General features: G+C 63.3%; 49 protein-coding genes and 3 tRNA genes (1 of these 52 running past the window's edge). 21 read left to right on the top strand and 31 right to left on the bottom strand.

From position 1 onward, the window contains the following. Positions 1-706, top strand: partial view of a CynX/NimT family MFS transporter gene (locus Q352_RS21420; protein ID WP_051529007.1) — the 3' portion only. The gene continues 482 nt to the left of window position 1, outside the view; the window shows 706 of its 1,188 coding nt (coding positions 483-1,188); its start codon lies off the left edge, out of view; the stop codon is at positions 704-706. A 63-nt stretch (positions 707-769) separates the two neighbouring features. Here the strand turns inward: Q352_RS21420 and Q352_RS0115190 are convergent, their stop codons facing one another. Both Q352_RS0115190 and Q352_RS0115185 read right to left on the bottom strand, forming a co-directional pair. Further along, positions 770-2,293 carry an MFS transporter gene (locus Q352_RS0115190; RefSeq protein WP_084300259.1) on the bottom strand — a complete coding sequence of 508 codons (1,524 nt, stop codon included), beginning with the start codon at positions 2,291-2,293 and terminating at the stop codon, positions 770-772. A 30-nt stretch (positions 2,294-2,323) separates the two neighbouring features. Beyond that, a complete protein-coding gene (locus Q352_RS0115185) occupies positions 2,324-3,190 on the bottom strand; it encodes a LysR family transcriptional regulator (protein WP_051529006.1) in 867 nt (288 codons plus the stop codon). Between the two features lie 379 nt (positions 3,191-3,569). Between Q352_RS0115185 and Q352_RS22445 the strand changes: the two genes are divergently transcribed. The 4 genes from Q352_RS22445 (at position 3,570) to Q352_RS0115165 (ending at position 8,778) form a co-directional block, all read left to right on the top strand. Further along, complete coding sequence (locus Q352_RS22445) at positions 3,570-4,922, top strand: EAL domain-containing protein (RefSeq protein WP_084300255.1); 1,353 nt, start codon at positions 3,570-3,572, stop codon at positions 4,920-4,922. 76 nt (positions 4,923-4,998) lie between these two features. Continuing rightward, on the top strand, positions 4,999-6,612 hold the full coding sequence (locus Q352_RS0115175) for a methyl-accepting chemotaxis protein (RefSeq protein WP_028500075.1): 1,614 nt from the start codon (positions 4,999-5,001) through the stop codon (positions 6,610-6,612). A 102-nt stretch (positions 6,613-6,714) separates the two neighbouring features. After that, entirely contained in the window at positions 6,715-7,842 is a 1,128-nt protein-coding gene (locus Q352_RS0115170) for a pyridoxal-phosphate-dependent aminotransferase family protein (RefSeq protein ID WP_036386566.1), read from the top strand. An 84-nt stretch (positions 7,843-7,926) separates the two neighbouring features. Next, positions 7,927-8,778 (top strand): hypothetical protein, encoded by an 852-nt coding sequence (locus Q352_RS0115165; RefSeq protein WP_028500073.1) that lies wholly within the window; start codon positions 7,927-7,929, stop codon positions 8,776-8,778. A 19-nt stretch (positions 8,779-8,797) separates the two neighbouring features. On the opposite strand, the gene Q352_RS0115160 is transcribed toward Q352_RS0115165, so the two are convergent. Together Q352_RS0115160 and Q352_RS0115155 are read right to left on the bottom strand one after the other, a co-directional pair. Next, entirely contained in the window at positions 8,798-9,106 is a 309-nt protein-coding gene (locus tag Q352_RS0115160; protein ID WP_028500072.1) for a chaperone modulator CbpM, read from the bottom strand. A gap of 3 nt (positions 9,107-9,109) precedes the next feature. Next, positions 9,110-10,063, bottom strand: coding sequence for a DnaJ C-terminal domain-containing protein (locus Q352_RS0115155; RefSeq protein ID WP_028500071.1), 954 nt, complete (start codon positions 10,061-10,063; stop codon positions 9,110-9,112). Positions 10,064-10,346: 283 nt separating this feature from the next. Here Q352_RS0115155 and Q352_RS0115150 point away from each other — a divergent pair, with 283 nt between their 5' ends. After that, positions 10,347-10,796, top strand: a complete 450-nt coding sequence (locus Q352_RS0115150; protein WP_028500070.1) for an Hsp20/alpha crystallin family protein — start codon at positions 10,347-10,349, stop codon at positions 10,794-10,796. Between the two features lie 16 nt (positions 10,797-10,812). On the opposite strand, the gene Q352_RS0115145 is transcribed toward Q352_RS0115150, so the two are convergent. The 9 genes from Q352_RS0115145 to Q352_RS0115105 all read right to left on the bottom strand — a co-directional run bounded on the left by Q352_RS0115145 (position 10,813) and on the right by Q352_RS0115105 (position 25,459). Then, entirely contained in the window at positions 10,813-11,136 is a 324-nt protein-coding gene (locus tag Q352_RS0115145; protein ID WP_028500069.1) for a hypothetical protein, read from the bottom strand. A 69-nt stretch (positions 11,137-11,205) separates the two neighbouring features. After that, positions 11,206-12,006 carry an alpha/beta fold hydrolase gene (locus tag Q352_RS21410; RefSeq protein ID WP_051529005.1) on the bottom strand — a complete coding sequence of 267 codons (801 nt, stop codon included), beginning with the start codon at positions 12,004-12,006 and terminating at the stop codon, positions 11,206-11,208. A gap of 181 nt (positions 12,007-12,187) precedes the next feature. After that, a complete protein-coding gene (locus Q352_RS0115135) occupies positions 12,188-13,561 on the bottom strand; it encodes a pyridoxal phosphate-dependent aminotransferase (RefSeq protein ID WP_028500068.1) in 1,374 nt (457 codons plus the stop codon). 11 nt (positions 13,562-13,572) lie between these two features. Next, positions 13,573-15,210, bottom strand: a complete 1,638-nt coding sequence (locus Q352_RS0115130) for an L-serine ammonia-lyase, iron-sulfur-dependent, subunit alpha (protein ID WP_028500067.1) — start codon at positions 15,208-15,210, stop codon at positions 13,573-13,575. Between the two features lie 52 nt (positions 15,211-15,262). Then, positions 15,263-17,041 carry a M61 family metallopeptidase gene (locus Q352_RS21405; RefSeq protein WP_051529004.1) on the bottom strand — a complete coding sequence of 593 codons (1,779 nt, stop codon included), beginning with the start codon at positions 17,039-17,041 and terminating at the stop codon, positions 15,263-15,265. Between the two features lie 99 nt (positions 17,042-17,140). Next, positions 17,141-19,162 (bottom strand): thiamine pyrophosphate-binding protein, encoded by a 2,022-nt coding sequence (locus tag Q352_RS0115120; protein ID WP_028500065.1) that lies wholly within the window; start codon positions 19,160-19,162, stop codon positions 17,141-17,143. Between the two features lie 77 nt (positions 19,163-19,239). Continuing rightward, a complete protein-coding gene (locus tag Q352_RS0115115) occupies positions 19,240-21,180 on the bottom strand; it encodes a lipoxygenase family protein (RefSeq protein ID WP_028500064.1) in 1,941 nt (646 codons plus the stop codon). Positions 21,181-21,441: 261 nt separating this feature from the next. After that, positions 21,442-24,285: an adenosylcobalamin-dependent ribonucleoside-diphosphate reductase gene (locus tag Q352_RS0115110; RefSeq protein ID WP_028500063.1), complete on the bottom strand. Its 2,844-nt coding sequence runs from the start codon at positions 24,283-24,285 to the stop codon at positions 21,442-21,444. 514 nt (positions 24,286-24,799) lie between these two features. Then, the gene (locus Q352_RS0115105) at positions 24,800-25,459 is read right to left on the bottom strand and encodes a cytochrome b/b6 domain-containing protein (protein ID WP_028500062.1); all 660 of its coding nucleotides are present in this window, start codon (positions 25,457-25,459) and stop codon (positions 24,800-24,802) included. Positions 25,460-25,710: 251 nt separating this feature from the next. Between Q352_RS0115105 and Q352_RS0115100 the strand changes: the two genes are divergently transcribed. Further along, complete coding sequence (locus Q352_RS0115100; protein ID WP_028500061.1) at positions 25,711-25,920, top strand: YMGG-like glycine zipper-containing protein; 210 nt, start codon at positions 25,711-25,713, stop codon at positions 25,918-25,920. Between the two features lie 57 nt (positions 25,921-25,977). Here the strand turns inward: Q352_RS0115100 and Q352_RS0115095 are convergent, their stop codons facing one another. Continuing rightward, entirely contained in the window at positions 25,978-27,780 is a 1,803-nt protein-coding gene (locus tag Q352_RS0115095) for a GGDEF domain-containing protein (protein WP_084300262.1), read from the bottom strand. A gap of 120 nt (positions 27,781-27,900) precedes the next feature. On the opposite strand from Q352_RS0115095, the gene rph reads away from it, so the two are divergent. Next, positions 27,901-28,623, top strand: a complete 723-nt coding sequence (gene rph / locus Q352_RS0115090; RefSeq protein WP_028500059.1) for a ribonuclease PH — start codon at positions 27,901-27,903, stop codon at positions 28,621-28,623. On the opposite strand, the gene Q352_RS0115085 is transcribed toward rph, so the two are convergent. The 5 genes from Q352_RS0115085 to Q352_RS0115065 form a co-directional block, all read right to left on the bottom strand. After that, entirely contained in the window at positions 28,620-30,041 is a 1,422-nt protein-coding gene (locus Q352_RS0115085) for a hypothetical protein (protein ID WP_028500058.1), read from the bottom strand. The two genes, rph and Q352_RS0115085, sit on opposite strands and share 4 nt — an antisense overlap. A 218-nt stretch (positions 30,042-30,259) precedes the next feature. Further along, a complete protein-coding gene (locus tag Q352_RS0115080) occupies positions 30,260-30,766 on the bottom strand; it encodes a hypothetical protein (RefSeq protein ID WP_146745009.1) in 507 nt (168 codons plus the stop codon). Between the two features lie 11 nt (positions 30,767-30,777). Beyond that, positions 30,778-31,473: a C39 family peptidase gene (locus tag Q352_RS21395; RefSeq protein ID WP_051529003.1), complete on the bottom strand. Its 696-nt coding sequence runs from the start codon at positions 31,471-31,473 to the stop codon at positions 30,778-30,780. 11 nt (positions 31,474-31,484) lie between these two features. Continuing rightward, entirely contained in the window at positions 31,485-31,853 is a 369-nt protein-coding gene (locus Q352_RS21390; protein ID WP_036386559.1) for a hypothetical protein, read from the bottom strand. Positions 31,854-31,928: 75 nt separating this feature from the next. Continuing rightward, complete coding sequence (locus tag Q352_RS0115065) at positions 31,929-32,930, bottom strand: hypothetical protein (RefSeq protein WP_028500056.1); 1,002 nt, start codon at positions 32,928-32,930, stop codon at positions 31,929-31,931. A gap of 480 nt (positions 32,931-33,410) precedes the next feature. Here Q352_RS0115065 and Q352_RS21385 point away from each other — a divergent pair, with 480 nt between their 5' ends. Further along, on the top strand, positions 33,411-34,817 hold the full coding sequence (locus Q352_RS21385) for a sigma-54 dependent transcriptional regulator (RefSeq protein WP_051529002.1): 1,407 nt from the start codon (positions 33,411-33,413) through the stop codon (positions 34,815-34,817). 27 nt (positions 34,818-34,844) lie between these two features. On the opposite strand, the gene Q352_RS0115055 is transcribed toward Q352_RS21385, so the two are convergent. The 3 genes from Q352_RS0115055 to Q352_RS0115045 all read right to left on the bottom strand — a co-directional run bounded on the left by Q352_RS0115055 (position 34,845) and on the right by Q352_RS0115045 (position 38,613). Further along, entirely contained in the window at positions 34,845-35,909 is a 1,065-nt protein-coding gene (locus Q352_RS0115055) for an ABC transporter ATP-binding protein (RefSeq protein WP_036386556.1), read from the bottom strand. Then, positions 35,902-37,545: an ABC transporter permease gene (locus Q352_RS21380; protein WP_051529001.1), complete on the bottom strand. Its 1,644-nt coding sequence runs from the start codon at positions 37,543-37,545 to the stop codon at positions 35,902-35,904. Before Q352_RS21380 ends, Q352_RS0115055 begins: the two co-directional genes overlap by 8 nt. 72 nt (positions 37,546-37,617) lie before the next feature. Beyond that, the gene (locus Q352_RS0115045) at positions 37,618-38,613 is read right to left on the bottom strand and encodes a Fe(3+) ABC transporter substrate-binding protein (RefSeq protein ID WP_199489736.1); all 996 of its coding nucleotides are present in this window, start codon (positions 38,611-38,613) and stop codon (positions 37,618-37,620) included. 196 nt (positions 38,614-38,809) lie between these two features. Here Q352_RS0115045 and Q352_RS0115040 point away from each other — a divergent pair, with 196 nt between their 5' ends. After that, positions 38,810-39,154 carry a DUF2325 domain-containing protein gene (locus Q352_RS0115040; RefSeq protein ID WP_028500053.1) on the top strand — a complete coding sequence of 115 codons (345 nt, stop codon included), beginning with the start codon at positions 38,810-38,812 and terminating at the stop codon, positions 39,152-39,154. 9 nt (positions 39,155-39,163) lie between these two features. Here Q352_RS0115040 and radA read toward each other — a convergent pair whose 3' ends face one another. From radA to hpnC, 6 genes are read right to left on the bottom strand one after another with little or no spacing between them, the layout of a single operon-like run. After that, positions 39,164-40,519: a DNA repair protein RadA gene (gene radA, locus Q352_RS0115035; protein WP_028500052.1), complete on the bottom strand. Its 1,356-nt coding sequence runs from the start codon at positions 40,517-40,519 to the stop codon at positions 39,164-39,166. 2 nt (positions 40,520-40,521) lie between these two features. Beyond that, on the bottom strand, positions 40,522-41,019 hold the full coding sequence (locus tag Q352_RS21375) for a hypothetical protein (RefSeq protein ID WP_051529000.1): 498 nt from the start codon (positions 41,017-41,019) through the stop codon (positions 40,522-40,524). 14 nt (positions 41,020-41,033) lie between these two features. Beyond that, positions 41,034-41,777: an SDR family oxidoreductase gene (locus tag Q352_RS0115025; RefSeq protein WP_028500051.1), complete on the bottom strand. Its 744-nt coding sequence runs from the start codon at positions 41,775-41,777 to the stop codon at positions 41,034-41,036. After that, a complete protein-coding gene (hpnE, locus tag Q352_RS0115020) occupies positions 41,774-43,087 on the bottom strand; it encodes a hydroxysqualene dehydroxylase HpnE (RefSeq protein ID WP_028500050.1) in 1,314 nt (437 codons plus the stop codon). Before hpnE ends, Q352_RS0115025 begins: the two co-directional genes overlap by 4 nt. Beyond that, positions 43,072-43,908, bottom strand: a complete 837-nt coding sequence (hpnD, locus tag Q352_RS0115015; protein ID WP_028500049.1) for a presqualene diphosphate synthase HpnD — start codon at positions 43,906-43,908, stop codon at positions 43,072-43,074. Before hpnD ends, hpnE begins: the two co-directional genes overlap by 16 nt. Before the next feature lie 43 nt (positions 43,909-43,951). Next, positions 43,952-44,764, bottom strand: a complete 813-nt coding sequence (hpnC, locus tag Q352_RS0115010; protein ID WP_028500048.1) for a squalene synthase HpnC — start codon at positions 44,762-44,764, stop codon at positions 43,952-43,954. A 164-nt stretch (positions 44,765-44,928) separates the two neighbouring features. Between hpnC and Q352_RS0115005 the strand changes: the two genes are divergently transcribed. The 7 genes from Q352_RS0115005 to Q352_RS23775 all read left to right on the top strand — a co-directional run bounded on the left by Q352_RS0115005 (position 44,929) and on the right by Q352_RS23775 (position 50,339). Continuing rightward, positions 44,929-45,004: transfer RNA gene (locus Q352_RS0115005), tRNA-Ala, on the top strand. 49 nt (positions 45,005-45,053) lie between these two features. Continuing rightward, positions 45,054-45,129 (top strand) — tRNA-Glu (locus Q352_RS0115000). A 330-nt stretch (positions 45,130-45,459) separates the two neighbouring features. Next, positions 45,460-47,094 carry a methyl-accepting chemotaxis protein gene (locus Q352_RS22440; RefSeq protein ID WP_084300245.1) on the top strand — a complete coding sequence of 545 codons (1,635 nt, stop codon included), beginning with the start codon at positions 45,460-45,462 and terminating at the stop codon, positions 47,092-47,094. 219 nt (positions 47,095-47,313) lie between these two features. Then, entirely contained in the window at positions 47,314-47,946 is a 633-nt protein-coding gene (locus Q352_RS0114990; protein ID WP_028500047.1) for a 3'-5' exonuclease, read from the top strand. Further along, complete coding sequence (gene arfB, locus Q352_RS0114985; RefSeq protein WP_028500046.1) at positions 47,931-48,329, top strand: alternative ribosome rescue aminoacyl-tRNA hydrolase ArfB; 399 nt, start codon at positions 47,931-47,933, stop codon at positions 48,327-48,329. The genes Q352_RS0114990 and arfB overlap by 16 nt, the downstream gene beginning before the upstream one ends. 162 nt (positions 48,330-48,491) lie before the next feature. Continuing rightward, a tRNA-Ala gene (locus Q352_RS0114980) sits at positions 48,492-48,567 on the top strand. Next, entirely contained in the window at positions 48,528-50,339 is a 1,812-nt protein-coding gene (locus Q352_RS23775) for a methyl-accepting chemotaxis protein (RefSeq protein ID WP_244879589.1), read from the top strand. The genes Q352_RS0114980 and Q352_RS23775 overlap by 40 nt, the downstream gene beginning before the upstream one ends. Before the next feature lie 16 nt (positions 50,340-50,355). Here the strand turns inward: Q352_RS23775 and Q352_RS0114970 are convergent, their stop codons facing one another. Beyond that, positions 50,356-50,673, bottom strand: a complete 318-nt coding sequence (locus tag Q352_RS0114970; protein ID WP_028500044.1) for an RnfH family protein — start codon at positions 50,671-50,673, stop codon at positions 50,356-50,358. Next, positions 50,660-51,097, bottom strand: a complete 438-nt coding sequence (locus Q352_RS0114965) for a type II toxin-antitoxin system RatA family toxin (protein ID WP_028500043.1) — start codon at positions 51,095-51,097, stop codon at positions 50,660-50,662. Before Q352_RS0114965 ends, Q352_RS0114970 begins: the two co-directional genes overlap by 14 nt. Positions 51,098-51,245: 148 nt before the next feature. Between Q352_RS0114965 and smpB the strand changes: the two genes are divergently transcribed. From smpB to Q352_RS0114945, 4 genes are all read left to right on the top strand, one after another. Further along, entirely contained in the window at positions 51,246-51,695 is a 450-nt protein-coding gene (gene smpB / locus Q352_RS0114960) for an SsrA-binding protein SmpB (protein WP_028500042.1), read from the top strand. An 88-nt stretch (positions 51,696-51,783) separates the two neighbouring features. Then, a complete protein-coding gene (gene guaA, locus Q352_RS0114955) occupies positions 51,784-53,361 on the top strand; it encodes a glutamine-hydrolyzing GMP synthase (protein WP_028500041.1) in 1,578 nt (525 codons plus the stop codon). Positions 53,362-53,665: 304 nt separating this feature from the next. Continuing rightward, a complete protein-coding gene (locus tag Q352_RS0114950) occupies positions 53,666-54,886 on the top strand; it encodes a tyrosine-type recombinase/integrase (protein WP_028500040.1) in 1,221 nt (406 codons plus the stop codon). Further along, positions 54,879-56,645 (top strand): hypothetical protein, encoded by a 1,767-nt coding sequence (locus tag Q352_RS0114945; RefSeq protein WP_028500039.1) that lies wholly within the window; start codon positions 54,879-54,881, stop codon positions 56,643-56,645. The genes Q352_RS0114950 and Q352_RS0114945 overlap by 8 nt, the downstream gene beginning before the upstream one ends. A 95-nt stretch (positions 56,646-56,740) precedes the next feature. Here the strand turns inward: Q352_RS0114945 and Q352_RS21360 are convergent. Further along, on the bottom strand, positions 56,741-57,671 hold a 931-nt coding region (locus tag Q352_RS21360; RefSeq protein WP_051528998.1), incomplete at its 5' end, for a MarR family transcriptional regulator.

Below are 57,671 nucleotides of genomic sequence, written 5' to 3'. Positions count from 1 at the left end.
GGCGCAGTATTTCGGCAGCTGGAGGCCGGCCATCGCCAGCTGGGCGCTACTGGCCGTGCTCGCCGCGCTGCTGTGGCTGCCGCAGGTGCGCCATGCCCATACGCTGAACAGCCAGGCACAGGTACCGGCCCGGCTGTGGCGCGAGCCGCTGGCCTGGCAGGTCACGCTGTTCATGGGCCTGCAGTCATCGACGGCCTATATCGTCTTCGGCTGGCTGCCGTCCATTCTGCAGGCACGCGGACTGACGCCGCTGGCAGCCGGGGGCTGGATGTCGGTCTCGGTCATGATGCAGCTGATCACCTCGCTCGGCGGGCCATGGCTGGCGCGCCGCGCCCGCGACCAGCGCGGCCCGATCGTACTGATGCTGACCCTGACCGCTGCCGGCCTGTTCGGCTGCCTGTATGCGCCGGCCACACAGCTGCCGCTGTGGGCCGTGGTGCTCGGCCTCGGTCAGGGCGGCAATTTCAGCCTGGCGCTGTCGCTGCTGGTACTGCGCACCCGCAATGCCACCACCGCCGCGCAGCTGTCCGGCATGGCCCAGGGGCTCGGCTACACGCTGGCGGCGCTGGGTCCGCTGACCATCGGCATGGTCCGCGAGTGGAGCGGCAGCTGGCAGGCCACCGGTCCGCTGCTGGCGCTGATCGTGCTCGGCGCGCTGATCGCCGGGCTTGCTGCCGGCCGCGACCGCAAGATCGGCCACGACTGACCTGCCCCTTTCCCGCCAGCGCAGAGAGCCCTCCCGGACACCCGCTGCAGAATGCAGCCGCGTCTAACGGGGCGCCTCGCTGTGCGTCAGTGCCGCACCGGCACCGGGTGGCAACCGCCGCGTCTCGACCACCGACAGTATCGAGAACAGACCGACCACCACGAAGGCCGGCCAGAAATCGGCCGCGCCCAGTTGCGCATGGCCCTGCACCCGCTGCGAGATCTGCAGCGTCATGCCGGCAACGATGACCCCGAGCCCGAGCGACAACTGCTGCACCACGCTGGCCAGGCTGGTTGCGCGGCCGGCGTCGGCGCTGGCAATCTCGGCATAGACGATCGAATTCAGACAGGTGAACTGCAGCGACGGGAAGAAGCCGCCGAAAGCGACCAGCGCCAGCATCAGCAGATGCGGCATCGATGGGGTAAACAGGCCGTATGACGCAATCGCCAGCCCGGCCAGTACCGCATTGACCAGCAGCACCTTGCGAAAGCCGTGACGCTGCAGCAGCGCCGGCGCGATGGTCTTCATGAACAGCGCACCAAAGGCCGACGCGCAGGTGATGGCGCCGGACTGGAATGGCGTCATGCCCAGCCCCTCCTGCAGTGCCAGCGGCAGCAGGAACGGCACGGCGCCCAGGCCAATACGGAACAGCGATCCGCCGACCACGCTGGCGCGGAAGGTCGGCAGCCGCAGCAGGCGCAGATCGAGCAATGGCGAAGCGGTGCGTCCGGCATGCTTCCAGTAGCCCGCCAGCAACAGGCCGCCTGTGGCGCACATCAGCAGCGACACCCAGACCGGCACCAGCTCGCTGTCGAGCAGGGCCAGCCCCAGCATCAGTGAGGCCCCGCCGGCGGCAGACAGCAGAAAGCCGCGGATGTCGAGCGGCCCCGGATCAGCCTCGCGCAGGTTGTCGATAAAGCGCCCGGCCAGCCAGATGCCGAGCAGGCTGACCGGCACATTGATGAAGAAGATCCAGCGCCAGTGAAAATAGGTCGTGATGAAACCACCGAGCGGCGGTCCGATCACCGGCCCGAGCAGGGCCGGCATGGTCAGGTAGCCGATGGCCTTGACCAGTTCGGTGCGCGGCACCGAACGGAAGATGACGATGCGGCCGACCGGCACCATCATCGCCCCGCCGACGCCCTGCAGAAAGCGGGCGGCAACGAAGGCCGGCAGCGAGTCGGAGAAGGCGCAGCAGATCGACCCCAGCATGAAGATGCAGATGGCAGAACGAAAGACCGTGCGCGAGCCGAAGCGGTCGGCCACCCAGCCGCAGACCGGGATGAACACGCCGAGTCCGACCACGTAGGCAGTCAGTGCCAGCTTGAGGGTGATCGGGTCCTGCCCCAGATCGCGTGCCAGCGCCGGCAGCGAGGTCGCGATGACCGTGGCGTCGATGTTCTCCATGAACAGCGCGCAGGCCACGATCAGAGGAATGATGACAGTACGGGACACGATGGCGGGGCCGCGGTGTCGGCGGCCCGATATAGGTAAAGAGACCGGACTATTCTGGCACGATTCGCGGGATGCCGTAGTCGCTTTGCCGACGGTCGGGGGCGACAGGAGTGTTATGGCCGCCGCGGTCATTGCACGGCAAGAACATCGTCATGGGAAAGGTCATGCGAACTGTTTGCGCAGCATGTCGATAAAGAATCGCACCCGCGCCGGAAGATATTTTCGACTGAGATAAATGGCATAGATGCCGCTGACCGGCGGGGCCCATCCGGTCAATACCTGCTGCAATCGCCCGGCGCGCAGATCGGTATTGACCAGAAAGCTTGGCAGGATGGCAATGCCGCCATGGGCCAGCACCAGCTTGCGCACGATGCGCAGCGAGTTGACCTGGATCTGTCCATGCACCGGGACCCGTTCGGTCTGCTGCTCTGCCGTGCTCAGCTCCCAGAAGCGTGTCGCCTGGTTGTCATCGTGGACAATCAGCCGGTGCATGGCCAGGTCCTGCGGCGATTTCGGCAGCCCGGCACGCGCCAGATAGGCCGTCGACGCCACCAGGTACGGCTTGAAATCGGTCAGCTTGATCGCATGCAGGCTGGAATCCTTCGGCTGGCCGACACGAAGGTCGATATCGACACGCTCGGTGACCAGATCCAGCGGGCCATCGGTGGTGACCAGGTTAATCGAGACTTCCGGATAGCGGTCGGTGAAACTGACCACATTCTCGATCAGGAAATTGGATACCAGATAATCCGGCGCCGAGATGCGCAGCAATCCCCTGGGGGTGTCGTAGTCGTTCCGGACCTGTTCCAGCACTTGCCGGTAGTTGAGAAACAACCTTTTGCATTCATGAAAGTATTGATCACCGGCGGGTGTCAGCACCATGCGCCGCGTTGTCCTGACCACCAGTTGCGTACCGACATAGGCCTCCAGCCGCTTGATCCGGTCACTGACAACCGAACGGCTCACGCGCAGGGCAGCGGCCGCGCCGATGAATGAGCCTTTCTCCCCCAGCGCGACAAATGTCAGCACGCACTCAGGGTGCGCTATTTTATAGTTTTCCATCCTGGCACCAGTAAAAAACGGGCTATCTATATACCATCCCCAGTAAGGCAAATTGAATTATTCGCGTGGAATTTGCATATGAACAAAGGACAGAAACGCTGACCGAGAGAAACATCACAGCAATTCGTTACATCCGGCATCTATAATAAGCAGCAGGAAACTTCAATAATTCAGTGTGGCCGGTCATTTACCCAACGGTGCATCACACTGGCCTTCCTGGTGGGCACCAGGCCAGCCCACACAAAAAAGGCTGTTAGATTACCGCGTCCCGACACAAAAGAATGAACGCCATTGTTCTGACTGGCAGACATATGAGTTCAGTGTCATCCCGGGAGCATCATGCATAATGGTGCAACCTGAATTTCCTCAACCTTCCAGATATGCGATAGCCAATATGGAACCTTTATACCGAACGGAAGGGCGCGCGCTGGCGGGCATTTTTGACGGTGCCACACTCGAGGTGGCGGTTTCAACGCTATTAAAAGACCCGGAATGGAAACCCTTCGGTCTTGGCATATTGATGCTGGAAAGTTATCGCTCCGCCCTGACCAGTTGCGGCCGCAAAACAGCAGAAAAGCAGATTGCCCAGATCACGGAAACCCTGCAACAGCAGGTTGAAGCAACGTGGCCGTTTTTTCGCATTGCTGACGATATTTTCGTCTTCCTGGTACAGGGGCCGGATCGCACGGCCTTTCAGGGCGCATGCGAATGCCTGCGGGAGCAAATTGCCGGTTTGCGTTATGCGCTCAATGGTGAGGAATTCCCGATCCCGACCCGGATGGGGCTCTTGTCGGTCGATGAGCGGGAAGCCTGCGCCGACCGGCTGATCGACCAGGCACTGGCCTATGGCCTGCTGGCCAGGCCCACTGACGGCATCCACTTTGCCCGGGCGGTCAGCGCACACGAACATGACCAGCGCATCTCGCCGCATCACTGGATTGCGCGCATCCACCAGTCGGTCGCCGACGACCGCTTCGTGCTGTTCTCGCAGCGCATCCTGCCCCTGCATCCGCGCCGCCAGGATGAATACCGGCATGAAATCCTGTTGCGGATGATGGATGCCCAGGGCCAGATCTGGTCGCCCGGCTATTTTCTGCCAACGGCGGAGCGACTGTCACTGACGCCGGATATCGATCGCTGGGTTATCAGGAGCACCTATGAATGGCTGAGCCGGCATCGGCAGCATCTGGGAGTCAGCCGCCTGTCGACCTCGATCAATCTGTCCGGCCATATTCTGTCCCGGCCTGCCCTGGCGGATTACGTCCTTGAACAGCAACGCTTGTACGGGATAGACAGCCGGGAAATTTTCTTTGAAATTACCGAGACCTCCGCGATTACCGACCTGCCGCAGGCGATTGAAACCATTCTGGCCCTGCGTCAGCATGGCTATCGCTTTGCACTCGACGATTATGGCAGTGGCATGGCCACTCTGTCGCGCATGCGCGACCTGCCGGTCGATCTGATCAAGGTTGACGGCAGCTTCATCAAGAATATCGCCAACGACCCTGTCAGCCGTTATCTGGTCCAGCATATCTGCGAAATCAGCCGGGCACTCGGCCGCGAAGTCCTCGCTGAGTTCGTTGAAAACGAAGCCATTCTTGATTGCATTACCGAGCTGGGATTCGATTATGCGCAAGGGTATTGCATTGGTCGTCCCATTCCCCTGCCGCAACTGCAGAACGGGCTGGGTCTTGCCTGAATTTTTTTGCCTTGAACATTAGTATTTAACAATACTTTTCATAACCGGAATTCGCATCCTTGAAAGTACCTTTCCCATGAGAATCTCCACTCGTCTTTACAGTCTTGCCGCCTTTGGCATTCTGGGGCTGCTGATCATGACCCTCACTGCTTATCGGGATTTTTCCTCGATCCGCGATGAAAACGCCATTATGCAGACTCAGATTCTGCCCTCGGTCCAGCGCATCAATCAGATCGAGGCGGAATTCGCCGCCAGCCGGCGTGCCGTGCTGCAGCACATACTGGCGGGACCGGAAGGCAAGGCCAAATACCTGGCGCTGTTCCAGCAGGCGCGAAAAAACATCCTCGAACACATCGAATACTACAATACCCATCTGGTGGCCGATGACAAGGACCGCCAGAACATGACGGCGGTCCAGCGCGAGTTCGATACCTATTATGCGGAAGTGCCGGCCGTCTTCGCCCTGTCCGATCAGGGTCGCCAGGAAGAGGCGCGCGCCATGTCGGCGCAGAAAGTCACGCCGGTCTCCGAGAAGACCGGAGTCATCCTCGAACAGGCGGTGGAACACAACCGGGAACTGCTTGCTGAAGCCAATCAGGCCCTGGGCGACGCCATTGCCCATGGCAACACCATGCTGATCAGCACGTTTGCCATCGTCGGGCTGATTCTGCTTGCCGCCAGCCTGTGGACGCTGAAGAAGATCCTGCTGCCGCTGACCGGCCTGCGCGACGGGCTGATCCAGCTGTCCGGCGATTACGACTTTACCCGCCGTTTCGAGCGCAAGGAAAAGGACGAAATCAACGAGGCATTCCAGGCACTGAACGCCCTGCTTGGCGTGCTGCAGGCCAGCTTCACCCAGTTGCGCTCGCTGAGCCAGAACGTCAACCAGACGGCGCATGCCGTGGCATCGGCCTCGACGCAGATGACTTCGGCGTCGCAGCATGTCAGCGAATCGTCGTCCAGCATGTCGGCCGCGGTCGAGCAGATGACGGTCAGCATCACCCATGTCGCCGACCGTGCCCAGGAAGCCGATCAGCGCTGTCGCGAATCCGGCACCGAAGCGAATACCGGCGGCGAAGTCATCCACGACACCATCGGCACCTTCCAGCAGACCATGGTCGCCGTACAGGCGACGGCGGAGCAGATCACCCGGCTCAAGACCCACACCACCAATATCGGCACCGTGGTCAACGTGATCAAGGATATCGCCGACCAGACCAATCTGCTGGCGCTGAACGCCGCGATCGAAGCCGCGCGCGCCGGCGAGCTCGGCCGCGGCTTTGCCGTGGTTGCCGATGAAGTGCGCCTGCTGGCCGAACGCACCGCGCAGTCGACCCAGGAAATCACCGGCACCGTGCACAGCATTCAGGAAGAGGCGAGCCAGACCGTCGAGGCCATGCGTCAGGTCGTGAACCGGGTCGAACACGGAATGGAGCAGGCCTCGCAGGCCACCGAGGCGATCCAGCGCATCATCGACGGCACCGGCAGCGCGGTCTCGCAGGTGTCGGAGATCTCCGGCTCGATGCGCGAACAGTCGCTGGCCAGCACCAATATCTCGCAGCAGGTCGAACGCATCGCGCAGATGATGGAAGAGAACCACGCCAGCGCGACCAATACCACGGCCTCGGCCGAGGAACTGAAACAGGTCGCCCAGGAAATGCACGGCACCATCGAGAAGTTCAGGATCTGAAAGGGGCGGGAACGGTCCCCGTTCCCGCCGCGCGCTTGCCGCGCGATTTTGCCCGGGTGTATCGTCGTCGGCTTCCTGCCTACCCGCCCCCGGTTGTCCATCATGCCCCGACAAGCACTCGAACTTTTCATCCCCGGCCCGACCTGGCTGCGTCCCGAAACCCGGCAGGCTGCCCTGCTGCCGGAATTCGGCCATCGCGACAGCCAGGCACGGGAGGTGGTGTCCTCCATTTTCGACAATCTGCGCGCCATCGCCGAATTGCCTGACGACTACGATATCGCGCTGGTCAACGGCAGTGGCAGCACCGGCATGGAGTGCGCGCTGCGCTCGCTGGTCGCCGACGACGACCGCCTGCTGTGCGTCACCGTCGGCGTTTTCGGCGCACTGTTCCATTCGATGGCGATCGGCAACGGCAAGCAGGTCGAACGGCTCGATTTCGAGCCCGGCTGCAGCATCGATCTGGACGTCCTTGAACACACACTGCGCAACGGTCGCTTCAATGTGGTCACGCTGACCCACAACGAGAGCTCGACCGGCGTGGTGTCCGATATCGTCGGCGCCTGCCGGCTGATCCGCGCCCATGGTGCGCTGCCGATCGTCGACGGCGTCAGCCTGTTCGGAGGCGACCACAGCCGCATCGCCGACGCCCTGCCGGCGGTCTATGCGACCACCACCCAGAAGTGTCTGGCGCTGCCGGCCGGCCAGGCCATCCTGTTCGTCCACTGCGACGCCCTGGACAAGGCGGCACAGGTCAGCAACCGCGGCTATACCAGCGACCTGCTGAAGCACGTCGAATTCGGCCGCGACCGGCAGATCATGACCACGCCGGATACCACGCTGCTGAACCAGATGCAGGTCCAGCTCGACACCATCGTCCATGCGGAAGGCGTACTGCAGCGCTTTGCCCGCCACCGGGCGATGCGGGCCACCGTGCGCGCCTGGGCCACCGCCCGCCCCGACCGGTTCGAGCTGTTCGTTGCCGACGCCGACGCCTCGCCCAGTCTGACCACGGTCAGCATCGACCCGGCGCTGGACCCGGCCGCCCTGAAAGCCACCATGCGCGAGCGCGGCTACCTGATCGACACCGGCCACAAGAAGCTGAACGACATCCTCGGAGCGCAGTCGCGCCGGCTGCTGATCCGCATTCCGCACATGGGCGATATCGGGCCAGCCATGCTTGACCGCTATCTGGACGCACTCGACAGCGAATCGGCCGCGCTGCGGCGCTGACGCCGCGGGTCAGGTATCGGCCTGATGGTCCGTCCCGCCGGGACGGACTACCGTGTTCCGGTCAGATTTCCGGAATCGCCCTCCATGTTTGTCGCTCCTTCCCCCCAGCCAGCTCCCTCCTCCCGGCAGGGCCTGGCATCGGGCCTGTCTTTCCAGGCAACACATCACGGAGTGACCTTCAGTGTCAGTACCGACGGCACGCCACAGAGCCACGGCCTGCTGTTTCCGGAGAGCGGCATCCCCCTGGACCAGGCCGCCTCCGATCCCGCCCATTTCCGGCAGCGGCTCCAGGGCCTGCGGCAGGAAGAACGCCAGGCCATACAGTGGGCAATGGTCGGACAGCCCGCTGATGTTCTCCAGCCTGTCCACAAGGGCATGCAGGTGGAGGCGGGCCTGTATGCGACGCTCAACAGCCATCTCGCCGACGGTATCCGGCTCGATCCGGGCGAATGGTCCATGATGCGGGACCTGTCATCCGCGCTGGGCAGGCTGCCGCCGGTACCCGGCGAGTACCTGCGGGTCGTCGAGTACCGGGACCTGGCCGCCATTCCATGGGGTACGGCCATTCAGGTCGGTGATCTGGTAACGAACCACCCGTGCTTCATGAGCACCACCCCCGATGACAGTTATGCAAAATGGGCCGTTGGCGAATACGCGTGCTCGGCGCAGCCCTATGCCCTCGTCTTTTGCAGGATCGGGTCGGCAACCAGCGGCGTCCCGTTATGGCCCGGCGTTGATGCCCGACCGGGAAACCCGTCCGTGGTGCTGTTTCCCAGGGACGCCTGCTTTCTGGTGAAAAGCATTGCCAGGGCACAGGCGACCGGGCAGGCTTTTCCGGCCATGCGCATCGGCGTGGTGCTTGAACAGGTCGCCGGCGGCCAGCCGCTCAGGAACCTCCACTCTGGCGAGCCGGTGCGGGTCCGGACCCCGTGGTGAGTCCCGACCGGCCCGGATTTCAGCACAGCCCGGCGGCCCGTGCCCGGATGCGCAGCGCATCCATTTCTTCCAGCAGGTCGGCCATCAGCGCCGCCAGCTCCGGCACCGCGTCGAAATCGCGTTCCAGTTGCCGCATGCGGCGGGCACGCAGGATGGAAACGGTCGAGAAACGCCATACGCCGGCCACGCTTTCGGCATGTGGAAACAGGCCTTCCTCGATATGGCGCAGCAGCCATTGCGGCTCCACTGCGCAGGCACCGGCGACCTGCTCCAGCGTAAGCCAGGTGTCTTCCACCAGACTGCCTATCAGGATGTCTTCATCGTGCATCGCTCACTCCCTCCCCTGCTGCCGCGGATCGAAAGCCAGATCCCGCGCCATGGTCTCGTACAGTTCCCTTGCCCGCGGCGTATCGGCAGGCGGCACCACTATCCGGATATCCAGCAGCAGATCGCCCGGCGGCTCGCCGGGAATGCCGCGTCCGCGTACCCGCAACCGGCGCCCTCCCTGCGCGCCCTCCGGCACGCGGACCCGAAGGCTGCCCGGCGGCAGGTCCACGGTCACGACGGCACCCAGCGCCGCTTCCCACGGCGTGACCGGCAAATCCAGATGCAGGTTGCGGCCGTCGGTACGAAAACGCGGGTGCGGCTTGAAGTGGACTTCCAGCAGCAGGTCGCCAGCCGGCGCCCCGCCCGACCCCGGGGCCCCCTGGCCGGCCAGCCGGATCATCTGCCCCTCGCACACCCCTTTCGGGATTTTCACGCTCAGCGTGCGCGTTCCCACCCCGACATGTCCCTGGCTGTCGAGTTGCGGAATGCGCAGTGAAATCTGCCGCGTCGGGCAGGTAAAGGCATCCTCCAGATCCAGCAGCACCTTGGCCCGGTGGTCGTCGCCATGCACGGGGCCGGCTGCACCACGGCCATGCCCCCCGTGATGGCGGTCACCCATCCGACCGAACAGGTCGGCAAAGAAGTCAGAAAATTCCGCCGCTTCTCCCGGTGAAAAACCATGCGTGGAGAACTCGAAACCGCTGTCCCAGTCCGGCGGGGGACGGAAATCCTGACCCGGCTGATAGCCCTGGCCCAACTGGTCGTAGGCGACGCGTTTTTCGGCATCCGCCAGCACCGCATAGGCCTCGTTGACTTCCTTCATCCGCTCTTCGGCTTCCGGCTCCCGGGACAGGTCAGGATGGTATTTGCGCGCCATGCGCCGGAAGGCTTTCTTGATCTCATCCGCCGTCGCGGTGCGATCTACACCCAATATCTGGTAGTAATCCTTGAATTGCATGCCCCTGCCCCATATTTGAAATTGCGCGAGTTCCGGATACCTTCCCCGACTTCATTCCGTCACTATAGAAGCTATGCTGAAGACGGTATCGGGATTGCCCGGTCCGGGGCCGGCCGGATGCATGGCCGACCCGTTCCGGCCCAGGCGCAGCAAGGGAATCAGGACGGGGCGTGCTTTCCGGATTCTCGCCAACCCGGGTCAGGAACACTGGCAATGACAAATACCGGCCCAATGGTTTTTTTCATGCAGCATGTTTTCAAACCGTACCCAAAGGAGCGTCACCATGAGTTTGATCAAATGGGATCCATTCACCGAACTTGAGGAAATGTCGCATCGCCTGAATCGCCTGATCGGGCGCCCCGGTCTGCCGGCGTCCACCGGCAGCGAGATGCTGAAGATCGTCGACTGGACGCCGTCCGCCGATATCAGCGAAACGGAAACGGCCTATCTGATCAAGGCAGAAATCCCCGGCGTGAACAGGGAAGATGTCAGCGTCACGGTCGAGGACGGGGTGCTGACCATCCAGGGCGAGCGCAAGGCGGAAAAGGAAGAAACCGGCAAGAAGTTCCACCGCATCGAGCGGTCCTACGGCAGCTTCGTGCGCAGCTTCCGCCTGCCGCAGGGTGTCGACGACACGGCGGCAAAGGCCGAATTCAAGGACGGCATGCTGAACATCACGCTGCCCAAGTCCGAACAGGCCAAACCCAGAGCGGTCAGCATAAAAGTGGACTAGACGGACCGGCGCCGGCTCAGGCCAGGTGATACTTGAGCCAGAACGCTTCCCGGCAGGCATTGTCGAAGCTTTTGCCGGCCGGGCTCACCTGGCTGCACGGCGCGTGCCCGATCACTTCGTAACTGATCCAGCATTCGGCACAGGCCAGTTCGCTCGGGAACTGGTCCTGTTCCACCACGCGGCGGAGGTGCACACCGTTGTCGAAACGGTAGTCGGTGCACTCCCGCTGCACCTCGAAGCCCTGATCCAGCCAGCGCTCCCGCGCGACGGACTGTTCCACGATCGAGACCGGGCCCGGCAGGCCGTGGATCACGCCAACATACGTCACCAGCCTATCCATGGCGGCACTCCGCCCCATCGGCGATCCCGTTCATGCGCTGTCGTACCATTGCCGCTTCGCTCTTCCTGCTCAGATAGCTGCCACTTTACCATCCTGACCGGCCAGCGGACCGAGGAAGCGCCCGACTGCATCAATCACGACGTTTTCCTGCTGGCGATGCGGCACATGACCGCAGGCCGGCACGATTTCGGCCACGGCAGGGCCGCTGCTCAGCGTGCGGATGCGCTCGGGATGTCGCAGCGAGCCGTATTCATCGTGCTCGCCATGAATCGCCAGCAGCGGACAATGCACCCGCGGCAGTTCCTCATCCAGATTCCAGTGCAGAAAATCCGGAGCCAGCCAGGTGTCGACCCAGGCGTCGAGCACCCACTGCGCCTTGTCGCCGTGGTATTTCCGGAGCCGGTCAAACTGCGCCTCGTCCGCGAAAGTCTGCCGGGCATGGCGGATGCCGGCCAGCGTCCGTTCTTCGACAAAAGCCTGGGCCGATTCAGTCACCACGCCCTGACACTGTGCCGGAAAGCGCGCCGCACAGCTGACCGCCATCGCACCGCCGACGCTGTGGCCGAATGCGATGAAGTGCTCAATGCCCAGCTGCCCGCACAGGGCCGGAAACACCTGGCCGGCCTCCTCCCGCACGAAATGACGGTCCAGCAGGCCCGGATGCGGATCGGAGCAGCCGAATCCCAGCCGGTCATAGGCAATCACCTGACGCCCGCTCGCCTGCGACAGCCGGTCCGGAAAGTCCCGCCACAGTGCCACGCAGCCCAGCGAGTCGTGAAACAGCACAATCGGCGCCTTCGCGCCGCGCTCCCCCCAACGGCGGACAAACAAGCGACCTTGCGGTGTATCGATCCGGATTTCCTGTGCCATGGGCAGTCTCGCGAAGAGGGGTTGAACAGAAAAAGAATGGCACTGCCCATTGCCATAAATCAAGCCAAACCAGATGCAGAAGGCATTTCCAGATGCAAAAAAACCGCCGCGAGAGGTCTCGCGCGGCGGTCAGGCCGACAGATCAAGCCTGGTACAAAGCGTGGCTGAATGAAGCTTCCGCTCAGGCACTCACCCGTTGCGGCGTGAGCAGGGCATGCAGCGAGCGACCCATGCGCTCGATTCCTTTCACCACCCGGTCCTTCGGTTCCGCGGTGTAGCACATGCGGAAGAAGCCGGGCTCGCGGCTGAAGCATTCCTGCCCGGGGATCAGGGAGACACCGGAACTGGCCGTAATGTATTCCGACAGGCGTTCCTCTCGCGGGTCGATGTCGGGGTGCAGCGCTTTGTGCAGCGCCTGGTGCTCGCTGCCGTCGGGTGGCGGTACACGGTCGAGAAATTCCCGCAGATCGAGCCAGAAGAAGATGGCACTGCTGTTGTGGTCAAGGAATTTCAGCCGTGCCGAAGCCAGGGCCTCGCGGGTGGCGGCATACTGGGTCCTGAGCAGCGACGAGGCTTCCGGTCCGGCGTAGAGCTGCATGGCTTGCTGCGCCAGCGCGGGATCGGGCAGACCGTCCCCGTCGAGGAACAGCGGGGCCAGGGTGCGGTATTTGAGCGAATCGAAAGGAGTGAACCAGGCCATGGTGCGCAAGGAGGCATCGCCCGACATCAGGGCATGCACCTTCTGATTGCGCGAGATCACGAAGCCCACCTTGAAGCCCGACATGCCGAAATCCTTGGCCAGCCCCCAGACGGCGTGCACCCGCTCCCGCCCGTCCTCGCCGGCCTCGCGCACGGCGTCGAGGGCAAAGGCCGGCACGAAAGGTTCGCCGCCTCCCACCTGCGAGAAAAAGTAAATCTCGTCGGAGATGATGTGCATCCGGGTTTCTTCCAGGACCCACTTGTAGATGGCGTTCAGCGTTTCCGGGGAATAGTTGCCACCCAGCGGGTTTCTGGGGTTGGTCAGCACCAGGAACTTCGGCTGCGGCTGCACCGAGAGACAGGCCCGCTTCACGTCCTCCAGCGTGAGCTCGAACTTGTCGATGCCCTTCTCCAGCAGATCGAATGGCACGAAGCTGACGCGCGGCCGCTGGGCAAAACTCCAGGGAAAGCCGTACCAGAGCGGTGCGGGCGAAATGGCGACATCGCCCGGCGTGCCCAGAATGAAGGCCAGGCATTCCAGCGCCGCCGAAGTGCCCCCCACCGCAAACACGTCCTGGGCAGTCAGCAGATCGCCATGGCCCCAGGCCTGGTTGAGAAAACCGGCCCAGCTGGAGCGAAAGGCATCGCTGCCATAGAACTTTGGCGGATAGCGCAGATCTCCCGCGGTAAAGGGTCTGGCTGCGTCAAAGAGATGCGCCTGGTAGAAATCGAACAGCAGGACATTCTCGGCAGTCGACAGGTTTACCGCATCGGGGGCGGCAACGCTGCGGTAGTGCGCAACGCGCTCTTCCGCATCGGTCAGGTGGCGCAGGGACAGGTTGTGTGTCAAGGACATGGGCAATCCCCTCAGCAGGTGGTACGGGACAGGGAGATCCGCATGTGCGAACGGGCCGTGCACAGTTCCCGGGTCGGCGGGAACAGATCGGGGCGCCTGGCCTTGACCTCGTCCTGCATCACCAGGGCAAGGCCGCCGGTCGAGGTTTCCTTGTACTGGTCGTTCATGTTCTCCGAGATCTGCTGCATGGCCGTCACCGCCTTGTCGAAGGGAATGTCGGACACGAAGGCCGTTCCCAGCTTCGCCATTGCCTGGGCCACGGTCACGGCGACGATGGCCGCACTCAGGTTGCGATCGATGCACGGCAGTTCCACCAGCCCGCCCACGGGGTCACAGGTCGACCCCAGCTGGTCCTCGAGCGAAGCCTCGGCCGCATTGAAGGTGATGATGTTGTTGTTCCCGCCCAGCAGATGGGCGAGGCCACCGGCAGCCATGGCGCCCGACGTTCCCACTTCGGCCTGACAGCCGCCCACCCCGCCCGAGATATTGGCATTGCTCTTGACGATGCCGCCCACGGTACTGGCGATAATGAGGAAACGCAGGATGCCGTTCAGTGCCGTGCCCGGAGTCCGGCCGAACAGCCAGTCGATCTCGTCCTCGTCCGCCTGGGTGACGATGTAATGGTAGAGAACGGCGGGCACCGTGCCACAGGAGCCGTTGGTGGGGGCCGTCACCACGTGCTTGAGTGCCCCGTTCTGCTCGGACACCGCCAGTGCGAACAGGCTCACCAGATCGAGCTGCTGCTCGAAGCTGAAATCCCTGGACAGCCGGCGCAGGCTGCGGAAAAAAGCTTCCTGCGTACTGGTATCGGCCCGATCGCCAATGAGATTCCGGTAGAGCGTCTTCGCCCGCGGGGTGGCGAACATCACCTTGTAGCAGTCATCGTCGTCGGCGTAGGTAACGCCATCGTAGATCAGCGTGCCCATCTGCAGACCAATATCCTGCAGATAGGCAACCACGCCGGCCCGGTCGGTCGGCAGGCCGGGCTGGGCCGGGTCGGGATGCGCCTTGCGGTATTGGGCGAAGGCCTCCTCGTTCTGCATGATGGCTTCGCACAGGTCGCCGGGCGCGGCGGCCACCAGGGTGGCGGCATCAACGTATTCCACCGGCAGGCTGGTCAGTGCCTGATAGAGCGGCTGCATCACCGGGGCGGTGCCATAAGAGCCGCCGCCGTAGGAATAGTAGGTCAGTTCATCGGGCCGGCCGCTCGCCGGCGCGCCATCCCGGTAGGTAAAGCGGAAGACCATCTTTTCCTTGTCCGTGTCTTCCCGGGTATCGAAGATCAGCTGATAGGCCACGGTCGGGCCGCCCGGATAGGCAAGGCTGGAGAGCTGGGCGATATCGGTGATGGAGGGAATGCCCAGCGTCGCCTTCAGCTGGGAGCTGACGTCGAAGGTCATCACGTCCTTGCCCAGCAGCCCGAGCGGAATGGCGATGGTGGTGTAGTGCCCGCGCCCGACAAAGGCCAGCGAGCCGTAAAGGGTGACGGAAACCGCCTCCAGATCCGCCAGCCAGCCGCCCGTTGCCAGGGCGTCGTAACAGGCCATGGCGGAGCGCCAGGGCGCCAGGGTATGGGAGCTGGACGAGCCGATGCCCTTTTTCAGAAGATCGCAAACGCTGAATTTGATGAAGTCTGTCTGTACAGTCATGGTGCCTCCCTGGTGAGGCCGGAGCACGCCGGGACGAACCCGGCGCCCGGACTCAGATCATGGTTTCGATGCCGTGGAAGTTTTCGTAGAAGTCGAAGCTGAACAGCTCGCCCTGACCGGGGTCGAACGCCTGCCCCAGCCAGCTGGCGATCTGTGCAGCCTGCCCGGCACTGCCCTGCCAGCGCATCGAGGTAAACAGGACGGGCTCCAGCGGGACCGGGGCAAGGGTAAAGGACAGCAGGCGATGCCCGCGCCGCACGGTCAGCGTCACCGGCGCGGTTTGCGCCGCCACCCATTTCAGGGCGTCGCCGCTGAAGGCATAGCCGTCAATGGCAGTGATTTCATCGCCGGCGGCAATGCCGCTCTGCCCGGCCGGGCTGGTATCGGCCACGTTGTAGATTGTGGGCCCGAGGTCATTGAGGAACACCAGCCCCAGATAGTTGCCGGGCGTGGCCTCCAGCCTGAAGCCCAGATTTTCCAGGAAACGCGGCACCGCAAGCCCGCCCGGGTGGGCCGCCCCCGCCTCCATCTGCGCCCCCAGACCGGGCAACCGGCTCTCGAAGAAGGCAATCACGTCCCCGGTGGTGTAGCCCGGATAGCCGGGGCCACCGTCGACATACTCCCGATAGAAGGCGGAAAACGCCTCGTCGAGGGAGCTGCCGGCCCGCAGGCGCAGCGCGACATCGGCCTCGAAGGCAATCAGCATGCCCTTATCGTAGTAATCAATGGAATTGTTGACCCGACCCGCATACTTGCTGTGGTTCAGATAGGTGGCCAGCGAGGAATCCACCCCGCTGACCCGCTGATAGGCCGGCTGCACGGTGAGATGGTTGTAATAGCCCATCACGGCGCTGAAGAACTGTCCGGGCGTATAGGCGCCGGCGCGGGTGCTGAGCAGATACTCGTAATAGCGGGTAAAGCCCTCGGCCACCCACAGCCCCTCGGTGAAGCAGCCGCAGGAAAGCTGGTGCTGCAGATCCTTGAGCGGCGCGGGACGCAGGCGGCGCACGTTCCAGGCATGGAACATCTCGTGGGCGCAGACCCGCACGCCATGCGCCGTCTGGTCCGGCAGAATGAAGACACTGGGTCCCAGTCCGCACATGGTACTGGTCAGATGCTCCAGCCCCCATTCCGCGTCGGGGTTGAGGCTCATGATGAAGGTGTAATCGCTGAAGGGGAAAGAGCCGAAAATGGCGAAACACTGCCGGGCCACCTCGGCCAGCTGGCTGGCGAAGGCTTCCGCCTTCTGCGGAAAACCGATGCCGCGATCGACAAACAGGCTGTAGATGGGTGTGCCGTGCACCGTCTTCTCGATCAGGTCGAACTTGCCGAGGGCGACCGGGGTATCGAGCAGGATTTCGTAGTCGGGATATTCCCAGGTGTTGTCCGCCAGCGCCCTGGCCCCGGACGGATGGTGGATGCGGGTCCAGCCATCCGGCAGCAGATAGCGGACCTGGCAAGGCCCCGAATGCAGGGGGGTGAACAGATAGCGGGTGCCCAGCAGGATGGCGTACTCGTCGTCGAGGATGCCGCAGGGCTCGCCAAAATCAGTGCAATAGGCGCTGGCCGTGTAAGTGATGGTGGCGGCGCCGCCGGCGCCCCGCACCACGAAGCCCTGCCAGCCATTGCGTTCGACGGCAAGGGCCGCGCCGGTTTGCGGATTGACGGCACGCAGGTCGAAGAGATCGCGGGCGTAGGTGTCAAAGCTGTAATCGCCGGGCACCCAGGTGGGGATATTGAGCGGGATATCGCCCCGGGCGCACGGCCCGCTCAGGGAGAGCTCCACTGCCATCTCGTGCCGGCCGGGGTTCAGGCTGACGGTGTATTTCACGCTATTTTCAGTCATCGGAAAGTCGTCCTGTTGCTTGGAGCACGCAAAAGAAACTGCCAGGCCACGGAGAAATGCGGAGATGGCCCGGCGGCAGGATTGCTACTTCAGCTTCCAGCGCGTGTTGGAAGGCAGGTCACGGCCCACATTGCGGACCGCCACCAGCGTGAAGGTGGAGGGGGATGGCGGCCTGGCCCCGCCGTGCTCGAATTGCGGACACCCATCGCCCGGAGTACCGCCGGTGCACGGTCCGTGCGGCAGCGCCGGCGGCGGCGTGCTGGTGCGCAGCGTGGCCAGTACGTCCTGAAGCTGCTGGTTGCTCACCACTTCGTAACCCACGCCGCCAAACCCCCTGGCCAGGCTCGGCCAGTCCCACAGCGAGGTTTGCTGCACCTGGGCAAGGTCGACGAACTTCACCGTGGGCGGGGTGGCGTAGGCCTGAACATTGACCAGGAACTGCTCGATGGCGAACACCCCGTTGGCCATCACGAACACCACGCAATCCTGCCCCAGCTCGGCCAGCTGGCCGAGGGCGTTGGCGCTTTCGGCAAATGCCCCGTCACCGCACACGGCAATCACCCGGCGCTTGATGCCCCTGGTCTCCAGCGCCAGCTTGACGCCGCTCACGGCCCCCGGCGCATAGCCGATGGCCCCCCAGGCGAGCTGGGCGATATAGCCGCTCTCCGGAACTTTCACGTTGTTCAGCGAATAGAAAGTCAGCCCGGTATCGGCCAGCAGAATGGGCGCCTGGTCTTCCGGCAGCGCCGTCAGGAACTGGTGGTGAAGCAGGGACTTGAAGCTGTCCCAGGTAATCTGGTCACCGGCCGGATAGGTATTGGGGGCGGGAATCTCCCACGGGCTGCCCTGCAGGCGGGGGAAGGTGGCCACGCCATTGAGCTGGCCATCCGGCTGCAGCCCCTTTACCGCCGCCGTCAGTGCCTCCATGAACGGGCCGAGCTGGATATCGCCCCAGTAGAGCTCGCCTTCGGTCTCCGGGCTGGCGAAACTGTTGATCATCACGGCGCCCAGACGGGCCTCGATCTGGCCAATCAGCGGCAGCGGCAGACCGGCCGCCGAATTGGGACTGTAATCGGCCGAGGCCACCCCCGAGAAGTTGAAGTCGGTCTCGCGCACGCCAAGCATGAAAATCATGTCCGCCGAGCGCACCAGGTCCTGCACGTTCTGCTGTGAGTTGCGGCCGTTGTAGACGCCCGAGAACTGCACGTCTTCACGGTATTCGCTGAGGATGCTCTTGCCCAGCAGGTCCGACAGATAGGGGGCTTTCAGGGCTTTCAGCAGCTCGACAAACTGCGCCTGCAGCCCGCCGCGCGCGATTTCCACGCCGCCGATCACCACCAGCTTCTTCGCATTCTGGAGCGAGGCCAGCACCATGTTCACCGCACTGAGCAGCGAGACGGCGTTTTGCGGCAGCGGCGAGGGACGCAACGGCGGGCGGCCGTCCACGGCCACGCAGGGATAGGCCTGGAGCCCCACCGCCATCTCGATATAGACCGGACGACTTTCGGTAATGCAGGTGGTGAGCGCGGCATCGATCAGATCGGGCGCCGTGGCCGGGTTGTCGAGGCTCACCGCCATGGCCGTCACTTCCCGCAGGACGCGCAGATCGGTGTGCGCACCATCGAACATGTGATGCCACAGCACCCCCTGGTCGCGCTGCGAATTGAACTGGGCCTGGGACGGGGTGCCGTTGATCATTACCAGCGGCACGTTCTCGACATAGGCACCGGCCATGGCCTGCACGGCGTTCAGCGAGCCCACGCCGTAGGTGAAGGCCACACAGCCCACCGTCTGTCCGCTCAGTGCGCGGCCATAGCCATCGGCGGCATAGGTGGCGAGCATTTCGTTGTTCGGGTGCACCCGCACCAGACCCTCATTGATGCCGGGGTCATCGAGGGTCTCCACCCAGGGGGCGATATAGTCGCCGGGAATGGCCTGCACATATTTGCAGCCGATTTCCACCAGCCGCTTGTTGAGATAGCTGGCGATGGTTTCCGTGCTGCCGGTGGCGGCAGCCAGGAGGGAGCGCAGCGGTTGGCCAGCCTGGGACACGGGGTCGAATTCCCGCTTCTGGCTGGCGCCGGACATCAGAAAGCTTTTGAGCATGGTTCAGTCTTTTATGAAATGGGACGGGATGCCGCCTGACGGCGGCCTCCCGGAACGAGGCCAGCAGCCAGGCCGATTCAGATCTGGATGCAGCTCATGGCCGCCGAATTCAGTTCGGCGGACTGGGCAGACGGCGCCGACACGGTGAGATAGAAGTAGCCCACGCTGTTCGGCACGGTGGCGGCCTGTGGATTGGCCTCCTTGTAGGCGTTGACGCGCGCCTTCTGCCGGGACTGGATGTTCGACTGCACCGAGGCCGGGCCGGAACCCCAGACCGCCGCATGGAAGTTGTGCACCGCCTGTGCCTGGGCCGATCCTGCCGGATAGCCGTACGTCGCCTGGAGCGAGGCTTCGCTGCCATCGCCCGCCACCAGATCGTCCACCTCCGAGGTGCCGTTCATGACGAAGGCAATCTGGTTCTGGATCGGCCAGGCCACATGGCCGTCCGTGACCGCCTTCGGGTCGGGCAGCGCAGCCAGCAGTTGCTCGTCACTGACGCCCGGCGCGACGGGCGGCGGAGCAGTCATGGCAAAAGCAGCGTTGGGCAGGAAACCCAGGCCCGGCAGCATGCTGTTATTGATTGCCGTGTGCTGTATCGACCCGATGAAGAACAGGTTTGTCGCGAGCTGTTTCAGATATGCCCTGGTGGGCTGCCAGGTAAACCGGGCCGTGCCGCCAGGCTGATTGAAAGCCGCGGAGACCTTGCTCATCCAGGCATTGAGCGGCTGATCCTGGACCACGGCCGCGTCGCTGGCATAGCTGGCATCCACCACCTCGCTCACGAAGTTCTCGATGGCATCCCACCAGACCTGGCCATCGTCGCGGTAAGGGAAGGAAACCGGCAGGGTCGCCTGATCGATGCCACGCAGCTTGAGCTGGTTGGGGAACGAGGCATCATCGAGGCTGTAGGAGCTGAACAGGCTGCTGATGATGTCGTAGAGCCCGATGCGGCCGGTGGGCAGGAACTGGTCACAGAACTGGCCCGACTGATAGAGGCCGGAGCCATCGGCGCAGTAGACCAGATTATTGATGTTGAAGACTTTTTTCAGATGCGGCTGAAGCAGCTTCAGGATCGGATGTGTTGCCGGAAGCTGGCCCTGCTCCAGCAGATTGAGGGCCGCGGTACCGAACTGCATCACCACGGTGTGGGTGTTGTAGAGGTGGGTGCCACTGAACCACCACTGGGCATCGGCATTGCCCACCCACAGCTTGGCCAGCAGCCAGCTGTTGGCATCGTCACCGGGGGTAAAGATATAGGCGCCCGGCGTCAGCTGGATGGCCACGGGCAGCAGTTTGCCGCCGTCGACCACAAAATAGACCAGCGGCGAGGTCAGCCACTGACCCGAACGTACCAGTTGCTGGCGTACCGCGTTGCCCAGAGCAATCTGGTAGTCACAGACAAACAGCGTATTCGCATTGACCGCCGCCTGGAGTTGCCGGGTCAGCGCCTGCGCGTCCTTGCTGCCCTTGGCGCCCTGCACCCACTGGGCGATGGTCGCAGCGGTACCCACATAACGGGCAATGACATTGGGGTTGGCACCGCCCAGACGCTGGCGGGCGAACTCGGCGTCATCGGCGATCCAGTTCTGGGTCAGGCGGTCCACATACCCCTGGCTGAAGGTAGCCTCATCCCAGATCCCCTTGGTGTAGCGCTGCCGGATCTGTTCGGCGGCCGTCCCGGTATAGCTCTGCCCGGGCACCCTGGCCTCGATACTGGCCTGCTCGGCGACCACCTGCCCGCCCCGCTTCTGGCTGGCAGCCAGATCGGCACTGGTCCACTGCCAGTCGGCAGGGATGGTATCGAGGCGGTTGAACCACGGCGGCAGCACACCGCCATAGACACCGCTGGTCGGATACTCGGCCGGACCGTAGCTGAGATCGGCCTTGAGGTACTCGAAGGTGTAGTCGGTCAGGCTGCCCGCCGCGGTCAGGCGTTCTTCACCCTGGATCCTTGGCAGGCTTACACCGGTGGCAAGCCCGTTCATGTACTGCTGGATGGCAGAGATTTTTTCGGTCATGGGTGTGTCACTCCTTGTTATGTCAGGATCATCGTCTTCACTGCAAATATGAAGAAAGCATAGAAATGATCTTGAAAATAGCAACAAGGAATTGCTTCACCCCCCGTCGTGCGGGACTCCCGCACCCGGCAGCAGGCATGAAAATGCCCCGCGATCAGGGATCGCGGGGCATCGGGTCAGACTATCAGCAGCAATGCAGCACAGACACGTGGCCGCCTGTGCCGTTCACATGCAACACGGCGGCGGCGGTCTCCGTTCCTCTCAGCCGCAGCTGCCGATATGGCCGCAGGCGGTGCAGAACTCGCAGCCGTCCTTCTTGATCACTGCGTGGTTGCCGCATTCCGGGCACTTGCGCCCGGCGGTCGGCGTGGTGTGGGTGGACAGCGACTCGAACAGCTCGCCCTGCTCCGGCACCATCACGCCCATTTCCTCCAGCGGATAGCCGTCCTCGTTCAGCACGCCGAGCATGGCAAAGCGGTGGATCATCAGCCGCGCAATATAGGCGACGGTCGACGGCCAGCTCTGCGACTTCTCGCTGCCCGGCAGGCGGGCGAAGAAGTCGCCCTGCGGTTCGGCATAGGTCAGCAGCTTGCGCAGCTTCATGCCGATCCAGGCCGGATCGATCACGCGCATGTCCAGGCTCAGCAGCTTGCACAGGCCGTCGAGCTCGCGCGGGTAACTGCCGGCCAGCCAGACCGAGAACGGGCGGCGCTGACCGTTCGGCAGCACCAGTTCCTTCAGGAACAGCACGAAGTCGTCATCAGTGGCCGGGTTGACCACATCGACCGACCAGCTCATGGTGCCGTCAACGCCGGACTTCGGTTCCTTCTTGGCGAACAGCGCGTCCATCACCGGCGTGGCTTCGCCGGCAACGGCCGTCAGCGCGCCCAGCTCGACGACGCGATGGCGCACCACCTGCGCCAGCACCGAGCTGGCGCTGGTTGCGTGAATGGTGTCGCTGCCGAGTTCCAGCGCGTAATGCTTGTCGTCAAAGGTCTTGGCCAGCGCGTCGAGCTTGGTGGTCAGCCAGGCGCGATCGAGCGAGCGCATGTCCATCGACAGGGTCTTGGCAACCGCGCCAAGGCCGCGCGGCTGTTCCGCGCCATTGACCCACACCTCGAACGGCTGGGTGTGGCCGTTTTCGATATGGCCGACAAACACGGCAAAGTCGCCGCTCGGGTGCTCGACCATATAGGTCCAGCCCGGATTGCCGCCCTTGAGCTTCGGCCGGTTCGGCCACTTCAGCGAGGCCAGCGCCGGTTGCGGCGCCGCGTTCAGCGCGATGCGGCGATCGGGATCATCCGGCGACTGGACGATGTCGGCCGGCGACGCATTGGTCGGCTCGATCGACAGCACCGAACCCAGCACGCTGTTCGGCCGGTAGGTGGTGATGCCCTTCAGGCCGGCACGCCAGGCTTCCAGGTACAGGCTTTCAAAGTCGGCGAACGGATAGTCGGCCGGCACGTTGACGGTCTTGGAGATCGCGGTATCGATATACGGCGCGATCGACGCCACCATGCGCATGTGATCGAGTGCGCTCATCGACAGCGCCGACTCGAAGTACTCCGGCAGGTTGTCGATATCGCCGCCGAGTTCGCGATAGACGCGATAGGCGTGATCCTCGACCCGGTATTCCTGCTGCGAACCGTCGGCCATGCGCTTCTTGCGGGTATAGAACCAGCTGAACGGCGGCTCGATGCCATTGCTGGCGTTGTCGGCAAAGGCGAGCGAGATGGTACCGGTCGGTGCGATCGACAACAGGTGCGAGTTGCGGATGCCGTGCTTCTTGATCCGGGCCTTGAGCTCCTTCGGCAGGCGGCTGGCGCAATGCGGTTCGGCCAGGTACTTGTCGGCCTCGAACAGCGGGAAGGCACCCTTCTCGATGGCGAGGTCGACCGATGCGGCGTAGGCGGCGTTGCGCATGCATTCCGAGACCCGGGCGGCAAAGGCGCGGCCGGCATCCGAACTGTACTTCATGGTCAGCATGATCAGCGCATCGCCCATGCCGGTGTAGCCCAGGCCAATGCGGCGCTTGTTCTGCGCTTCGCGCTTCTGTTCCGGCAGCGGCCAGACCGTCAGGTCGAGCACGTTGTCGAGCATGCGCACCGACTGTGCGACCACCTGCTCGAACAGACCGAAATCAAAGGTGGCCTTGCCCGAGAACGGCTCGCGCACGAAGCGGGTCAGGTTGATCGAGCCGAGGTCGCAGCAACCATAGTCCGGCAGCGGCTGCTCACCGCACGGGTTGGTCGACTCGATGACTTCGCAGTAGCTGAGGTTGTTGTCGCGGTTGATCTTGGACATGAACAGCACGCCCGGCTCGGCGTGGTCATAGGTCGACATCATGATCTGCTGCCACAGGTCGCGGGCCCGGACCGCACGATAGACCCAGCGGCCATCCTCGCGCAGATAGGCATCGGCGAACTCGCGGCGGTCGGGCTCTTCCTTGTGCACCAGCTCCCACTGGCCGTCGGCTTCCACCGCTTCCATGAACGCATCGGACACGCCGACCGAGATATTGAAATTGCGCAGGTCGCCCTGGTCCTTGGCGTGGATGAACGCCTCGATATCCGGGTGGTCGCAGTCGAGCACGCCCATCTGCGCGCCTCGACGGGCACCGGCCGACTCGACCGTCTCGCAGCTGCGGTCGAACACGCGCATGTACGACACCGGGCCGGACGCGCGGCTGTTGGTGCCCTTGACCCGGGCGCCCTTCGGCCGGATGCGGCTGAAGTTGTAGCCGACGCCGCCGCCACGGCGCATGGTTTCCGCCGCCTGCAGCAGGGCTTCGTAGATGCCGACCTTGCCGTCGCGCAACTCGCTGACCGAGTCGCCGACCGGCTGCACGAAGCAGTTGATCAGCGTGGCGGCCAGGTCGGTCCCGGCAGCAGAGTTGATGCGCCCGCCGGGGATGAAACCCTGCTCCAGTGCCCAGAAGAAGCGGTCGGCATGCTCGGCCGGGTTCTTCTCGATGCCGGCCAGCGCGCCGGCCACGCGGCGGCGCACATCAGCGACGTTCTGTTCGTCGCCCTTGGCATATTTTTCCAGCAGGACTTCGCGGGAGATGTCTTGCTCGGGCAGGAGTGCGAGTTTCTCGTGGATCACGATCGGGTTCCCATCTGTAGCGCGCGGGGCCCGGGCTGCAAGCCCGGCCCGCCATGAAAAACCGCCGTGCTCCCCGGACGGGGACGGCGGTGCAACGTGTTCGGTCATTTGCGTTGAATTCTACTAGATGTCGCTATGCATTCAAGCCTTGACACTAGATGTAGATTCTGGGGTCGGACATTGGCAGCAGCGAAAGCCCCGCCCCGCAAGGCTTTGTGTGCCCGGTTTTTTTTTCCGGCCCCCGGCAGGCGGCAGACGGACGGTCAGAATGAACGCCGGCGGACGGAAAGCGCCCGCCGCTGAAAACGCGCTGAAAACGCGTGGAAAACCTGGACAGCGCCGGCCTTTTTGCCGTTCCCGGCCCTGCGGTCGCCCCGGCCTGCTGTTGCCAAAACACGACAGCCGGCCGGTCCGGGCACCGGCCTGCATCAGGCGGCTTGCACGTTTTATCCATGAAAAACGGACCGCTTACCGGGATAAGTGGTCCGTGTCGTCCGCTTCGCTCCGGCAGTGCTTACAAGCGCGTCACCAGCGTATAGATCGCACCGGCCGACACCACCAGCGTCACCATGGCGATCACGGTCGGGATGAATTCCAGCTTGCCGACTTCACGCTCGAAGCGCTGGTCACCGGTCAGCATCGGCCGGACCAGGTTGCGCTTCCTGGCCAGCGCATAGAACGCGATTGCGCTCAGGTGCAGCCCGACGGCGCCCAGCAGCACGTTGAACAGCAGTTTGTGCCAGCCGGTGATGCTCTCGGCCAGATCGCTGTCGATCAGATGGGCCAGCGGGCCGTCATACGAATAGCTGTCGACGTCGGCGGCAAAGAAACCCAGGGTGATCTGGGTCGCCAGCAGCGCCAGCATCAGCAGCACCATCAGCGCGCCCAGCGGGTTGTGGCCCGGCACCTGCTCTTCGGGCAGCGTGCCGCGCAGATAGCCGATGATGGCGCGCGGACCGCGGATGAAGAATGTGAAGCGCGAGGTCTGGCTGCCCAGCAGGCCCCAGATCAGCCGGAACAGCACCAGGGTGGCGATGCCGTAGCCGGCCCAGATGTGGTACTGCAGCCATTCGCCGCCCTGTGTACCGGTAAACCACATGGCACAGAACAGCACGACCAGCGACCAGTGGAACAGACGGGTTGGCACATCCCAGATTCTGACCAGGACCGACATAAGCTCTCCTCGGTTCGATTAAAACGATAGATGACACATTTTATTCCAGATGCTTTAACGCCAGATGATTCCGTTTTTTCATTTTCCCGGCGAACGGTCATGATTACGTCATCAATCATGCCGTGCGGGCGGGGTATTTACAGTTCAAAACACTTGTTTACAGGTTTGTCGCCGGCCAGCATTGGGAATCGTCGTGATTGCTGGTAAATATAACGCCATTGCCATTAGGAAATACCAAGGAGAACCCTGTCATGAAACGCACCCTGATTCCGATTACCTTGCTGCTTGCTGCCATTCTGAGTACCGGCTGCGCCGACATGAACAAGCGTCAGCGCAATACGGCGGCAGGGGCAGCGATCGGTGGCGTGGCCGGCGCGGTGCTGACTGGCGGCAGCACGGTCGGCACGCTGGGCGGTGCCGCCATCGGCGGCGTGATCGGCCACGAGACCACCCGGCGATAGTTCGCGCCAGCAGGCGCACCGCCCCCCACGATGCCGGCGCAAGCCGGCATCGTGCATTCAGGCCGGCACGCGGCGCTCGACGAACAGGCTGCGTCCGGGGGTCTTCTTGGCGATATGCTTGGCATCGGCGGCGGCAGCCGACAGCTCGTGGTGGCTCGCATACTGGCCCGGTTCGACCTTGACCGCACCGATCGACATGCAGGTCAGCGGGAAGAACGCCGCATCGCCGGTCCGGCCCGGCAGCACATAGCCCCCGGCCTCGCGATGGCCCGGCCTGAAAAAGGCCCGGGCACCGTCGTCGAACGCGACCAGCACCCGTTCCAGCCGGGGCTGCCAGTCGACACTGCGCATCAGCATGATGAAATCGTCGCCGCCGATATGGCCGACAAAATCGCAGCGGCCATCAGCGGCCTCCACCAGCGTGCTGCCGGCCAGCTGGATCAGTTCGTCACCCTTGTGATAGCCGTACAGGTCGTTGAACGGCTTGAAGTGGTCGAGATCGCAATAGGCAATGACGAAGCGGGCATTGTCGGCCAGCAACTGGTCGATGGTTTCGTTGATCGGCACATTGCCGGGCAGGCCGGTCAGCGGGTTCGCATAGCGTGCGGCCGAGATCTGCATTTCGGTCATGCGCCGCATCAGGTCGAAGCCGGTGCCCATGCCCAGATAGCGGCCTTCGTCGGTGATGATGAAACCGTCGACCAGGTAGCGCCGGTCGGCGGCGACCACGCGCGCCGACAGGGCCTCAAGGCTCATGCGACGATCGACCACCAGCGGGTCGGCGTCCATCATCTGCATGCAGGATTTCTTGCTGTACAGCTCGCGGCTGAATGGCCTGGCAAAGGTCTCCAGCACATGGTGGCGACGCAGCAGGCCAACCGGCTGGCCGCCATCGACCACCGGAATGGCAAAGCAGTCGCTGTCGGCGTTGAACAGCTGATAGGCCTGCTCGTTCAGTGCGGCGGGTGGCAGGGTCGGGACTTCGATCAGCAGTTCCCCGGCCGTGGCCCGCGCGGGCGAAGCGGTCATCGGAGCATAGGTGGTCATACGGTCTCTGGTCTCCCGTTCGATGGCGCCGAGCGGAACGGCTTCGGGCCGGCCAAACAGATAGCCCTGGCCCAGCCCGATACCGTAGCGGTACAGCGGTTCCAGCTCGTCGAAGGTTTCGATGCCCTCGGCAATGACGCGCGCGCCGGTTGCTGCGGCAATGTCGGCCACCGCGGCGGCAAAGCGCTGCCGGACCGGGTCCTGATGAATGCCGCGGACAAAGAATTTGTCCAGTTTGACGAAATCGGGCTGCAATTCAGCCCACAGGCGCAGGCTGGAAAAGCCCTCGCCGAGGTCATCGAGGGCAAGCCCGAAGCCCATGTCGCGATAGCGACGCAACTGGCTGCGCAAATGATCATAGTGACCGGACGGGCGCGATTCGGTCAACTCTATGACAATATCTTCCGGCCGCATGCCGCGGGCCGCCAGCGCGCGCAGGCAGGCTTCCGGCCTGCCGCGTCCTGCGAGGATGCTGTCCGGACAGACATTGACGAACCATTTTCCGGTCCGGCCGCAGGCCGCCACGCCGGCCAGCATGACATCGAGGCAGAGCCGGTCGAGTTCAAGCAGGCGCCCGCCGGTTTCCGCCGCGGCGAACAGGTCGGTCGGCTGGGCCAGCACGCTGGTCGCCGGCCCCCGGATCAGTCCTTCATGCGCAAAGATCCGCCCGTCAGCCAGCTCGACGATCGGTTGATACACGGCCGTCAGGCGCCGGTGCTGCAGAATGGCCCCCAATTCCGCCGACAGCGCATCCCCCGCCAGCCAGTCCGGCAACCGGTCCGCAGGAGAAGACACCAGGGAAGCCTTTGACATCGTCACCATCCGCTCGCCTCTTGATAATGCCGGCACTGTATAAGCCGAGCGTGACGACGGCATGACATGCGCCCGCCGGGCTACAATGCCGCCTTGTCGAAAGAACCAAGGATGTCCCCCATGCGCCCCTCCCAACGAACGGCCGAGGCATTGCGCCCGATCCGCTTTACCCGCCACTACACCCGCCATGCCGAAGGCTCGGTGCTGGTCGAGTTCGGTGATACCAGGGTCCTGTGCACTGCCTCGGTCGAGGAATCGGTACCGGGCTTCCTGAAGGGCAAGGGACGCGGCTGGGTCACGGCCGAGTACGGCATGCTGCCCCGTTCGACCCATTCCCGCATGCGCCGCGAAGCGGCCGCCGGCAAGCAGTCGGGCCGCACCCAGGAAATCCAGCGCCTGATCGGTCGCAGCCTGCGCGCCGTGGTCGATCTCGCCGCGCTCGGCGAACGGCAGATCCTGATTGACTGCGATGTGCTCCAGGCCGATGGCGGCACCCGTACCGCCAGCATCTCCGGCGCCTATGTCGCGCTGGCGGATGCCATTGCCGGCCTGATCGCCAGGGGGGCACTGACAGCCTCCCCGCTGCGTGACGCCGTCGCCGCCGTGTCGGTCGGCATTGTCGACGGCACGCCGGTGCTCGACCTCGATTACGAAGAGGACTCGGCCTGCGACACCGACATGAATGTCGTCATGACCGGTGCCGGTGGCTTTGTCGAAATCCAGGGCACGGCCGAAGGCGCCCCGTTCTCGCGGGCCGAGATGGACCGGCTGATGGCGCTGGCCGAACAGGGCATCCGCGAGATCGTCACCCTGCAGCGCGAAGCCCTGCAGGCACCGCGCTAGAACGAAATCGGCGCGCGCAGCGTCAGCTGGACATCCGGCGAGTCCCGGGTCACCCCCACGCCAAGCGTCAGGTTGACCGCTGTCGACTTGGTCAGCCGGTAGGCGTAGCCGAGCTGCAGCATGCCGATCTGGGCGGTGTACGCATCCTCGGGCGTCTGGCCGTTGACCTTGCTCTTCAGTACCACGTTGTGGTCGTAGGCAAGGCTGAACGACGAGCGGTCGTTGATGGCGATCCCCATGCCGATATTGAAGCCGATCACGTCGCCCGGGTCGAAGTCCTTGATATAGGTGGCGCTGCACACCGAGGTGTCGTTCGCGTCGCTGCGGTAGCGCACGCAGCGGTTCTGGTTGACGCTGGTCTTCTGGTTCCAGGTGTAATTCACCGAGCCGAAGAACACGGCCGGATCGGACGGCAGGATGGCCGACAGCCCCAGCTGGTAGCTCCAGAAGCCGGAACCGGTCGCCAGCTCGGTCTGATAGTCGATGCCCTTGGTGGTATCGGTCACATAGCTGACATCGAACGGCCCCTTGCCGGTCGTCGACTTGACCCGCAGACTGCCGATGTAATACGGACTGCCGTCGACCGGCTGGTTCAACTGGTAGCGCAGCGCCAGTTCCATGTCGCCGATGCCATTGCCGGTCGTGTTGAACACGCTGTCGTGCGAACTGCCGGTCGCCAGCGGGCGCTGGATCGAATCCTCAGTCTGGTACACGTACGGTATGCGACCTTCGATTTCCAGCCGGTTGGTGATGCCGTAACGGCCGGTCAGGCCGAGCACGAAGGCCGAACGGTTGACCTGGCGGATATCGATCAGGCCGATAGTGATGGCCGGGATGATGGTGTAGCCGATCAGGGCCACACGGTCGGAACTGGTGTAGGTGTACTGCAGCGACGGCTCGAACACGAAGCTGCCGCGCGGCGTCAGCACGCCGGGCACATCGAGATTCTGGGCAACGGCCTGGGTGCGCGCCTCGGTCGCCGGGTTGGTCGACGAGGGCGTGGACGTGATCGCCGGACGGGCCGGCGTCACTTCGGCGCCGCCGGGGCTGGCCGTCACATCGGGCGCCGGCGGCGAAGCGCTGGCTACCGTGGCGCCGATCGCATCCGGTGCCGGCGTAACCACCGGACCGCCCGGGCTGGCGCTGACATTCGGTGCCGGCACGGCGGCAGCGACCGCCCCGGACGGCTGCACATTGAGCCGGGACTCCAGCTCCTGAATGCGCTGGCGCTGATCGGCCAGTTGCTGTTCCGTATTGCGACGATAGGACTGCCAGTCGTCGAGTTGTTTCTGCATGGCGTTGAGCCGCGCTTCCAGGCTGCTGTTCGCGGTCTTTTTCGGGGGGGTGGCCGACTGCGCCGACGCCGAGACCAGCAGCCCCGCGATCGCCAGGTAGAGGGTTTTCCGTTTTGCTGGCACGAGTTCCCTTTCGCCGGTTCATGACCGGAATCACCGCAGGCCAGGAAGGCTGGGCCGCCAGCGGGACCGTTTGCGGGTGATTCCATTAAAGGTGAGGACAGCGCGATAGCCAATGCCGGATGCGTTAACCGGGTGCGAGGCATGCGATGTTGCCGATAAACGGCAATCTGCCTGGCACGAAAAGACAAACATGACGACAGCCTGATGACGGCAATGCCTCAGCGCAGCACCGATCCCAGCGTGGCCTGCTGGAGATTCCGCCCCAGTTGCAGTGCATTGAATGCGCTCAGGCTCGGAGCAGACAGGTTCAGTGTGGTCAGGGTCTGGATCAGCCGGCCGTCGACGCTGTTCTGCACCGTCACCACGGTCGGCAGCATGCTCTGCACCACATTGGTCATGCCGGTCGACAGCGAACCACCGGACAGCGCCAGCGACGTCAGCCCGGCACTGACCGCACCGGCCTGCGACACGGCCTTGCCGACATCGGCAATATTCAGGCTCTGCAGGCTCGCCAGCTGGCCATCGATATACACCGCCTGGCTGATGCCGAATGACATGACCGTCCCGCCCGGCACGGCATAGCCGCCGCGCAGGGTGTCGAGCTCCGGCATCGGTACCGCCTCGCCACGGGCGAGCACCACCGTGTCGTCAGCCGGCGCCGGTGCTGCCGCCAGTGCCGGGGACAGCGGCAGACAGCACAGCGCCATCCACAAAATCCGTTTCATGTCGTCTCCATTCAGAAATCCGTGGCGGGCGGTCGCAGCCAGGTCACATTGGCGAACGCGGGGTCGTAGCGCGCGGCCGACAGCGGCGCCGGTTCCCGGACCCGCCATTCGGGGTCGCGGTTGAAGCTGCGCTGCCCCTGTTCCTTCCGGTTCAGGATCACGAACACCACTCCGCCCCAGTTCGCCTCGAACTCGGGCCGGGTCAGGGTGCGCGTGCCCAGCGCCGGATCACCGATCAGCACCCGGCTGGCGCTGATCCCCTTGACCACGACGAAATGCCGGTAGCCACCGTTGTTGATCAGCACGATGGCAGGGATGCCGGCCTGGGCAAAGTCATCCAGCCCGACCTTGAAACCGTTGGCCTGAAAACCTCGCGCATCCAGATAGCGTTTCATGTCCGCCATGGAAAAGCCGACGCGCTGGATCTTCGCCTGGTCGCCGGTGCGGTACATGGCGGCGAACGTGTCTTCTTCCCGCGTCGGCGTGCCGTAGTGGAAGTTCAGCAGCGTCGCCAGCGCCGCCGACCCGCAACTGAAGTCATAGCGCTGCCGCACGGTCGAGCGGAATGCCCGCTCCTTCAGGCTTTCCACCCTGACGTGGAACACGCCAAGGCTGCCCAGCGGCGCCCCCATGTCGTCGGCCTGCGCCGGCAACGGGAAAAAAGGCGCCGCCAGGGCGGCGCACAGCAGAAGCGGATGCAGGTTCACACATCGCTCCTTCAGAACAGGGAGACGTTGAGAATGGTGGAGTTCTGTATCACCACCTGGTTGCCGGAGTTCTGCACTACGGTGCCGATGCCGTTCAGGCCGGACAGCGCGCCCCCGGCCATCAGGTTCACCCCGGTGCTCACGCCGTTGAAGGTGCCGTTGCCGACACTGGCCTCCAGATCGGCACGCTGGCCGACAAAGCTGATCATGTCTGCCCGGTTGGCCGCCTGCCCGGCCTGACCGCCCAGGTCCGCAAGCATGGTTGCACCATGCAGCACCACCTGCTGTGCATCGGCCGGTGGTGGTGCAGGCGGTTCGGCCCGGGCCGCCGCCCCGAGCAAGGCGAGCGCAACCGGAAGCGTCTTGAATATTCGGTTCATTGCCTGTTCCTTTCTGCATGCAGGTATCGGGCAACGGGTGCCCGATACCTTTTTCACTTCATGGAACAAGCGCAATCACTTCGCCGTCACCGGCGCCAGCACATTCACCGACTGCTGCACCACGGCACTGAGGCCGGAGTTCAGCGACACCTGGGCGATGCCGGCCGTGCTGCCGAACGCGCCCTGGTCGATGCTGTTGTTGCCGGTCAGCATGGAAGGCACACCCGTGCTGTGGAAGCCGGTGCCCGACACCGACACATTGGACGTCGCCGCGCTCAGGTCGGTGGCAATCCAGGTGTTGGTGTAGGTCTTGTTGTGGCTGTCGGTCGTCGTCGTCGTGTTGTACGAGTCCTTGGTCGTATTGCGGGTCGTCGACAGTGCCAGGTTGCTGGTGTTGTTGGAGTCGGAATAGGCGTTGCTGCCGTCATTGGCCGCATTGCCACCCTTGCTGGCGCTGACCGTGGTCCTGGTCGACGTGTTGTTCGAGTCCGCCGTCGCATTGCCGCCATTGGACGCCACCCCGCCCTTGGACGCGCTGACGCTGGTCCTGGTCGAGGTATTGCCCGAATCGCTGGTATTGCCCGAATCGGCCGTCGCATTGCCGCCGTTGGCAGCAGCACCGCCCTTGGAGGCAGAGGTGTTGACCGACGAGTTGGTCCTGGTCGACGTATTGCCCGAATCGCTGGTATTGCCCGAATCGGCCGTCGCATTGCCACCGTTGGCCGCCACCCCGCCCTTGGACGCACCGACCCTGGTGGTGGTCGAGCTGTCGGTATAGGTACTGGTCTTGGTCGAGGTGTTGCCGGAGTTGCTGGTGTTGCCCGAATCGGCGGTCGCATTGCCGCCGTTTGCGGCCACCCCGCCCTTGGACGCGCCGACCCTGGTGGTGGTCGAGCTGTCGGAACTGCTGGACGCGCTGCTGTGATTGATCGTATTCCCGGAATCCGTATTGGCCGTACTGCCGCCGGTTGCGGCAGAGCCACCGGCCAGCGCATTGCCGTCCACGGTAACGGCGGCCAGGGCGGCCGGGGCGGCAAATGCCATGGCGATGGCGGCGGCGAGAGCGAGTTTCTTCATTACCTTCTCCTGGTGAGTCGAATTGCATTGCGTCCCCAAGCGGGAACGTCACCAGGATGGCAAGAGTCATGCCTACATGTAAAAATCTGTTAATGCGTTGTTTTTTAACGGTTTTAATTTAAAAATGAAAAACATGAAAAAAAACCGGTACCGCCCGTCACTGGCAGTGTCTCGATTCTGAGTCAGTTCGCCGCGCGGGCCGCCCCCCGCCTTCACCTGCCGTTGGCACAATCGGCCGCTCACCTGACGACATGCCCGGTTTTATTGCCCCTCGCATATTCTGGATGTACAGAAAACGCCAAATGTCCAGCGCGTTTGCCGTGCCGGACCGACAGGCGGAAAGCGCCATTGCCGCTCGTCATTCCTGACCGTCTGTCTCAATGACGAGACAAATTGCAGGCGGGAATGCCTTCTATCCCTTATATCCGTGAGGGGGGCCGCGAAAGAAGGTCACCATGCGGTACACAGGGGTAAAAGAAAGTGCAGAAAAAACGCATCCTCATAGCCAATGCTTGTGCGGAAACAACCCGTATCGCCACCCTGCTGAAAAAGCACGGCTGGGAAGTCCAGACGGAGAACCACCCGGACCGGCTGGCCCAGGTGTGCAGGCAGTTCAAACCGGCAGTCGGCCTGTTCCGCCTGGATGACACGCTGACCGGTCACCACCTGGCGCCACCGCTGCGCGCGGCGCTGGCGGAAACGCAGATCGACTGGATTGCGGCAGTACCGCGCCGGCTGATCGACCTGCCGGCCTGGCAGACACTGCTGTACGAGTGGTTCTACGATTACCACACCCTGCCCTATGATCCCGAACGCCTGCTGGTCACCCTGGGCCGGGCCTATGGCCGGGCGCTGCTGAACCAGAACGGGGGGGAGCAGGTCGAGCCGCAGACGCTCGAATACGCCGATTTCATCGGTCAGTGCGCCAATATGCGCAAGCTGAAGGACGATATCCGCAAAGTCGCCTCGACCGGCATCAGCGCGATGATCACCGGCGAGTCGGGGACCGGCAAGGAGATGGTGGCCCGGCTGCTGCACGAGATGTCACCGCGCAAGGGCGGCCCGTTCGTCGCAGTCAACTGCGCAGCCATTCCCGGCACGCTGATCCAGTCCGAGCTGTTCGGTTATGAGCGCGGCGCCTTTACCGGCGCCAACCAGCGCAAGATCGGCCGCATCGAGGCCGCCGATACCGGCACCCTGTTTCTCGACGAGATTGGTGACCTGGCGCGCGACCTGCAGGCCAACCTGTTGCGCTTTCTGCAGGAAGGCACGATCGAGCGGGTCGGTTCCGCCGTCAGCAAGGAAGTCGATGTGCGCGTCATCTCCGCCACCCACGTCAACCTGCCGCTGGCCATTGCCGCCGGCAACTTCCGCGACGACCTGTTCTATCGGCTGAACGTCTGCAATCTGCGCATTCCGCCGCTGCGCGAACGGCAGGAAGACATCATCCCGCTGGCCGAACGCTTTCTGACCAGCTGTGTTGCCCGGCAGAAACTGCCGCCCAAGCGCTTTGCCAGCGAAGCACTGACGGCGATGCAGCGCTACACCTGGCCCGGCAATGTGCGCGAGCTGCAGAACCGGGTCTATCAGGGGGCGGTCATGTCGGCCGGCCGCCAGGTCACGCCGCTGGACATGGGCATCGACGACAAGATCGTGCCGGAAATTGCCTGGCAGACCCTGGACGAGGTCCGGGGTCTGGCCGAACGCGGCGCGCTGCAGCGGACGCTGACGCTGTGCCGTTACAACTATTCGCTCGCGGCGCAGAACCTGGGCATTTCCCGCGCCACGCTGTACCGGCTGCTGGACAAGCACCAGCTCGGCACCGGCGATGATCCCGACGACGAGGCCGATATCGACGCCGACAAGGGGGCATCGGTTCCGGGCTGAAACGGCGGCTGTGTCAGCGCTGAGACATCATTCCCCGGTGCGCGGAAACAGGGCCACACCCTGGACATCGAGCCGGAAGCCGACCTGCTCGCCCGGCTCGTGGCGGGCATGGCTCGGCATCAGCGACAGCAGTTCCCGTCCGGAAGGCAGGCGCAGCGCGTACAGGAACTCGGCCCCGCGGAATACCCGCGACACCACTTCCGCCCGCAGCGCGGCCGCCGGATCGATCACCACGTCATCCGGACGCAACAGCACATCGACCGCGGCACCGGCCGGCAGCGCCTCGCTGCCGTGGCAGTCGATGCCATCGCCAACATCAACCCGGCCATCCGCCGCCATCACCCCGGCCAGCAGTGCGCCCTCGCCGACGAAATCGGCGACAAAGCGCGTGGCCGGCTCGTGGTACAGCGCATACGGCGTGGCCCATTGTTCAATCCTGCCGCCGCGCATCACCCCGACCCGATCGGCAATGGCAAAAGCCTCGCGCTGGTCATGCGTGACCAGCACCGCAGCCACGTTCTCGCGCTTGAGGATCTGCCGCACCTCCTGACCCAGGGTTTCGCGCAGCATCACGTCCAGATTGGAAAACGGTTCGTCCAGCAGCAGCAGGCGGGGCCGCGGCGCCAGCGCACGCGCCAGGGCCACCCGCTGCTGCTGTCCACCGGACAGTTCGTGCGGATAGACCGCGTCGCGCCCGGCCAGGCCGACCAGCTCCAGCAGGCCGGCCACCCGCTCCCGGCGCGCGCCGTCGGCCAGCGCCTCCAGGCCGAAGCCGACATTGCCGGCCACGGTCAGGTGCGGAAACAGCGCATAGTCCTGGAACACCATGCCGATGCCGCGCCGGTGCGCGGCCATCTGGTAGCCGGCCCGGGAAAAAACCGTCCCGTCGACCCGGATCTCGCCGGCCGACAGCGGTTCAAAGCCGGCAATGGCGCGCAGCACCGTGGTCTTGCCGCAGCCGGACGCCCCGAGCAGGCAGCCGATCTCGCCGGCAGCCAGCGAAAACGACAGCCGGTCAACCACCGGGGCGTCACCATAGCGCACGCTGAGTCGATCGACGTCGAGCAGCGGCAATGCGTCTGTCTCATTCATGTGATTCATTCCCCTTGTCCGGACGGCTGCCCTGCAGCAGCCGTTCCCTGGCCAGCAACAACACCGGCGCCAGCCCCACCAGCACAATGGCAACGGACGGCAATGCGGCCCGCTCCCATTCCCCTTCACTGGTCATCTCGAATACCCGCACCGCCAGCGTGTCCCAGCCAAATGGCCTCGTCATCAGCGTGATCGGCATTTCCTTCATGATGTCGACGAACACCATCAGCAGCGCAACCAGTACGCCGCCGGACAATTGCGGCAGATACAGCCGCCGGAACAGCGCCATCCCGCGCACGCCAAGCAGGCGGGCAGACTCTTCCTGGCTGGGCGGCACGCGCTGGAACGCGCTTTCCACCGGCGAGAAGCCGACCGCGCAAAAGCGTGCCGCCAGTGCCAGCAGCATCACCACCAGCGTGCCCTTGAACACGGCCGTCTGCCCGGCCAGCGCCGGGACGTGATCGATCAGCACATTGTCCAGCCAGGCAACCGGCACGAACACGCCGACCGCGAGCACCGTGCCCGGCACCGCATAACCAAGCGTGGCCAGCCGCACCAGCAACCGGGTCGGCCAGCTGCGGTCGCGACGCTGCGCATAACCGAGCAGCAGGGCCAGCAGCAGCACCATGGTCGCGCCGAGCCCGGCCAGCACGACTGAATTCAGCGTGAACTGCCAGTAACGGGCATCGAGGTCAGCGGCGGCGACCTCGTACGCCCACAGCAGCAATTGCACGAACGGCACGACAAAGGCGACGCCCAGTACCGTGCCGGCCCACAGCGCCGCCCCCCAGCCGCGTGCACCGCCCAGCCGGAGGCGGCGCAGCGGTGTCGCCGCGCGCGCGGCATAGGCGCGCCGGCCGCGTGCATGCTGTTCGAGCCAGACCAGCAGAAACACCGCCAGAATCAGCAGTGATGCCAGTTGCGCGGCGGACGACAGCGAAAACAGCGAAAACCACGCCTTGTAGATGGCGGTGGTAAAGGTATCGACGTTGAACACCGCCACGGTGCCGAAATCAGCCAGTGTTTCCATCAGCGCCAGCGACAGCCCGCCAATGATCCACGGCCGCGCCATCGGCAGCGCCACGCGCCGGAAACCGCGCCGGCGGTCCAGTCCCAGCGAAGCGGCGGCCTCGAGCGCGCGCCGGCCCTGGGTCGCGAACGCATTGCGGGCCAGCAGGTACACATACGGGTACAGCGCCAGGCTCATGACCAGCACCACGCCGCCGATGGAACGGATCGGCGGAAACCGGACCGGACCGCCGGCCAGCTCGCGCAGCTGCGTCTGCAGCGGGCCGGTAAAGTCCAGCAGGCCGACCATCGCGAAGGCCAGCACATAGGCCGGCATCGCCATCGGCAGCATCAGCGCCCAGGCAAAGAAGCGCCGGCCGGGGAAATCGTGCACCGCCACCAGCCATGCCAGCGGCACGCCAAGCAGCAGCACCCCGGCACCGACGCCGCCGAGCAGGATCGCGGTATTGCCCAGCAGGCGCGGCAGCACGAACTCGCCAAGGTGCGACCAGATGTCCCGGTCGATGGTGGTAAACGACGACAGGATCACGGCGAGGGGCAGCAGCGTGACCAGCGACAGCAGCCCGGCCAGCCACTGCCAGCGCCGGACGGAAAAGGAGAACGGCATCGGATCGATTCAGACAAGCGGGAACGGGAAAAACCGCCCGGGGGCGGTTTCGGGAATCAGGCAGAAAATGAATCAGCGATACCCGGCACGATCCATCAGCTTGACCGCCTCGGCCTGCAGCTCACCGGCCTTGGACACATTCACGTAGTTGTGCTTGAAATCGCCCCAGGCGGCCACGGCCGGGTCCGGCTTCACCTTCGGGTTGACCGGGTATTCCATGTTCTTGTCGGCGTACAGGTTCTGCGCCTGCGGGCCGGACAGCCATTCGAGCAGCTTCAGCGCACCCTTCTCGTTCTTCGCATGTGCAGTCACGCCAGCACCGGACACGTTCACGTGGGTGCCGGAGGTCTTCTGGTTGGCCCAGAAGAGGCCCAGCGGCAGCCTGGGCTGCTTCTCCATCAGACGGCCGTAGTAGTAGGTGTTGGCAATGCCGACATCACACTGGCCGGCCGCAATCGCCTCCAGCATCCTGGTGTCGTCCGGGAACGGCGCCGTGGCCAGGTTGGCCACCCAGCCCCTGACGATCTTCTCGGTCCTGGCCGCACCGTGTTCGGCGATCATCGTCGCCACCAGCGACTGGTTGTAGACCTTCTTCGACGTGCGCAGGCACAGCCGGCCCTTCCACTTCGGATCGGCCAGGTTCTCGTAGGTCGACAGGTCGGCCGGCTTCACCTTCTGCGTGTTGTAGAACATGGTGCGGGCGCGCACCGACAGCCCGTACCACTGCCCCTTCGGATCACGCAGGTGGGCCGGCACATTGGCGTCCAGCGTCTTCGATGCGACCGGCTTCAGCAGGCCTTCATGCGCGGCCTGCCACAGGTTGCCGGCATCGACCGTCATCAGCATGTCGGCCGGCGTGTTTTTGCCCTCGGCCTTCAGCCGCTCCATCAGCGGACCTTCCTTGTCGGTGACGAACCTGACCTCGACCCCGGTCTCCCTGGTGTAGGCATCGAACAGGGGCTTGATGAGCTGCTCGTTGCGGGCGGTGTACACGGTCACGGCCTCGGCGTGCGCCAGCGCAGTCAGGGTGGACAGAGCCACCGCGGCCAGGGCGAATTTTTTCATCATGAATCCTTCAGTCGATCGGGGAAGTGAGAATGAAACTCACCTTACTTGTCGATTCTTAACGGATTCTTGGCACGTGCCCGTGTCAATGTTGAAAACAGTTCTCATTTACAGCTTGACAGATCCGGTCCGGTATAGCTGATAATAATTCTCAATTATCCAGATTAACCCACGCTATCCCCTGAACAGGAGACAGACCATGAACGCGATGCTGGTTGGTGCCGATACCCTGGGCAACATTCCGAACGTCCTGAACGAATTCGGCATTTCCATTCACCGTCATGTCAGTGGCCGCAACAGCGCCCACCAGCGCAAGTCCAACACGCTGCCGGCAGACACCGACCTGCTGATCCTGTTCACCGATTTTCTGGGGCACAACGTGATGAAGCACTTCCGCTCGCTGGCCGCCAGCCGCGACGTCCGCTTCGTGGCTTGTCGCCGCTCAACCTGCGCGCTGAAGCAGGCGCTGTCGGCCGTGGGCCTGCAGACCTGCAGCGGCTGCGACACCCCCTGCGGCAGCGTCCGCCCGCTGAAACGCGTTTGAGCAACGCGGTCAGCGGCAGGCGTCCACCGCCTGCTCCAGGCGTTCCACGGCGATGATCTCCATGCCTTCCACCGGCTGCTTCGGCCGGTTGGCCAGTGGCACGATCGCCCGCGCGAAGCCCAGTTTCGCCGCTTCCCTGAGCCGCTCCTGCCCGCGCTGCACCGGCCGGACCTCGCCCCCCAGCCCCACCTCGCCGAACACCACCAGCTTGTCCGGCAACGGCTTGTTGCGCAAAGACGACACGATGGCGAGCAGCACGGCCAGGTCGGCCGCCGGCTCGGCAATCTTGACGCCGCCCACCGCATTGACGAACACATCCTGGTCAAAGCAGGCAATGCCGGCATGCCGGTGCAGTACCGCCAGCAGCATCGCTAGCCGGTTCTGCTCCAGCCCCACCGTCAGCCGGCGCGGCTGCGGTGCGTGGGTGTCGTCGACCAGTGCCTGTATCTCGACCAGCAGCGGTCGGGTCCCTTCCTGGGTCACCAGCACGCAGGAGCCCGGCACGTCATCACGGCGGCTGGACAGGAAAATCGCCGACGGATTGCTGACTCCGCGCAGGCCGCGATCGGTCATTGCGAACACGCCCAGCTCGTTGACGGCGCCAAAGCGGTTCTTGATCGCGCGGATCATGCGGAAGCTGGAATGGGTGTCGCCCTCGAAATACAGCACCGAGTCGACGATATGCTCCAGCACGCGGGGCCCGGCCAGCGCGCCTTCCTTGGTCACGTGTCCGACCATGACGATGGTGATGCCGGTCTGCTTGGCCACGCGGGTCAGCTGGGCCGCACACTCGCGCACCTGGGCGACCGAGCCCGGCGCCGAATTCAGCGCATCGGCGTAGACGGTCTGGATCGAGTCGATGACCGCCACATCCGGTGCTTCATGCTTCAGCGTGGCAATGATCTGGTCGAGGCGGATTTCCGCCAGCAGGCGCACCGCCGATGCATCGACCGCCAGCCGCGACGCGCGCAGCGCCACCTGGGCGGCGGATTCCTCGCCGGTCACATACAGGACCTTGCGACTGAGTCCGATCGTGGCCAGCGCCTGCAGCAGCAGGGTCGACTTGCCGATACCCGGATCACCGCCGATCAGCACCACCGCACCATGTACCAGCCCGCCGCCGAGCACCCGGTCGAGTTCCTCGATGCCGGTCGGCGTGCGCGGCGCTTCCTCCGCCTGCACGTCGGCCAGGGTCTGCACCGAGGACGTGACCGACAGCGCTTCGTAGCGACCGCCCGGCTTCGCCGGCTCGATCACGGTTTCGGTCAGCGAGTTCCAGGCGCCGCAGCCCGGGCACTGTCCCTGCCATTTCGGCGAAGTCGCACCGCAGTCACCGCAGACATAGGCCGCTTTTGCGCGGGCCATGCTCAGTGGGCGGCCGGCGGTACCGGCGACGAGCGGCGGGCTTCTTCGTCGGCCGTCTTGCGCAGGGTCGGAATCAGTCGCTCGGACGCGTCAGCCACATTCTGGCGCCGGGTCGGCATGTGATCGGACGCATTGGTCGCCTCGATCACCTTCATCAGCTTTTCCACTTCCGGGTCCAGCGGCTCGCTCCGGGCCGGCTTCAGCGTTTCCGGCTTCTTGCCGGCTCCGGCCTTGTCGGCCGCCGGTACCGGCGGGGGCGGCGGCGTCAGGGTCGGCAGCTGGTTCTTGGCCATGTACTCGTTCATTTCCTTCCAGCCCGCGTACACCTGCGCACGGTCCGCGTCCGTATTGCGCTGATAGCATTCTTCCAGCGAGCGGCCAGTCTGCCGGCAGCCGGCACCGATCGCCTTGTTGGCATCACGGTTCAGACCACTGACATTGCCAATCCAGTTGCAGCCGGTCGTTGCCAGGGTCAGGGCAAGCACAATGAGAGCGCGCATGAGTTGGGGTCCGTTCAAGAATTGAGTTCGACGACTTCGCCGCTGCGTCCCTGACTGGCCGGACCGCTCCAGTAGCAGAACGCCGGCAGCAGCGTTTCAATATTCGGCAGTTCGCTCTTTGCCTGCCCCGGATGGGTCCGCACGCGCTGTGGCGAGTTGACCGGGCCCGGCACCAGCAGGTTCACGCGCAGGTTCGGATGCATGTCCCACTCGTCGGCGGCAATGCGGGTCAGATGCGACAGCCCGCTCTTGGACACCGAGAACGCGCCCCAGTACGGCGATGCTTTCAGGCCGTGGGTTTCGCCGACAAAGACCACCGCCGCATCCGGCGAACGGGTCAGCAGGGGCAGGCAGGCACGCGTCAGGGCAAACGGCGCCACGGTATTGATGCGGAACTGGTTCACCCATTCCTCGATGCGCTGGTCCTTCAGCGGCGACAGCGCATACATGTGCGCCGCGCAATGGACGATGCCGTCGAGCCGGCCGACGGTCTTGTAGATCTGCAGCGCCAGCTGCTCGAACTGCTCATCGGTGGTCGTCAGCAGGTCGAGCGGGATGGCAGCCGGTTCCGGGTAGCCGGCGGCGACGATTTCGTCATAGACCGCCTCGAGTCGACGCGCGCCGCGCGCCAGCAGCACGATGGTCGCGCCACGGCTGGCGAAGTCCATCGCCACGGCCCGGCCTATGCCCTGGGTCGCCCCGGTGACCAGAATGACGCGGTCTTTGAGTTCGTCGGCTTGGGGAAGGTAGTCGTTCATGTCCGGTTTTCTTGTTTGAGGCCCGCGTCCAGCGCGCGCGCGGCGGTCAATCCGCTGCGAACCGCACCCTCGATCGTGGCCGGATATTCATTTTGTACACCGTCGCCGGCAAGCCGCAGGCGCGCGTGCGGCGTGTCGGTCCGAAGCCGCTGCATGCCGGCCTCGCAACTGAAAGTCGCCCGCCTCTCGGCAATCACTTTCAACACTTCCACCCCATCGAGCTGCGGCCATTGCTGCGCCAGTTCTGCGGCGACCCGCTGGCCGATTTCAGCATGATCCCACGCTTCGTGAGCGCCGGGGCCACTGATGACGACCGCAAACAGGTCTTCCTGATCGCTGAATTGTCCGCGATCAAACACCCACTGGGCAATGCCGCCAGCCAGCCCCATCATCGGGAGCGGCAAACGGGCACCGGTCCGTGCACGCAAGTACACGGTGTATATCGGCTGAAAAGCGATGGAATTGACCCTGGATCGCAGATCGTCGAATGACCGGTCGGCCGGCAGCAGCGCAGACAGATGCTGTGGCGCCGTGGCCAGCACGCAACCATCGAAATGCTGGCCGTCGACATCGACTCCCGCGTCGACCGGCACGATACGCTGCACCCGGCAGCCGGGCCGGTATGCATGCCCGCGTGCGCCCAGCCAGGCGATGGCCGGTTCCGGCAGCAGCGCGGACAGGTCGGTACGCGGAATCAGCAGGTCGCTGGCGGCGCGGCCGGCGGCAAGGCTGTCGCGCAGCACGTTGGCCAGAATCTGCATGTCGGCCTTTGCCGGCGGCGTGTTCATGGCGGCCAGCACCAGCGGGGTCCAGAAGCCGTCGACCAGCGCCGGCCCCTGCCCGGTCGCCGCCAGCCAGGCGGCGACGGTCATGCCGGCCGGCACACGAAAGCGCGCCAGCTGCAGCCGCAGCATGGCAGCCAGCAGACGCGCGCGCGCCGACCGGTCGAGCCCGGTCGCGGTCGCCAGCCCGGCCAGCACGTGCAGCGGCGCCGGCCACGCAGGCAGGCGCAGGCCGACACCGCCGGCCACGTCCAGCGCCAGCGGATGCCGCAGCAGCAGCCGGTCCGGATCGGCGCCGACCGACCGCATCAGCGCCAGTGTCTCGCGGTAGGCGCCGAGCAGCAGGTGCTGGCCATTGTCCAGCCCGTGCGGTGCCTGCCCCAGCCGCCGCGCACGGCCACCGGCCACCCGGCCGGCCTCGAACAGCGTGACCCGGTGATCCCGTCGCGCCAGTTCGACAGCAGCGGCAATGCCGGCATAGCCGGCGCCGATCACGGCGACCTGCGCCGGCTTCAGCCGAAGGTCCATGTTTTCCAGGCCAGCCACAGCTTGCGCAGCGGGGTCAGCGACAGGTGCTGGTTCAGGACCCTGGCCGGGCCGTCACGACGGATTTCGTCCAGTGTCGCCCGGTAGATGGCCGCCATCGCCAGCCCGACCCGCTGCGACTTGCGGTCGGCAGCCGGCAGCTGTGCCAGCGCCTGTGCGTACCACTGCTCGGCCCGCTCGATCTGGAAGGTCATCAGCCGGCCGAATGCCTCGCTTTCGCGATAGGCGAGCACATCGGCCGCCGGCACCCCGAAGCGCTGCAGTTCGTCGACCGGCAGGTAGATGCGGCCGCGCCGGGCATCCTCGCCCACGTCGCGGACGATATTGGTCAGCTGGAAAGCGATGCCGAGATCATGTGCATAGTCGAGCGTGCGCGGATCGGTATGGCCGAAAATCCGCGCCGACAACTGCCCGACCACGCCGGCCACGCGGTGACAGTAGCGCTGCAGATCGGCAAAGGTCGCGTAGCGCGCCTGGTCCAGATCCATTTCCATGCCGTCGATAATCTCGCCGAACAGCCCCTGCGGCAGATCCATGGCCTGCACGTGTGGCTGCAGCGCCCGGGTCACCGGATGCGTCGGCGCCCCGGCGTACAGCGCGGCCAGTTCGCCGCGCCACCAGTTCAGCGTCATCCGCGCCACCTGTTCTTCGCGGGTTTCGTCGACCACATCGTCGACCTCGCGACAAAACGCGTACAGGGCGGTAATCGCCCGCCGCCTGTCATCGGACAGGAAGCGGAAGCTGTAGTAGAAACTGGAACCGCTTTTCGCGGCCTTGTCTTCGCAATACTGGTCCGGCGTCACGCCGCCCTCCCCCTGAATGTGTTCATTGCCGACTGCGGCTGTCTTATTTTTTTCTCAGTGCCCGCCAGACCATATAGGCCCAGTCGCGACTATCCAGCACCGGCCGCTGACGGAAGACATCGCCGTCAACCTGATGAATCTTGTACAGGATGCGTTCGCCACCCATGACGATCATCCGCAGTTCGAAGCCGAAGCGGCCTCTCATCTGCTGCGCCAGCGGCGCCCCGGCTGCCAGCATGCCGCGCGCGCGCTGGATCTGATCGCGCATCATGGCGCCCCACAGGCCGCCGGTGTCGGCGCGGCCGATCTGTGCCTCGTCGATGCGGTAGCGCCGCAGGGCGTCCTGCGGCAGGTAGACCCGGCCCTTTTTCCAGTCCAGCGCCACGTCCTGCAGGAAGTTGATCAGTTGCAGCGCAGTACAGATGCCGTCGCTCATCGCCACCCGGCGCGCATCGTGCTCGCCCATCAGCTGCAGCATCAGCCGGCCGACCGGATTGGCCGACTTGCGGCAGTACGACACCAGATCGCCAAACGTCTCGTAGCGGGTGACCGTCACGTCCTGTTCGAATGCGTCCAGCAGGTCATGGAACGGTTGCATCGGCAGCGCGTGCCGGCGGATTTCCCGCGCCAGTTCGGCATACAGCGCGTCGCCGGGCGTCTGGCCGGCCTCGATCTCGTGCAGCCGGGCCCGGCAGACCGCCAGCGCGGCCAGCCGCTCGCCGGCACTGGCATCCCCTTCGTCGGCAATGTCGTCGGCACTGCGCGCAAAGCGGTAAATGGCGTGCACGGCACGGCGGATCCGGCGCGGCAACAGAATGGAACCTACCGGAAAATTCTCGTAATGTCCGACGCCCACTGTCCCGTCCCGTCTGGTCTCAAAGCCGCAAAGTATAGCCCAGCCAGCCCGGCCCAAGACGGGAACGACGGAAAAGTGTTGACAGGCTGAAAGCCGATCAATAATATGCGCCCCACTTCGACGCAGCGCCGGCCCAACCGCGCTGCAGATTGTGTCGGATTCGTGGGGGTATAGCTCAGCTGGGAGAGCGCTTGCATGGCATGCAAGAGGTCAGCGGTTCGATCCCGCTTACCTCCACCAACGGTTTCGCGGTATCGCAACGGTTCAGTGTTGCGACGATCCGGAAGATGTCCCCATCGTCTAGAGGCCTAGGACACCGCCCTTTCACGGCGACGACCGGGGTTCGACTCCCCGTGGGGACGCCAGCATCAGGAAAAAGCGGCTGCTTGCCATCAAGCAGCCGCTTTTTCTTTGCCTGTCGTTTTCGCCCCCCCCCTGCCCCGGCACGACCCGGCGTCTGCAATCCATAAAATCAGGTCTCTGATTCATCATTTATTTTCCCGTCGGATAAGACTGGATTAACACTCGCAGGCATGTCGATCCGGTCATATAAAAATCGGACCCCATTTCGATATGGCCGAATGCTCATATAACCTATCATCCCGGCAGCAGCTTTCACGCTGACAAAACAAGAACAAATAGAGCGAGCCCTACGTCCTCACTTTTCTATATACCTATAATGCAGGAGCTTCCTCATGTTGCAATTTTTCCGGATGACGAGTATTCGGACCCGCCTGATATTGGGCTTTGCACTGGTTTTACTGTTTCAGCTCTTGCTCTCTTTCAGTATCTGGCAACAACAGCGCGCGATGCAGGCCGAAGTCACATCCATCGTGGAAATCTCCGGCCTGAACATTCATGAATTGAATTCCCTGCAGCAACACGGCAACGATATTCTGCGCGCCATCAATCAGGCCGAGCAGAGAATGGACGCCAGTGTCATCGGCAATACCGTGGCAGAACAGCGTCAGCAGATCCAGCAGAATCTGTCCCGTCTGCGAGCCAATATCGACAGTGCCGACAGCATGCCGAGCGAACGCGAAGCATTAAGCAAGATGCTTTCCGCGTACAACGACTTCAATACCGAAGCCGACAAGACCCTGCGCCTGATTGCAGCCAGGGATGCCGCCGCCACCCAGCAGCAACAGGACGGGCCGATGAGCGCCAGTCATGAACGTCTGCAAGCGGCCGTCAATGCGCTGCTGAATATCGAGTTCGATTCCAATACCGAAGACAGCGAACAGATTCTGGCGCTGATGCAGACCAATCACATGATCCTGCTGGTCGTGACCCTGATCACGCTCAGCCTCGGCATCCTGCTGGCCTGGGTACTGACCCGTTCCATCACCCTGCCGCTGGGCCAGGCCGTCGATGCTGCCGACGCCGTGGCCGCCGGCCGGCTCGACCATCAGGTCGACATCACCCATGGCGGCGAACTCGGCCGCCTGCAGGCTGCGATGCAGCGCATGATCATCCAGTTGCGCCAGACCGTCGGCAGCGTCCGTCAGGGGGTCGATGATGCCAGCACCATGAGCGAGGAACTGGCCACGGCGGCACAGCAGGTCCACGAGGCCTGCAAGTCGCAGTCGGGCTCGGCCAGCGCCTCCGCCGCCGCGGTGGAACAGCTGTCGGTCAGCATCAGTCTGGTCAGCGATGCCGTAGCCGCCCTGCGCCAGAATGCCACCGCCAATCTCGACGACAGCCGCCAGGGCGTCATGCAGATGGGCCAGCTTGAGCAGGCAATGGTGTCGATGCAGTCGCTGATCCGCAATCTGGCCACGGCGGTCGACGACTTCGTCAACAGCTCGGCTTCCATCACCCAGATGACCGGCGATGTGCGCGACATTGCCGACCAGACCAATCTGCTGGCGCTGAATGCCGCCATCGAGGCGGCGCGTGCCGGCGAGGCCGGGCGCGGTTTTGCCGTGGTCGCCGACGAGGTCCGGCTGCTGGCGGAGAAGTCCGCCACGTCGGCCTCGGAGATCGATGCGGTCAACCGGCAACTCGGCGACAAGTCCGCCGCCCTCAGCGAGGTCGTGCGTCAGGGGCTGGATGCCCTGCAGGCCAGCGTGGAAAAGATGGAACACGTCGCCACCCTGTTCCGCGCCAGTGCCAGCAGTGCCGAACATGCCAATGCCGATATCGACCATATCGCCAATCAGGCACAGGAGCAGAAAGTCGCCAGCGGCGAGATCGAGCGCCACATGGAACAGATGGTGGCCATGACCGAACAGACCACGGCGGCCATGGAAAGCATGACCGAACACAGTGCGGCCATTGCCACGCTGTCGAAGACACTGGACGACAGCGTCAGCATTTTCAAAATCTGACAGCAGACTGCTGTCAGTCGGGGGCACGGCAGTCTGCCGGATTGAAGCCAGCCTCTTCCGCCCCCCGCTGCGCTCGTCCATTCTTCGTGGGCGGCGTTGACGGACAGTCCGGGCCGCCCCTTGCCGGGCGGCTTTTTTCCGCCCGTGTCCTGCAGCCTGCGGCGCCAGGCCTTACACTGCGTGTCTTTCCCGATTCCACCCTATCAGCAGGTCTTTCCGTTGGAACCCATTGCCGTCATCGACTTCGAAACCACCGGTATCTCTCCCGGCCAGCAGGGACGCGCGACCGAAATCGCCGCCGTGCTGGTCGAAGATGGCCACATCGTTGCCCGCTACCAGAGCCTGATGAACGCCGGCGTCAGCGTGCCGCCGTTTATCGAGGCGCTGACCGGCATCTCCACCCGCATGCTGCGCGAAGCACCGCCGGCGGCGCAGGTGATGCGCGAGGTCGCCGCCTTCGTCGGCGACACGCCGCTGGTTGCCCACAATGCCGCCTTCGACCAGAAATTCTGGGATGCCGAACTGGCACGCATCGGCCTGGCCCGCCGGCAGGCATTCGCCTGTTCGATGCTGCTGTCGCGCCGGCTGCTGCCGGACGCGCCGAACCACAAGCTCGGCAACCTGACCGCCTGGGCGCAACTGCCCGTCACCGGACAGGCGCACCGGGCACTGGCCGATGCGGCAATGGCAGCCAATCTGACCACCTATCTGCTTGACCAGTTGCAGACCCGCCATCGCGTCGCGGCACCGACCCATTCGCTGCTGTGCGCGCTGCAGCGCGTGCCAAAGGCCCGGGTCGGCGAATTCCTGCGCCAGCAACCGGGAAAGTCCGCACCATGCCGGTCACGCTGAACGAACTCGAAGTCGAATTCAGCGCCATCCGTGCGCAGGGCGCCGGCGGCCAGAATGTGAACAAGGTGTCGAGCGCGGTCCACCTGCGCTTCGATATCCGCGCGTCTTCACTGCCGGATGCGGTCAAGGAAGCACTGCTGGCCCTGCACGACCAGCGCATCGCCAAGGATGGCGTGATCGTCATCAAGGGGCAGCGCTATCGCAGCCAGGACAAGAATCGCGCCGATGCACTGGAGCGCCTGCGCCAGCTGATCGCCAGCGTGTGCGTGCCGGTCAAGGCGCGCAAGGCGACCCGACCGACCCATGGTTCGGTGAAACGACGGCTGGAATCGAAAGGCAAGCGCGCAGAGGTGAAGCGTCTGCGGGGAAAACCCGCCGAATAGTTGCATCAGGGCCAAAGGAAAAACCCTTTCTGTTTCATTCCCTTATCCGCTTTGCCGGCCATGGCCGCCAGATTTCTTGTGACAGGGGGCTTGCGCAGTACGAATCACTATGGCAAAGTTGCGTCCTCTTCAGCGCAGTCCGCCGATTGTCGCCGAAGAAACGGGGGTATAGCTCAGCTGGGAGAGCGCTTGCATGGCATGCAAGAGGTCAGCGGTTCGATCCCGCTTACCTCCACCAGGATCAGAGAAAACGGCAGCGGAAACGCTGCCGTTTTTTCGTTCGTCGCCGCACCGCCGACAACATCTTTTGCTCCGGATACTAGCACTTGGGTCCAGATACCATGCGCCGTTAACTGGCATCCCCGTGAGAGCCTGGAGCAAATCGTGAAAATAGCGCACAAGCTCGTTATTCTGAGTCTATCCATTATTGCCGTTTTCGCCATTCAGATATCGGTCTCCCTGTATTTGATGTCCCGGGCGAGAATCAGCGTGGAAAACATTACCGGTAATGTGATCCCGACCCTGTCCCGGGTACCGGCAATCCAGATGGAATTTTCCGAGGCGCGCCGCAGTCTGGTTTTATATGCCGCCTCCGATCCGGCTGCACGAGCGGATCTGCGCCAGCAATTCATCAACAAGCGCAGTGAAATCGACACCGCGCTTGCCGGCTATGAAGAAGCCCTCAAACTGGATCCGGCTGAAATTCTGGACGAAGACCAGCGCCTGTTTCAGGAGCTGAAAACCAGACTGGGTCTCTGGCTCGATTCGACCGGAAAACTGCTGGACAGCAGCGATGAAACCCGGCTTCATGCCTACCTTGCCGGCGCCAGCCGCCCGTCGCAGGCAGCCAGCAATGTGTATCAGGCCATTGATGCCCTGACTGAATTCAACAATGGGGAAGCGCGACGCCAGAATGCCCTGACGGAGAACACCCTGTCGCTGATGACAACCGGCACCCTGGTCATCAGCCTCGGCAGCGGTCTGTTGCTGACCCTGGCCTGCGTTCTGCTGTCGCGCAGCATTGTCCGCCCCCTGCTCCGGCTGCAGCGTGACAGCGTCCATGTCAGTGACCACTACGATTTCACCCATCGCTTCGAGGGCGAACGGCGGGATGAAACCGGCAAGACGGCACTGGCACTGAATGATCTGCTGGCCAGTCTCCAGCACAGCCTGGGCCGGCTGGTCATGATCGGCAACCGCGTCGGCCATGGCTCGGAGACACTCGACAGCCGCGCCTGCGCGCTGTCGGCAACATCGGACCGGGTGACCCGCTCCACGGTGGAGATGGCGGCAGCGATCGAGCAGATGACGGTGAGCATTGCCCATGTCGCCGAGCAGTCCGGCGACGCGCTGCGCGCGGCGCAGACATCAAGGGAGCTGGCCGAGAGTGGCAGCACGGCAATTGCCGACACCATAAACAAAGTCCACTGCATTGCCGACCAGGCGGCCCGCAGCTCGACCCAGGTGGCGCCCCTGTCCGCGCAGCTGTCCGATGTCAGCGCCATCGTCACCATCATCAAGGACATCGCCGACCAGACCAATCTGCTGGCGCTGAATGCGGCGATTGAAGCCGCCCGTGCCGGCGAGCGGGGACGGGGGTTTGCCGTCGTGGCGGACGAGATCAGGAAACTGGCCGAACGGACAGCAGAATCGACCCAGCAGATTTCGGCCACCATCACCCATGTCCAGGGCGAGGCGGTCGAGACGGTGGCGGCCATTCAGCGCACGGAGGAAGAAGTCATCGCCGGAGTGGCTCACGCCCGGTCGGCCGATGAAGCGATCGGAAAGATCCTGGCTGGCGCCAGCACGGTGGTCGACCGGATCAGCGAGATTTCCGAAGCGATGCGCGAACAGCACATTGCCAGCAACGGCATCGCCATCGAAGTCGAAAGAATCGCCAGTCTGGCGGAGGAAAGCCACGCCGGCGCCATGGAAACGGCCAATGTCAGCACCAGCCTGAATCAGGATGGCACTGCACTGCTGGCCATCGTCGCCCAGTACCGGGTGTGACCGGCGGGCGGCGGGACTACTCGCCGCTCCCGCCCTTTTTCATGCTCTTGCCGGCCTCGGCGCGTGCGCGACGCACCGCCTTCGGGTCGGCAATCAGCGGGCGATAGATCTCGACCCGGTCATGTTCGCGCAGCACGGTCTCTTCGCTGATCGCTCTGGAGAAGATGCCAAGCGCCATCTGCGCCGGGTCGATATCGTCGAACTGCTCAAGGATGCCGGACTGGCGCACCGCCTGCCCGGCCGTGGTGCCGGCGGCGACCTTCAGCCGGATGATCACCTGCCGCTCCGGCCGCGCATAGGCGACCTCGACGTCGAAGGATTCAGTCGTCGCCATACAGCTTGTCCGCTTCCCGGATAAAGGCGTCGACCAGCGACGTCATGATGCGGCTGAACACCGGCCCGATCACCTTCTCCAGCAGCTTGCTGGAAAAATCATAGCTGAGCTCGAACACGATCTTGCAGCCGATATCGCCCAGCGGCTGGAAGCGCCAGCCCCCCGACAGGTGCTTGAACGGGCCATCGACCAGATCCATGTCGATGCGCTCGTTGTCGACCAGCCGGTTGCGGGTGGTGAAATGCTGCCGGATGCGCAGATAGTCGATATGCAGGCTGGCCACCATCTCGCCATTGCCGGACTCGACGACCTCGGCATGCGAGCACCAGGGCAGGAATTTCGGATAGCGTGGCACGTCGTTGACCAGATTGAACATTTGGGCCGGAGAGTGCGCCACCAGGACGGTTTTTTCGATGACGGGCATGTAAGAGGAAGAAGGGGCCGGTGTGGACAGTCGCGCATTATAAACCGGCCGGCACGCCCCGCGCGGACCAGGATCAAGCTGTTGAATCAAGGCGGATTTCGGCCCGGGGCCGGATTTTGCTACAATAGCCGGCTTCACGGAGCCCGCTATGAGCATCATCGAAAACAGAAAGGCGTTGCACGACTACTTCATCGAAGAACGCTTCGAGGCCGGCCTCGTGCTTGAGGGATGGGAAGTCAAGTCGATCCGCGCCGGTCGCGCGCAGATCAAGGAAGGCTATGTCGTACTGATCAACGGCGCATTCTGGCTGATCGGCGCGCACATCTCTGCCCTGCCTACCGCCAGTACCCACATCACTCCCGACCCGGTACGCCGCCGCAAGCTGCTGCTGTCCCGCCGCGAGACCGACAAGCTGATCGGCAAGGTCGAACGCGCCGGCTACACCATTGCGCCGCTGAACCTGCACTACAAGCAGGGCTGGATCAAGCTGGAAATCGGCCTGGCCAAGGGCAAGAAGCAGCACGACAAGCGCGAGAGCACCAAGGAACGGGAAGCGGAACGCGAGAAGCAGCGCTATATGAAAGAAAACCGCAAGTGACGCGCCCCGTGCCGCGCCACTGCCCACAATCCGAATATTCCGGCCGCGCCGTGCGCGGCCTTTGCCATTAAGACAGCCAGGGAACGCCATGGACAAGATCCTCATCCTCGACTTCGGCTCGCAAGTCGCCCAACTGATCGCCCGCCGCGTGCGCGAAGCCCACGTCTACTGCGAACTGCACCCGTACGACATGCCGATCGCCGACATCCGCGCGTTCGCGCCGAAGGCCATCATCCTGTCCGGCGGCCCGAACTCGGTGTACGAATCCGAATACCTCGCCGATCCGGCGCTGTTCGATCTCGGCGTGCCGGTGCTCGGCATCTGCTACGGCATGCAGTGGATGGCCCAGTCGCTGGGCGGCAAGGTCGACGCCGGCCACATGCGTGAATTCGGCTACGCCGAAATCCGCGCCCGCGGCCACTCCAAACTGCTGGAAGGCCTGCAGGACCGCGCCAACGACGCCGGCCACGGCCTGCTCGACGTGTGGATGAGCCATGGGGACAAGGTCGTCGCGCTGCCGGACGGCTTCAAGGTCATCGCCGAAACCCCGTCCTGCCCGATCGCCGGCATGGCCGACGAGGCCCGCCACTTCTACGGCGTGCAGTTCCACCCGGAAGTCACCCACACCCGGCGCGGCACCGAGATGATCCACCGCTTCGTGCTGCACATTGCCGGCGCGCAACCGTCGTGGACCATGCCGAACTACATCGACGAAGCGGTGAAGAAGATCCGCGCCCAGGTCGGCAGCGAGGAAGTCATCCTCGGCCTGTCCGGCGGCGTCGACAGCTCGGTGGCCGCCGCGCTGATCCACCGCGCCATCGGCGACCAGCTGACCTGCGTGTTCGTCGACCATGGCCTGCTGCGCCAGAACGAAGGCCAGATGGTGATGGACATGTTCGCGAAGAACCTCGGCGTGAAGGTGATCCAGGTCGACGCCAGCACCGCCTTCATGGGCAAGCTCGCAGGCGAAACCGACCCGGAGAAGAAGCGCAAGATCATCGGCGCCGAATTCGTCGAAGTGTTCCAGGACGAGTCGAAGAAGCTGACCAACGCCCGCTGGCTCGCCCAGGGCACCATCTACCCGGACGTGATCGAATCGGCCGGCGCCAAGACCAAGAAGGCGCACACCATCAAGAGCCACCACAACGTCGGTGGCCTGCCGGAAACGCTGAACCTCAAGCTGCTGGAACCGCTGCGCGAACTGTTCAAGGATGAAGTCCGCCAGCTCGGCATCGAGCTCGGCCTGCCGCACGACATGGTCTACCGCCACCCGTTCCCGGGCCCGGGCCTTGGCGTGCGCATCCTCGGCGAAGTCAAAATGGAATTCGCCGACCTGCTGCGCCGCGCTGACGCGATCTTTATCGAAGAACTGCGCAACACCATCGACCCGGCCAGCGGCAAGACCTGGTATGACCTGACCAGCCAGGCCTTTGCCGTGTTCCTGCCGGTCAAGTCGGTCGGCGTGATGGGCGACGGCCGCACCTACGACTACGTGGTCGCCCTGCGCGCCGTGGTCACCAGCGACTTCATGACCGCCCACTGGGCCGAACTGCCGTACAGCCTGCTCGGCCGGGTGTCGAACCGCATCATCAATGAGGTGCGCGGCATCAACCGGGTGGTGTATGACGTGAGCGGCAAGCCGCCGGCGACGATCGAGTGGGAATGATCCCGCGTCTGGCACGGCCAGGCACCTGATGGCATAGAAAGCCGCCAAGCCCGCGTAATTGCGGGCTTTTTTGTATTTGTGTCTGGCATGGCCTGGCAATAGAAGGAAGCGTCAAGCACCGTTTGAGCATGGCATTAAAGCTGGTACTATCGGCTGACGATGCCATGATTAATGCCGATACCATGCTGTGTTTTCTTGTTCCTTCATGGTATTGAATTTTAATAACACATTGTTTTTATAGAAAAAACACAACAAATTTTATGCTTTTTCAGCATGGTATCGAAAACAAAGAAGGACAAGGTACATGCTGACCGATACCAAGCTGCGTAATCTCAAACCTACGGGCAAGCTCTACAAGGTGAATGACCGGGAAGGTCTGTATGTGGCCGTCACGCCAGCCGGGGCGGTGTCGTTCCGTTACAACTACTCAATCAACGGTCGGCAGGAGACCATCACCTTTGGTCGCTACGGCGTTGGCGGCATCACCTTGGCCGAAGCCCGTGAGCTGCTGGGTGACGCCAAGAAGATGGTTGCGGCGGGCAAGTCTCCAGCCAAGGAGAAGGCGCGTGACAAGGCGCGGATCAAAGATGCAGAGACGTTCGGTGCCTGGGCTGAAAAGTGGCTATGTGGCTACCAGATGGCCGACTCCACCCGCGACATGCGTCGTTCGGTCTATGAGCGCGAGCTGAAGCCGAAATTCAGCAATCAGAAACTGGTGGAGATCACCCATGAGGACTTGCGGGCGCTGACTGATGCCATCGTCGAGCGAGGAGCACCGGCGACCGCAGTTCATGTGCGTGAAATCGTGCTTCAGGTTTTTCGGTGGGCTATTGAGCGTGGGCAGAAGGTCGAGAACCCGGCGGAACTGGTGCGCCCAACAAGCATTGCTCGATTCGAGCCGCGTGACCGAGCGTTGACGCCAGAAGAAATCGGGCTGATGTACCAGTACATGGCGCGAGTGGGTACAAGCCCAACAAACCGTGCGGCGGCCAAGCTGCTATTACTGACGATGGTGCGCAAAAGCGAGCTGACCAATGCGACCTGGAGCGAGATCAATTTCAGCGAAGCGCTGTGGACGATTCCGAAGGAGCGGATGAAGCGCCGTAACCCGCATCTGGTATTCCTGTCCCGGCAGGCACTGGATATTTTCATTGCCCTGAAAACTTTTGCCGGTGGTTCTGACTTCGTTTTGCCATCACGGTATGACTCGGATGCACCAATGAGCAGTGCCACACTCAACCAGGTGATGACGTTGACATATAGGGCGGCACAGAAAGATGGGAGGTCACTTGCCAAGTTCGGGCCGCATGATCTCCGGCGCACAGCCAGCACGCTGCTGCATGAGGCTGGCTACAACACCGACTGGATCGAGAAGTGCTTAGCACACGAGCAGAAGGGAGTAAGGGCGGTCTACAACAAGGCTGAGTACCGCGAACAGCGGGCGGCGATGTTGCAGGACTGGGCGGACGTGATCGACGAGTGGACTGTTGGACGTGTTCATTTAGGAGGGGCGACGAATGGATAAGGATTGGATTCTTCAAGTACGTGAGACACGTCGATCCTTTGCTAATGCAACTTGGGTGCCGCTACGTGCATCTCAAGATGACAAGCAAGGCCAAGCGCAGGTTACGGAAGTTGGCTATATTAGTGAGTTCTTTGGATGTGGATCAGTCGCATTCCCTCCGCAGCACCGAGAGGACGCAGAAAAGTTGAGTTGGAGCGACCTGGGAATTGGTCATAGCGCTCGCCCATATGCCTATAAGGACGGCTACTACTCTCCGATAGACCAGTACCAGTACAACGACAAAGAGCCCATCGGGGTCGAGTTGATTTTCGTACATGACCAACCTGTTATTGGCGGAACAAATTGGATACTGAATCCTGACCTTGTCGTTGCGCTCCGTTTGATTAAGGAGGGCCATACTTGGGTTAGGCCTGAAGAAGATTTTGTGGTAGTCGCCCGTGAGGTTCTCGACGGCGATGGCCGGCATAGGCTGATCGAGATCAAGCGAGAGTTCCTTATTGACTATCTTGCCGCCCGGGGGCTCGCGCTAAGGCTGTCCTACTACCGGCAACGCGTTGAGAATGTTGCCACAGTTGAAGGGAGCAATTACGAGGGGCTTGTAAATCATGGAAGCGAGAGAGATCACGGTCGCTTCGAACTCCTCATGCGCAGCCTCAATGACGTTTATGGCGGAAGCTGGGCGTCGTTCCGCGTCTGGAGAACCGACATTGATGAGGAAGAGGACGCACCGGTTTTGGGCCCGGAGAGGGATGACAACACAGAGTCTGAACAGTCAGAAGGTGTCCGAGTAGGCCCCAAAGGAATCCGTGTAGAAAGTGAGTTCTGGAAGGATGAATGGATTGATCACCGAGCCCAGAGTGTGAGGGTCCGTGGCGACACGGATCAATCCCTGCCATATTTCATAGTTGAGACGGATGGAACACGTGTGGCGTCTTCGACGCTTGACTCTGAGGATGTTGGCCGATGGCTATGGTTTCGCCCGAGTGTAGTAACAGACCTTATTGGCCGTCGCGGGTACGCCTTAAAATGGTACACCGCAGAGACGGGCGCAATCGTCTCTAAATCTGGCTACTCCACTCATTTTGGAATCAATTCGGCCGACTTGTTAACCATCTACGCTTACGACATTGCTCGCCTCGCAGCTTGGGAGCAGCATGTATGGGCTGCGCACAATGTGCCACCAGACGGTAAGGTTTCTGGAGAGTTGTTGGCTTCGCAAGTCAAGACCCAGCCGGCCTCCACGCATGCGGTGGAAGAGTTTCTTTTCGTGAGCATGCGAATGCTAGAGAAGGGATTTGAGAGCAGGTTCGGAGTCAATCTGTTCAATCATCAAATTGATGACGACTCTGCGATGCAGCAGGTATCGCGGTTCCACTGCAGAGACCAGGCTTCGTTGCTGCGACTTGCAAAAGAGATAATCCGAGTTCTTTCGGATCGCCTTAACGTTCGCGAACTACGCAAGCTATCGTCCCATGCAGAGAAAGATAAGCTTGGCTCCAATAAACTCCTTCAGGACGTGTTGGTGAAGCAAGTAGGGGAAGAGAGGGCCCGTCAAGTGTTTGGTCCCATCGTCGGCGCTTATGACTTGAGAGTAGGTGACGCGCATCCGACGAGCTCAAAGATTGGCGATGCCTTGAAACTCGTTGGGATTGACGAGAGTCGATCTTACCTACGCCAAGGAGAGCAACTGATTCACAATGTCGGGTACTCCGTATGGTGGATCGGTAAGTTGCTCTTCGGGGAAAAGGAAAATCTGTGAGCAGATGCGAATGCAGCATAGCTCGATGCTCAGCAGAGTATTTAAGGCCAATTCTGACTCGGTAAATTTTAGCCGCTAAAATTTTCCTTGGCGTTTTACTCCTTCAGTTGGAGCATTCGGGGCGTCGAGGCTAATGATTTCAGTGCTTTCGATACTGCCTGACGTTCGATGCCCAGTTTTCGCGCTATCTCCGACTGATTGAGTCCATCCCACTGGAGTATCAGTATTTGCTTTTTGCGGCCTGATAGCTTTGAGTCCACCATCAAGCGCGCCTGGTTGCGCAGCTCTCCTTTGTCGGCTGACTGTATGCTCTGGCTCAACATGAGGTGGTAGAAGTAGCGATCCACCAGCAGGTCGCCAGAGGCGGCTTGCGGCGAGGCACGCTTCGCGCACTGACGGTTGAGCCGGTCAAGTTCGAGGTTGAATTGCGCGAGGGATCGCTTTGCTTGCCTATAAGCGGGGTTCCGGCTGCCATTCGCCAAGATGGGTCTATGCCTGGCGCAGTACTGGTGGCTGAGTTCGAGTTTCTTGCGGTCTTGCAGTTCTATGTCATTGACTTGCTCGTCAGCGACCGTTGCCATGAAGTCGGTAAACTCGGTCAGCTCTCCGCATAGTTCGCAAAAGCCGTGTTTACGTTGCGCGTTTAGATTGACGCCAGTTATGGTGGTCGATTTTTTCGGGCGTTTGCACGCGCAGTCCCAAACCAGGCTGGTTAGCGATTCGACGGTTGCAACAAAGCGTTGATCCCTTGAATCCTGTCTGTCCACTGTCTTGATGAAATGGCGCAGTAACTTTCGTTGCAGGCGAACCATCGTATCAAATCCGACCAGTCGAATTGTTTCGCTGAAGTCCATTCCCACCCCGACGCCGGGGACGAAGCCCGAATAGCATGCGGGGAGGGCGTTCATGTAGGCAGCTACGGCGGGATCAATGTAAGCGCCCGGGCAACCCATCTTGAGGCCATGTTCAGTCCTGCTTAGTGTCCACCTCTTTTTGGTGGACACCATGCCGAAGACCGAACTCCCC

Origin of the sequence: Microvirgula aerodenitrificans DSM 15089, assembly GCF_000620105.1 — a bacterium.
In the GTDB taxonomy this organism is placed as follows: Bacteria; Pseudomonadota; Gammaproteobacteria; order Burkholderiales; family Aquaspirillaceae; genus Microvirgula; species Microvirgula aerodenitrificans.
The sequence above is the reverse complement of the archived record's forward strand: the minus strand, read 5'-3'. Positions and strand labels throughout refer to the sequence as shown.

Excerpts from the sequence above, each read along its gene's own strand:
- Q352_RS0115190 (WP_084300259.1), bottom strand. The coding sequence starts at position 2,293 with ATGACCGCGGCGGCCATAACACTCCTGTCGCCCCCGACCGTCGGCAAA.
- Q352_RS22445 (WP_084300255.1), top strand. The coding sequence starts at position 3,570 with ATGGTGCAACCTGAATTTCCTCAACCTTCCAGATATGCGATAGCCAAT.
- Q352_RS0115175 (WP_028500075.1), top strand. The coding sequence starts at position 4,999 with ATGAGAATCTCCACTCGTCTTTACAGTCTTGCCGCCTTTGGCATTCTG.
- Q352_RS0115170 (WP_036386566.1), top strand. The coding sequence starts at position 6,715 with ATGCCCCGACAAGCACTCGAACTTTTCATCCCCGGCCCGACCTGGCTG.
- Q352_RS0115165 (WP_028500073.1), top strand. The coding sequence starts at position 7,927 with ATGTTTGTCGCTCCTTCCCCCCAGCCAGCTCCCTCCTCCCGGCAGGGC.
- Q352_RS0115160 (WP_028500072.1), bottom strand. The coding sequence starts at position 9,106 with ATGCACGATGAAGACATCCTGATAGGCAGTCTGGTGGAAGACACCTGG.
- Q352_RS0115155 (WP_028500071.1), bottom strand. The coding sequence starts at position 10,063 with ATGCAATTCAAGGATTACTACCAGATATTGGGTGTAGATCGCACCGCG.
- Q352_RS0115150 (WP_028500070.1), top strand. The coding sequence starts at position 10,347 with ATGAGTTTGATCAAATGGGATCCATTCACCGAACTTGAGGAAATGTCG.
- Q352_RS0115145 (WP_028500069.1), bottom strand. The coding sequence starts at position 11,136 with ATGGATAGGCTGGTGACGTATGTTGGCGTGATCCACGGCCTGCCGGGC.
- Q352_RS21410 (WP_051529005.1), bottom strand. The coding sequence starts at position 12,006 with ATGGCACAGGAAATCCGGATCGATACACCGCAAGGTCGCTTGTTTGTC.
- Q352_RS0115135 (WP_028500068.1), bottom strand. The coding sequence starts at position 13,561 with ATGTCCTTGACACACAACCTGTCCCTGCGCCACCTGACCGATGCGGAA.
- Q352_RS0115130 (WP_028500067.1), bottom strand. The coding sequence starts at position 15,210 with ATGACTGTACAGACAGACTTCATCAAATTCAGCGTTTGCGATCTTCTG.
- Q352_RS0115120 (WP_028500065.1), bottom strand. The coding sequence starts at position 19,162 with ATGCTCAAAAGCTTTCTGATGTCCGGCGCCAGCCAGAAGCGGGAATTC.
- Q352_RS0115115 (WP_028500064.1), bottom strand. The coding sequence starts at position 21,180 with ATGACCGAAAAAATCTCTGCCATCCAGCAGTACATGAACGGGCTTGCC.
- Q352_RS0115105 (WP_028500062.1), bottom strand. The coding sequence starts at position 25,459 with ATGTCGGTCCTGGTCAGAATCTGGGATGTGCCAACCCGTCTGTTCCAC.
- Q352_RS0115100 (WP_028500061.1), top strand. The coding sequence starts at position 25,711 with ATGAAACGCACCCTGATTCCGATTACCTTGCTGCTTGCTGCCATTCTG.
- Q352_RS0115095 (WP_084300262.1), bottom strand. The coding sequence starts at position 27,780 with ATGTCAAAGGCTTCCCTGGTGTCTTCTCCTGCGGACCGGTTGCCGGAC.
- rph (WP_028500059.1), top strand. The coding sequence starts at position 27,901 with ATGCGCCCCTCCCAACGAACGGCCGAGGCATTGCGCCCGATCCGCTTT.
- Q352_RS0115080 (WP_146745009.1), bottom strand. The coding sequence starts at position 30,766 with ATGAAACGGATTTTGTGGATGGCGCTGTGCTGTCTGCCGCTGTCCCCG.
- Q352_RS21390 (WP_036386559.1), bottom strand. The coding sequence starts at position 31,853 with ATGAACCGAATATTCAAGACGCTTCCGGTTGCGCTCGCCTTGCTCGGG.
- Q352_RS0115065 (WP_028500056.1), bottom strand. The coding sequence starts at position 32,930 with ATGAAGAAACTCGCTCTCGCCGCCGCCATCGCCATGGCATTTGCCGCC.
- Q352_RS0115055 (WP_036386556.1), bottom strand. The coding sequence starts at position 35,909 with ATGAATGAGACAGACGCATTGCCGCTGCTCGACGTCGATCGACTCAGC.
- Q352_RS21380 (WP_051529001.1), bottom strand. The coding sequence starts at position 37,545 with ATGCCGTTCTCCTTTTCCGTCCGGCGCTGGCAGTGGCTGGCCGGGCTG.
- Q352_RS0115045 (WP_199489736.1), bottom strand. The coding sequence starts at position 38,613 with ATGATGAAAAAATTCGCCCTGGCCGCGGTGGCTCTGTCCACCCTGACT.
- Q352_RS0115040 (WP_028500053.1), top strand. The coding sequence starts at position 38,810 with ATGAACGCGATGCTGGTTGGTGCCGATACCCTGGGCAACATTCCGAAC.
- radA (WP_028500052.1), bottom strand. The coding sequence starts at position 40,519 with ATGGCCCGCGCAAAAGCGGCCTATGTCTGCGGTGACTGCGGTGCGACT.
- Q352_RS21375 (WP_051529000.1), bottom strand. The coding sequence starts at position 41,019 with ATGCGCGCTCTCATTGTGCTTGCCCTGACCCTGGCAACGACCGGCTGC.
- Q352_RS0115025 (WP_028500051.1), bottom strand. The coding sequence starts at position 41,777 with ATGAACGACTACCTTCCCCAAGCCGACGAACTCAAAGACCGCGTCATT.
- hpnE (WP_028500050.1), bottom strand. The coding sequence starts at position 43,087 with ATGGACCTTCGGCTGAAGCCGGCGCAGGTCGCCGTGATCGGCGCCGGC.
- Q352_RS22440 (WP_084300245.1), top strand. The coding sequence starts at position 45,460 with ATGTTGCAATTTTTCCGGATGACGAGTATTCGGACCCGCCTGATATTG.
- arfB (WP_028500046.1), top strand. The coding sequence starts at position 47,931 with ATGCCGGTCACGCTGAACGAACTCGAAGTCGAATTCAGCGCCATCCGT.
- Q352_RS23775 (WP_244879589.1), top strand. The coding sequence starts at position 48,528 with ATGCAAGAGGTCAGCGGTTCGATCCCGCTTACCTCCACCAGGATCAGA.
- Q352_RS0114970 (WP_028500044.1), bottom strand. The coding sequence starts at position 50,673 with ATGGCGACGACTGAATCCTTCGACGTCGAGGTCGCCTATGCGCGGCCG.
- Q352_RS0114965 (WP_028500043.1), bottom strand. The coding sequence starts at position 51,097 with ATGCCCGTCATCGAAAAAACCGTCCTGGTGGCGCACTCTCCGGCCCAA.
- smpB (WP_028500042.1), top strand. The coding sequence starts at position 51,246 with ATGAGCATCATCGAAAACAGAAAGGCGTTGCACGACTACTTCATCGAA.
- guaA (WP_028500041.1), top strand. The coding sequence starts at position 51,784 with ATGGACAAGATCCTCATCCTCGACTTCGGCTCGCAAGTCGCCCAACTG.
- Q352_RS0114950 (WP_028500040.1), top strand. The coding sequence starts at position 53,666 with ATGCTGACCGATACCAAGCTGCGTAATCTCAAACCTACGGGCAAGCTC.
- Q352_RS0114945 (WP_028500039.1), top strand. The coding sequence starts at position 54,879 with ATGGATAAGGATTGGATTCTTCAAGTACGTGAGACACGTCGATCCTTT.